The following is a 53,968-nucleotide window of genomic DNA, read 5'->3' on the forward strand; positions in this document are numbered from 1 at the left end:
GCCCCCGCTGGCGCGCGGCACCACGTGATCGAAGGTCAGATCCCCCTTGGCGCCGCAGTACTGGCAGCAGAATTCGTCCCGCAAGAAAAGATTAAAGCGCGTGAAGGCCACGCGCTTTTGGGGTTTGACATAATCTTTCAGGACGACAACCGAGGGGATGCGTATCTCGGTACTGGGGCTTCGGACCCATTGGTCGTATTCGGCGACGATCTCGACCCTGTTGAGCCAGGCGGCCTTGATGGCTTCCTGCCAGGGCCAGAGCGACAGGGGATAATAGGACAGCGGCCTGTAGTCGGCGTTCAGCACCAATGCCGGGTGCTGCTTGAGAGCGGCCGGCTCTCTCACGAATTCACGTCTGAAGTCTCCGTCCATCTGCGTTGCGCTCCTGCCTGCCTGCCGTCGACGGCACCGAGGCGGGGACCCCCACCCCAATGACCAGATTGCTTTCTTCGACTATATATCGCGTCAGGGACCTGACAAGCCCCATCATATGCAAGTCTACCGCCAAAGCCCTACCCGCACAGCGTAACGCTGAAATGACAAACATCGGCCCCGCGCCCGAGACCTGCGGCGCGGGGCGCGGCTTGCCGCCGATCTGCGCCGCGCACCGCGCTTGGCGAACGCCCGGCCCGTGCTATCCTCACTTACATGCAACAGATGCCCCAGCAGACCCCGGCCCCGCCCCGCGCGCCACTGGAATGCGCACTCTATGCCTCGAACCTCGCCGAATGCGCCGCCTTCTACGCCGGGGTATTGGGGCTGGAAGAGATAGCCAGGGTCGAGGAGCGGCATCACTTCTTCCGCCTGGGCGAGGTCGTGCTGCTGCTCTTCTCGCCCGAGGCCACGCTGCTCGGCTCGTCCAACCCGTCGTTGCCGGTGCCGCCCCATGGCGCAACGGGTGCAGGCCATCTCTGCTTCTCGGCCACCGCCGCAGAGATCCATGCCTGGAAGGACCACCTCGAGGCCCAGGGTGTTCCGGTCGAGGCCGATTTCCACTGGCCCAACGGTGCCCGCTCGATCTATTTCCGCGATCCGGCGGGCAACTCCCTTGAGTTCGCAGAGCCGCGCCTCTGGTTCCCCGAGACGTAGGCCACACCCCCGCGCAGCCTGCCACGGCGCAGACAGCAGCCATGGCGCCGGAATGAAAAAGGGGCCCGCACTCCCGCGCCCCTTTACCTATCCGACGGCTGAAAATACTGCGGGGGAATCTCCGGCACGGAGATGGGGGCAGAGCCCCCTGCCCGTCAGAAGCCGCATTTGTCCCGCATGAAGGCCAGCGCCACGGAGAGCCCGTCCGGCGCGATGCCATGGGCGGTGCCCTTCATGATATGTGCGAAGACCTCCTTGAAGCCGGCCTCCTGCAGCGCCTCGGCGGCCAGCGGCAGGCTCTGCGGCGGCACCACGTCGTCTTCATCCCCATGCACCAGCAGCACCGGCATCTTCGAGACCACCTCGTCGGGCAGCAGCTCGGGGCGCAGCAGGCGGCCCGAAAAGCCCACGATACCCGCCACGGGATCCTCGCGGCGGGGTGCGACGTGCAGCGACATCATGGTGCCCTGCGAGAAGCCGAAAAGGCAGACCTGTTCCGGCAGCAGGTCCTCGTCGACCATGAAGGCATCAAGGAAGGCGTCCAGGTCCTGGGCGGCGGCGAGCAGCCCGCGCTCGGCCTCTTCCTCGGAGGAGCCGTCGATCCAGGGGATCGGGAACCACTGGTAGCCCATGGGCGCGCCGGGCACGCTTTCAGGCGCATCGGGGGCCACGAACATCGTGTCGGGCAGATGTTCGGCCAGCGGATCGGCAAGACCCAGCAGGTCGGCGCCATTGGCGCCATAGCCATGCAGGAAGACCACCGCAGAGCGGGTCTCCCCCGACAGCGGTGCCCGCTTCTCGGCATTCAGTACTCTTGTCATGTCACCCCTTCCCGCTTCTTCTCTTGCGCGTAATAGGCCCAGAGCAGCCGCGCCGCGACGCCCCGCCAGGGCGACCAGGCCTCCGCCATCTGCCTGAGCCCGGCCTCCTTCGGCCGTTCGGACAAGCCGTAAAGGAGCCGCGTGGCCTCCTGCAAGGCCAGATCGCCCGCCGGGAAGATATCGGCGCGGCCCAGGGCGACGGTGCCATAGATCTCGGCCGTCCAGCGGCCGATCCCCGGCAGGGCCACGAGACGGGTAATGACCTCTTCATCGGGCAGCGTCTCGAGCGCGGCGAAATCCACCCCGGTGCCAGCCAGCGCCAGGGCATAGCGGATCTTGGGCCGCGACAGGCCGCAGGCGCGCAGCCCCTCCTCTCCGGCAGCCAGGATCGAGGCCTCCTGCGTCAGCCCCGCCGCCTCGAGCCGGGCCCAGATCGCCGCCGCCGAGGCGGTCGAGACCTGCTGGCCGACGATCGCCTGCAGAAGCGTGGCAAAGCCCGGCGGACGACGCCTGAGCGGCGGCAGCGGTGCAGCGATCCGCGCCATCGCCGGGTCCTGCCCCGCCAGCCACGAGGCCCCTCTGGCGAGGGTCCGGATATCAGAGAGGATCTCGGCCATGGGGGCTCCGGCTTGGGTCGCGCGCCATCCTAGCGGGCGCGCGGGTGGTGGCAATGGGCCCCGCCCGGCAGAGCGGCTGTTTCGCCCGGCGCGCATCTTGCAGAGAGATCGCCCTGAGCACCGCGCGCGAAGAGAACGGCGTTTCAGGCAAATGCCCCTCGGGCGGCGATAATCCTTAATCTGCGCGGGCTCTACACTCTGGCCGCGGCAGGGGGCATATTGCGCGGATGAACGACAAGACCCCACAACCTCCGGGCCTCCCGCCCTCCGATTGGCCCGAGCTGCAACCCGGCTGGGTCTGGCTTTGCGGCGCCGGCCCCGGTGATCCGGGGCTGATGACCCTGCATGGGCTGAACGCGCTGCGGCAGGCGGATGTGGTGGTGCATGATGCGCTGGTCTCGGACGCGATCCTCGACTGGGCGCCCCAGGCCGAGAAGATCTTCGCCGGCAAGCGCGGCGGCAAGCCTTCGGCGAAGCAGAGCGACATCTCGCTGCGGCTGGTCGAGCTCGCCTGCGAGGGCAAGCGGGTGCTGCGGCTGAAGGGCGGAGACCCATTCGTCTTCGGGCGCGGCGGCGAAGAGGCGCAGACGCTGGTGCAGCACGGGGTGCCCTTCCGCATCGTGCCCGGCATCAGCGCGGGCATCGGCGGGCTGGCCTATGCCGGCATCCCCGTCACCCACCGCGAGTTCAACCAGTCCGTCACCTTCGTCACAGGCCATGACCAGAGCGGAGAGACCCCCTCTTCGCTGGACTGGGAAGCCCTGGCGCGCGGCTCGCAGGTGCTGGTGATCTACATGGGAATCAAGCATGCCCGCGTGATCGCCGATGCACTGCTGGCGGCAGGCCGGGCGGCGGAAGAGCCGGTGGCGGTGGTCAGCAATGCCACCCTGCCCGGCCAGCAGGTTATGGAGACCACCCTGGCGCAGCTGGCCGATGACCTCGACCGCTCGGGCATCGAGCCGCCGGCGATCCTTTGCGTCGGGCGCAACGTTGCGATGCGGCAGATCCTCGACTGGCAGGGGCTGCAGGCGGGCTAGGCCGCCCCGCGCGGACTGCACAACCGGCACGGCGGTCGCGCGCCCCCGCGACGCTTCTGCCTCTTGTCGGCCCCCCTGCCGCGCGCTAACGCGGGGGAATGAGTGAAATGACCGCCCCTCCCGCTTCCGACAGCCGCGCGCGCGGCAATGTCATCGTGCTCTTCCTGGCCAACGCCCTGCTGGGCGCCCAGATGCCGATGATCTTCACCATCGGCGGGCTGGCGGGGCAAAGCCTGTCGCCCAATCCCTGCCTGGCCACCATGCCGATCTCGATGATCGTGCTGGGCTCGATGCTCTCGGCCACGCCGGTCTCGGGCATCATGCAGCGCTACGGGCGGCGTGTGGGCTTCAGCATCGGCTCGGCCTTCGGCGCCCTCGGCGCGCTGGTCGCGGCCTACGGGCTGTTCCAGCAGAGCTTCGGGATCTTCCTGCTGGGCTCTCTTTTCACCGGCACCTACATGTCGACCCAGGGTTTCTTCCGCTTCGCCGCCACCGACACCGCCAGCCCCAAGTTCCAGCCCAAGGCGATCTCCTACGTCATGGCCGGCGGGCTGATCGCGGCGCTCCTGGGGCCGCAGCTCGGCAAGTTGACCAATGACGCGCTGGTGGTGCCCTTCATGGGCACCTACCTGCTGGTCATGGCGCTGAACCTCGCCGGGCCCATCCTGTTCTCTTTCCTCGACATTCCGCGCCCCGAGCGCCCCGAGACCGGCGAGGACGCCCCGAAGGGCCGCAACCGCTGGCAACTGCTGACCACGCCCCGCATCCTGGTGGCGGTGATCTGCGGCATGGTCTCCTATGCGCTGATGAACCTGGTGATGACCTCGACCCCGCTGGCGGTGGTGGGCTGCGGCTTCGACAAGTCCAACGCCGCCGATGTGGTCAGCGCCCACGTGCTGGCCATGTATGTGCCCAGCTTCTTCACCGGCCACCTGATCGCCCGTTTCGGGGTCGAGAAGGTCATGGGCGCGGGCCTGCTGATCCTTGCCGGGGCCGGCGCCGTGGCGCTGCAGGGCGTCGAGCTGGAGAATTTCTTTGGCGCGCTTGTCCTTCTGGGGCTCGGCTGGAACTTCGGCTTCATCGGTGCCACCTCGATGCTGGCCCAGAGCCACACCAAGGCCGAGCGCGGCCGCATGCAGGGTCTGAACGACCTGATCGTCTTCGGCGGCGTCACCTGCGCCTCCTTCGCCTCGGGCGGGCTGATGAATTGCTCGGGTGCCTCCGCCGCGGCCGGTTGGAGCGCCGTGAACCTCGCAATGGCGCCGCTGCTGGTGCTGGCGGGTGGCGCGCTGATCTGGCTGGTGCTACGACCGAAGGATCAGACGGCGGGCGCCTGAGACCTGCCGCGGCACATCAGGGAGAGGCCGCATGATCCTGGAAGTGGAAACGCTCTGCCCGGCGCGGGGCGTGGCGGACCGTATCGCCGCCCATCTGCTGGAGGCCCGGCTGATCGCCTGCGCCAATCGCTCGCGCACCGTGGTCAGCCTCTACCGCTGGGAGGGAGAGGTCCGGGCCGAAGAGGAATACGCGCTGCGGGTGAAGACCCGCATCGAGCTGGGCGACCAGGTCGAAGCGGCGATCCTGCGCTGGCATCCCTATGACCTGCCCGCCGTCCTGCGCCACGAGGTGCAGGCCAATCCCGGCTACGAGGCCTGGGTCAGATCCGAGACACTCGAACCCTGAGACCAGGCGTGATGGTGGATACCTCCCACCATCGCCCGGCATCTACCAGCGCCCGAGGCTGGCCTTCAGAAGTCCAAGTCGCTGCGCCAGCGGGGCGATCTCGAGCGCCCCGGCCTGCACCCGTGCCGGTGTCTTGCGCGCCAGTTTCAGCACCGCCACCGCCTCGGGCAGCCCGTAGAAGAGCGGCGCAAGCTGCGACGGCAGCGCCTTGCGGCGGGCACGCAGGGCGCTGGCGCGGCTTAGCGCTTCGGCGGCCAGCGCTGCCACTGCCGTCTCGCGACCATCGGGCAGCGGCATGCGGCCCGCGGCCTCCAGCGCAGGGATCGCGCGGAACCAGCCTGCGAGCCCCAGGACGAAGCCCGCATCCGCCGCCAGCTCTGCCGGCAGGGCGCCGCCCAGCATGCCCGCACCCGCGCGCAGAAGGTGGCCCGAGGTGGCGTCGAGATAGCTGCGGAAATGTGCCTCGTCCTCGAAGGGCTCTTTCCAGATATCCCAGCGACGCGCCTCGACCAGCGCGTCGAGCAGGGCCGCGCCTCCAGGCGTCAGCCTTTCGGACAGCGGTGTCACCACCTCGTGCCGCCGGATGCCCTGGCCCTTGCGGATCTCCTCCAGCGCATCGCGCCACCATTGCAGGCGCATCTCGGCGATCATCGGCTCCTGGGTGACCCAGGGCGCGCGGGAAACCTCGATGTTGAAGGCCCAGAGCGGGAAGAGCGCCAGCCGCGCCGCGGGGGGCGCCGCCATGGTGGTGCGGAACCGGGCGGGATCGCCGCGCTCGACCAGTTCGGCACAGGCGGTCAGGTCATCGTTCCACTGGATCTCTGGCAAGGGGCTCTCCGGCGTCTCTGCTGGGCTTGGGCTGGTGAGGCAGGTAGCCCCGACGCGGCCCGGCTGCAAGCCATCTGCCCAACATTGACCGTGCAGAAGCTGCAGCTACCGGCCCCGTGGGTCACGGTGCTGTGCCCGAAGCCCCCGCCCAAGGGCGGAGGCTTGGGCGCTTCGATTGCCGGGTCGTCTACTCTGCCGCGGCCCGCGCGGCCTGGCCGTGCAGCAGCTTCCAGCGCACCGCATCCACCAGCGCCTCGAAGGAGGCATCGACGATATTCGCCGAAACTCCCACGGTGGACCAGCGGTGGCCCTCGCCATCTTCACTGTCGATGATGACCCGCGTCACCGCCTCGGTGCCGCCTTGGGTGATACGCACCTTGAAGTCGACAAGCCGCATGTCCCCGATCAGCCCCTGGTAGGCCCCCAGGTCCTTGGCCAGCGCCTTCCAGAGCGCGTTGACCGGGCCGCGGTCATTGCCGGCCTCATCAAGGCTTTCCGAGACCGAGAGGATCTTCTCTCCGTCGATGATCGTCGACACGACGGCCTCGGAGACGGTGACGATATCGCCCATGGCATTGCGCCGGCGCTCTATGCTGACACGGTAGCGGTCGATATCGAAGAAGGCGGGCAGCCGGTCCAGCACCCGGCGCGCCAGCAGCTCGAAGCTGGCCTGGGCGCTGTCGTAGGTATAGCCGCTGTCCTCGCGCTCCTTCACCACCCGCAGGATCTCGGCCAGGGCCGGATCGCCCTTCTCGACCTCCAGCCCGGTCTCGGCCAGGCGGCGGCGCAGGTTGGACTGCCCGGCCTGGTTCGACATCGGAATGATGCGCTCGTTGCCGACCAGGGCGGGGTCGATATGCTCGTAGGTGGAAGGGTCCTTGAGGATGGCGCTGGCATGCAGCCCCGCCTTGTGCGCGAAGGCCGAGGCCCCGACATAGGGCGCCTGCTTCACCGGCACGCGGTTCAGGATATCATCCAGCATCCGCGACACCGGCACCAGGTTGACCAGCGCCTCCTTCGCCACGCCGGTCTCGTAGAGGCTGGCGTAGGGCTCCTTCAGCAGCAGCGTCGGGATCAGGGTGATAAGGTTGGCATTGCCGCAGCGCTCGCCCAGCCCGTTCAGCGTGCCCTGGATCTGGCGCACGCCCGCATCGACTGCCGCGAGGCTGCCCGCCACCGCATTGGCGGTGTCGTTGTGGGTATGGATGCCCAGCCGGTCCCCCGGCGCGCCCGAGGCGATGACATCCTCGACGATGCGCCCGATCTCGACCGGCAGCGTGCCGCCATTGGTGTCGCAAAGGACAACCCAGCGGGCCCCGGCCTCAAGCGCCGCATGAACGCATTTCAGCGCATAGTCGCGGTCGGCCTTCCAGCCGTCGAAGAAATGCTCGGCGTCAAACAGCGCCTCGCGCCCCTCGGCGACCAGATGCGCGACCGAGCGCGAGATGTTCTCGAGGTTCTCTTCCAGCGAGATCCCGAGCGCGGTGGAGACGTGGAAGTCGTGCGTCTTGCCGACAAGACAGACCGCAGGCGTGCGCGCGTTCAGCACGGCGGCCAGCACGTCGTCGTTCTCGGCCGAGACGCCCGCCCGCTTGGTCATGCCGAAGGCGGTCAGCGTGGCGCGGGTGGCGGGCGCATCCTCGAAGAAGGCGCTGTCGGTCGGGTTGGCACCGGGCCAGCCGCCCTCGATGTAGTCGACGCCCAGCTCATCCAACATCTTGGCGATGCGCTGCTTCTCGGGCGTCGAGAATTGGACGCCTTGCGTCTGTTGTCCATCACGCAGGGTGGTGTCGTAGAGATAAAGACGTTCCATCAGAGCCCTCCCCCGGCCTCATGGCGGGCGGGGCCCGTGTGTCGTTGGGAATTCGCACAGCCGCTAGCTGCAAGGCACTCGACCGGGTCGCGCAGCGGCCCGGTCAGCCCCCGGCCGCCCCCCCGGGCGGGGGCTTTCGCCCCCCCCCGCGGCCGGAAACTGACCTGTGTTGCTCTCAGAAAGGCCCTCATTCCAGCCCCTCCAGCTTGGCCGCATCAAAGCCCGGCCCCGGCAGAAGCTCGATCTCGGCCTTGGACATGCGCACTTCGACACCCGCCGCGATCAGCGCATTCTTGAGCTCATCGACCTTCGAGAAATCCTTGCTCTCCATGGCAGCAGCACGGGCAGCCGCGAGGCTCTCGGCCAGCTCTCCAAGCTTCTCTCGATCAGCAGCCTGCAGGAGATCCAGCATATCGGAGCTGACGGTCTTAAGCCCCAACAACTCCAAACCAGCCAAGAGCCCCGGGATGTCGCCGATATCAGCTAGACGACGCAACTCGGTGATCGCTCTCGGCGTATTCAAGTCATCGGCAAGCGCCGCCAGAATCTCTTGAGGCACCTCACCCGGCTGGTTGTCACCCTTCATTCGGTGCCACTTACCGAGTTCCTTCTGCGCATCATTGCGCTTCTTTTCAGTCCAATCCATCGGACTGCGATAGTGCGTCAACATGAAGACATAGCGCATGACTTCACCGGAAACCGCCTGGTCCAGCAGATCGCGCACGGTGAAGAAATTGCCCAGGCTCTTGGACATCTTCTTGCCCTCGACCTGCAGCATCTCATTGTGCATCCAGACCCGCGCGAAATCCGCCTTCGGGTGGGCGCAGCAGCTCTGGGCGATCTCGTTCTCGTGGTGGGGGAACTGCAGGTCGATGCCGCCGCCGTGGATGTCGAAGCTCTCGCCCAGCAACTCGTAGCTCATGGCCGAGCACTCGATATGCCAGCCCGGACGGCCCCGGCCCCAGGGGCTGTCCCAGCCGGGCAGCTCGTCGGTCGAGGGCTTCCACAGCACGAAGTCCATCGGGTTGCGCTTGTAGGGAGCCACCTCGACCCGCGCCCCGGCGATCATGTCCTCGACCAGCCGGCCCGAAAGCGCGCCGTAGTCCTCGTAGCTCTCGACCGAGAAAAGCACGTGCCCCTCTGCGGCATAGGCGTGACCCGAGGCGATCAGCCCCTCGATCATCTCGATCATCTGGCCGATGTATTGCGTGGCGCGCGGCTCGGCACGGCTCTGGTCGCCCTTGATCGCGGGGCGCAGCGCGCCAAGCGCATCCATGTCCTCGTGATACCAGCGGATGGTCTCTTCGCTGCGCTCGGCGATCAGCTCTTCCAGCGACCCCTCGGCCCCCGCCTCGCGCCGGGCAAGCGCGGTGGCGTTGATGCGGTCGTCGACATCGGTGAAGTTGCGCACGTAGGTCACGTGCTCTTCCCCGTAGACATGGCGCATCAGGCGATAGAGCAGATCGAAGACCACCACGGGCCGGGCATTGCCCAGGTGCGCCCGGTCATAGACCGTCGGACCACAGACATAGATCCGCACATCCGATGCGTCGATCGGCGCGAAGGGTTCCTTCTTCCGCGTCCGGGAATTGTGCAGATTGATCTCGACCATGTCTCGCTCCTCGCAGGGGCCGGTGAAGGCTTTGCCCGCGGGCGGCTTAGCAGGTCATTTCTGAGAGGGAAACGAGGAAGCAGCCCGCGAGAATATCTCAGCAGGTAATGCAGCAGCCGGTAATGATGGCAATGCTTCCGTACATGCGCCCTGCCTAGCCCGGCGTGGCGCAGCTGGCAAGCCTTCTTGCGCAGGTGCCCCCCATATATGGCCCTGCCGGGCCAAGCCTCCGGCGGGAGTGTTTTCCGCCATCGACCAGCTGCATGCGGCCCTTCTCTCCATCCGATGGCTGAAAATACTGCGGGGGGAGGCTCCGCTTGCGGAGACGGGGGGCAGCGCCCCCCTCCTCCCTTCGTCCCGCAGCGAAACGGGCGGAAAATCCTTGCTAAGGGCCGCGCTCTGCCCGACCCTCCGGCCAGCCAAAGTCCCACGGCCCCAAGGAGACGACCATGCACGACCCCGCCCCTGCCTTCCGCGCCCTGCACCAGAAGGGACAGCCCTTCGTCCTGGCCAATGCCTGGGATGCCGGCTCGGCCCGGATGCTGGCCGCCCTCGGGGCCCAGGCCATCGGCACCTCCTCGGCCGCCTTCGGCTTCACCCTGGGCCGGCCCGACGGAAACGTCACCCGCGACGAGGCCCTGGCCCATGCGGCAGAGCTGGTGGCCGCCACCCCCCTGCCCGTCTCCGGCGATTTCGAGAATGGCTTCGGAGACGACCCCGAGACCGTGGCCGAGACCGTGCGCCTCGCCGCCGAGGCAGGCCTTGCCGGCATCTCGATCGAGGACAACCCCGCGGGCGGAGAGACCTCCTACGACCGCGACCTGGCCATCGAGCGCATTCGCGCCGGGGCCGCCGCCGCCCGCGCCCTGCCCCGCGACTTCGTGCTGGTGGCGCGCGCCGACGGGGTGATGAACGGCACCTACGACATGGAAGAGGCCCTGGCCCGCACCGCCGGTTTCGAGGCCGCGGGCGCCGATTGCCTCTATGTCCCCGGCCCGCCCAGTTTCGAGGACCTGCAGCGGCTGGTCGACAGCACCGAGCTGCCGGTCAACGCCCTGGCCGCCGGGCACCTGGCCAGCTACGCCATGGAGGACTTCGCCCGCATCGGCGTGGCACGGATCTCGCTCGGCTCGGCGCTGGCGCGGGCGACGCACCGGGTGATCCTGGATGCCATGTCCGAGGTCTTCGAGGATGGCAGCTTCTCGAAGCTGAAGAAGTCGGTGCCCGGCGCAGAGGTCGATGCCATGCTGCTGAAGGGCGCCCGGCCGGAATGAGTCTGCCAGCGATGACGCGCCTGCTGCGCCTCGGTGTCGCCCTGCTGATGCTCTGCGCCACACCCCTGCTGGCGCAGGACTTCCCGCAGCCTGCGGACCCCTATGTCAACGACCGTGCCGGGGTCCTGACGCCCGTCGACGAAGACGCGATCCGCGCCGCCCTGCGCGCGGCCCGCAGCGAGACCGGCGTTCATATCACCGTGCTGACCCTGCCATCCCGCGAGGCCATAGCCCCCGGACTGACGCTCGAGACCTTCGCCACGGCGCTCTTCAACGACTGGGGCATCGGCGATGCCACCCGTGATGACGGTATCCTGCTTCTGCTTTCCATGCAGGAGCGCGAAGTGCGCATCGAGCTGGGCCGGGGCTTTGCCAGCCAGTGGGAGGGCGTCACCGACGCGATCATGGAAAAGACCCTGCTGCCCGCCTTCCGCGAAGGCCAATACGCGCGCGGTATGAAGGACGGTGCGATCCGGCTGGTCGAAGAGGTCGCCCGGCCCTTCGCCGCCGGCGAGGCGCCTGCCAGGGATCTGACCGGCCCGCTGGTGGCGGGCGGCGCCTTCGGGCTCTTCGCGCTGCTCGGGGCGCGCCGCCGGATCGGCAACCTGACCACCCGCCTGCGCCGCTGCCCGAACTGCGGAGAGCGCGCGCTGCGCCGCAGCCGGATCACCGACATGCCGGCGACGCGCCACGCCTCGGGCAAGGCGCGCCGGATCACCCGTTGCGGGTCCTGTGGGTGGGAGACGGTCGCCTACATCAACCTGCCGCGGCTGAAGACCGAAAACAGGCGTTCCGGCGGCGGCTTCGGCGGCGGCTCTTCCGGGGGTGGCGGCTCTTCCGGGCGGTTCTGATCCCCTTCCCGCAAACACAAAGCGCCCCCGGCGGGACCGGGGGCGCTTGTCGTTCCAGCAGCAGCTCAGCTCACTCGGTGACGGTGACCGACACCATGCGATCAGGCGCGCCCATCACCGCACCGTTGCGGCCTTCGCCGCGCTTGATCTGGTCGATCACATCCATCCCCGAGGTCACTTCACCCACCACCGTGTAGGCGCCGTTCAGCGAGGGGTACTCGGTGAACATGATGAAGAACTGCGAGTTGGCACTGTCGGGGTTCTGGCTGCGGGCCATGCCCACCACGCCGCGCGTGTAGGGAATGTCCGAGAACTCGGCCGGCAGATCGTCGTACTGCGAGCCGCCACGGCCGGCCATGCGCATGTCGCCGCCTTCCTTGGCAAACTCCACGTCGCCGGTCTGGGCCATGAAGCCGTCGATCACGCGGTGGAACCAGACGCCGTCATAGGCACCTTCCTCGGCCAGCGTGGTCAGGCGCTCGACGTGCAGCGGCGCGACATCCTCGAAGAGATCCACGTGGACGGTGCCGTTGGCCTCGCCGGCGATCTCGATATCGAGACCCGTGGCAAGGGCCGGCCCGGCCAGGAGGCCGAGCACGGCGGAAAGGGCCAGCTTACGCATCCGCGGCCACCTTGACCGAGATCATCACATCGGGCTCCGCAGGCGGCTCGCCACGGGTGATGGCGTCGACGTGCTCCATGCCCTCGATGACGCGGCCATAGACGGTGTACTGGCCGTTGAGGAAATGGTTGTCCTTGAAGTTGATGAAGAACTGCGAGTTGGCGGAGTTCGGGTTCTGGCTGCGCGCAGCACCCAGGGTGCCACGGTCGTGCGGCAGCTTGGAGAACTCGGCGGGCAGGTTCGGCAGGTCCGAGCCGCCGGTGCCGGCCATGCGGATATCGAAGCCGGTCTTGGTGTTGCCGTTCTTCACGTCGCCGGTCTGGGCCATGAAGCCGTCGATCACGCGGTGGAAGACCACACCGTCGTATTGACCGGACCGCGCGAGCTCTTTCATGCGCGCGGCATGCTGCGGCGCGACGTCGGCCAGCAGCTCGATGGTGACGGTGCCACCCTTCAGTTCCATGAGGATGGTGTTCTCGGGGTCCTTGATCTCGGCCATGGGGCCCTCCTTTAGGCTGTTTGCGTCAGCATTATGCAGATGCGGGCCGAATGCCAAGCCGGGCCGGTTGACCATGCGGCGGTAAGCGGCCATCACTTGAGCCCAACAGACGCCAAATTTGCATTCGGGAGACCGCTATGGGCTGGAAAACGCTTGATGACATGGATCTGGACGGCAAGCGGGTTCTGACCCGCGTCGACATCAACGTGCCCGTGGAAGACGGCCGCGTGACCGACGCGACGCGGATCGAGCGAATCGTTCCCACCGTGCAGGACATACTGGCCAAGGGCGGTCAGCCGCTGCTGCTGGCCCATTTCGGCCGGCCCAAGGGCAAGGTCGTGCCCGAGATGTCGCTGCGCATCTGCATTCCCGCCCTCGAAGAGGCGCTTGGCCGCAAGGTGGTCTTCATCGAGACGCTGGAGGCCGCCAAGGCCCATACCGCCGAGCAGGACGAGGCGCCGGTGCTGCTGCTGGAAAACATCCGCTTCCATCCCGGCGAAGAGGCCAACGACCCGGCCTTCGCCAAGGAACTGGCGACGCTGGGTGATGTCTACTGCAACGATGCCTTCTCTGCGGCGCACCGGGCCCATGCCTCGACCGAGGCGCTGGCCCGCGAGCTGCCCGCTTGCGCCGGCCGCCTGATGCAGGCGGAGCTGGAGGCGCTGGAAGGCGCACTTGGCCAGCCGGTCCGCCCGGTTGTGGCCGTGGTGGGTGGCGCCAAGGTCTCGACCAAGCTGGAACTGCTGGGCAACCTGGTCGAGAAGGTCGACCGGCTGGTGATCGGCGGCGGCATGGCCAATACCTTCCTCGCCGCCCAGGGCATCAGCGTCGGCAAGTCGCTCTGCGAACACGAGCTGACCGAGACCGCCAAGCAGATCCAGCTGAAGGCGCTGGACGTGGGCTGCGAGATCATCCTGCCCTCGGACGTGGTCGTCGCGCGCGAGTTCAAGGCCGGTGCCGAGAGCGAGACCGTGCCCGTGACCCAGGTGCCCGAGGATGCGATGATCCTCGACGCCGGCCCCGAGGCCGTGGAGCGTGTCGGTGCCGCCTTCGAGCGCGCCAAGACGCTGATCTGGAACGGCCCCCTCGGCGCCTTCGAGATCGAGCCCTTCAATACCGCCACCGATGCCGCAGCCCTCAAGGCGGCGGCCCTGACCAAGGCCGGCAAGCTGAAATCCGTGGCCGGCGGCGGGGATACCGTGGCCGCGCTGAACGCCTCGGGCGCGGCGGCGGACTTCTCCTACATCTCGACCGCCGGCGGTGCCTTCCTGGAATGGATGGAGGGCAAGACCCTGCCCGGCGTCGCCGCGCTGGAAGGCTGAGCCGCCTCACCGGCACCGCCCCCGCCCAGGGGCCTCGACATGATGCAGCCCCCGAGTTCCGGCTCGGGGGCTATTGCGTTCCGTCGACCAGGATGGCGTCGAGAGAGGAGCCAGAGCGCCGCAGCTTTGCCAGCCGCTGGAAGTCATCGCAGCCCCAGAAGGCCTCGGCATGGGCGCGGTCCGGGAAGCGGATCACGAAGGCCGCATCGGGCAGCGTGGCCTCCCCCTCCATCCGTGTCGGATTGCCGCCGCGCACGCTGAAGCTGCCCTGGTGGCGGGCGACCACATCGGGGATCTCGGCGAAATAGGCCTCCATCCAGTCACGGTTCTCGATGGTCATCTGTCCGATGATGAAGGCAGTCATCACGGTCGCTCCCCTTGGCTGCATTTCACCGTGAGCCTCGCATGGCGCGGTGGCATGGGCAACGCCATGGCCCGACGCTTCCCGCCCCGTCCCGGCCCGTGCAGGCCGAAAGCCTGGGCAAGCTGCCGCGAAAACACCCCCCGCGCCCTCCCGGGACGCGAACTGCGGACAGTTAGCGCAACCTGAATTGCCTCTGTCACATGGCTCGCCTATTCAGGGAGCAGCCGCGGCGGCACCTCCCGCCCCGCGATTGGTGAAACCCAAATATTTCAGGCGATTGACATGTCCGACACCCTGCATTCCGAGATGGTCAAATCCGATCCCGCCATGGCGGAGCAGATGCGCTCCGGCGACGGCTTCATCGCAGCCCTCGACCAGAGCGGCGGCTCCACCCCCAAGGCACTGAAGCTCTACGGGATCGAGGAAGACGCCTACGAGGGCGAGGCCGAGATGTTCTCGCTCATGCACCAGATGCGCGCGCGGATCATCAAGTCCCCGGCCTTCAACGGCGAGAAGGTGATCGCCGCGATCCTCTTCGAGCGCACCATGGACGGCGAGATCGACGGCGTACCGACCGCCGAGTACCTCTGGAAGACCTGCAAGGTCGTGCCCCTGCTGAAGGTCGACAAGGGCCTGGACGAGGCCGAGGATGGCGTGAAGCTGATGAAGCCCATGCCCGAGCTGGACGCGCTCTGCGAGAAGGGCGTGGCCAAGGGGATCTTCGGCACCAAGATGCGCTCCGTGGTGGATGCGGCGAACCCGGCGGGCATCGCCAAGGTGGTCGAACAGCAGTTCGCCATCGGCAAGCAGATCCTGTCGCACGGGCTGATCCCGATCATCGAACCCGAGGTGACCATCTCGATCCCCGACAAGGCCGAGGCCGAGACCCTGCTGCGCGACGCCATCCTGGCCCAGCTCGACGCCCTGCCCGAGGGCACCGAGGTGATGCTGAAGCTGACCCTTCCCGAGGTCGACAACCAGTACAAGGCGCTGGTCGACCACCCGGCCGTCATGCGTGTCGTGGCCCTCTCGGGCGGCTACGAGCGCGCCGAGGCCAATGACCAGCTGTCGCGCCAGACCGGGATGATCGCCTCCTTCTCGCGCGCCCTGACCGAGGGGCTTTCGGCCCAGCAGTCCGATGAAGAGTTCGATGCCACGCTGGCCAATTCGATCTCCGGGATCTACGCGGCCTCCGTCGCGGGCTGACCCCCGAGACCGACAGACCAACGAAGGGCGTCCTGCGGGGCGCCCTTTTCACATGCGCCTAGCCCTCGGCCTTCAGGGCCAGCGCCCGTTCGGTGGTCCAGACCCCCTCGGCCCCGCCCCAGTCGCCGCTGCGCACCTCGTGCACCCGGACCGAGGTATTGGCCTGCATCGCCTGGCCTGCCACCCGGCCGAAGCCCTTCGCGGTCTCGGCGATGATCCGGGCCTTCTCCTCTTGCGAAAAGACGCCTTCCATCACATGGATGTCTATCAACGGCATGGTCATTCTCCCTGATGTCTCTGGCTCGCAGCCTAGCACCTCTTGGGCTGGCCCCCGCGCGGGCCACCGGAGACTCCCGCCAAATCAGGAAAAATCCGCGTTATTTCGCCTAGTGGTCACTTAGGGGATTCACATCCCGAATCACCTGTGGCATGATTCGCATACACCGCACGAAGAGGCGGGTTGATTGAGGCAGTCATGAGCATCGAGTCGCGTCCGGGTATCGGGCTATTCCTCTATTTCGGAGCCATCCTCCTGCTGGGGATGTACTTCACCTTTGCCGCCGTGCAGGGGGAGTACGGTCTTTTCCGCAGGGCCGAGGTTGTCGCCGCAAACGAGGTACTGGCCCGCGATCTGGCGCGGCTCGATAGTCGCATCATCGACATGCAGAACAAGACGCGCCGCCTTTCCGACGATTACCTGGATCTCGACCTGCTCGACCAGCAGGCCCGCGATGTTCTGGGCCTCGTCCGCGTCGACGAATTCGTCCTGCGCTGACGCGCGCCCCGCACAGCCCGCAGACAGTTCCGGCAGAGATTTCCGCCTCGCACGCGCGTATTTCGCGCCGCCGCATGGAATGAAGCGGCTCTTGCAGGCATCACCAGGCTAAAAATACTCCGGGGGAGTCTCCGGCACGGAGATGGGGGCGGAGCCCCCTCTGCCTTTGCTTTCGTCGCCATCCGGCGACCGGGGCAGAGCCCCTTCTCTCTCCTTTCGTCGCCGTCCGGCGACAGGGGCGCAACCCCTTCTCCCTCCTTTCATCGTCATCCGGCGACCGGGGCGCAGCCCCCTGCCCCTCTCGACGACCGGACCGCCGCGAGAGTGGTCGCGCCACGCGCATTCCGGGACGCCCAATCCCCGCTCAAATCAAACTTGCGTCAATTGCCCCATGGACAAAGGCGCAATGCCTCTTAGTCTTGCACCAGGATCAAGCCAGCCACCCGCGGCGATTTTGGCCCTCGCATCAGGGTCTGAATTGCTGTAGGAGATAGTTTAGCGTTAAACTATCCAAGATTTGCACATCGACTCACGGGGAGGACACCGCATGGCGACCCGCAAATCCGCAGCCAAGCCGAATGTTTCGGCAGATGAGCTGAAGAAGTACTACCACGACATGCTGCTTATCCGGCGCTTCGAAGAGAAGGCCGGCCAGCTTTACGGCATGGGGCTGATCGGTGGCTTCTGCCACCTCTACATCGGCCAGGAAGCGGTTGTCGTGGGCCTCGAGGCCGCGGCAGAGGAAGGCGACAAGCGCGTCACCTCCTACCGTGACCACGGCCACATGCTGGCCTGCGGCATGGACCCCGACGGCGTCATGGCCGAGCTCACGGGCCGCGAAGGCGGCTACTCGAAGGGCAAGGGCGGCTCCATGCACATGTTCTCGAAAGAGAAGCATTTCTACGGCGGCCACGGCATCGTCGGTGCCCAGGTGCCGATCGGCACCGGCCTGGCCTTCGCCGACAAGTACCTCGGCAATGACCGGGTCTCCTTCGCCTACTTCGGCGATGGCGCGGCCAACCAGGGCCAGGTCTACGAGAGCTTCAACATGGCCGCGGTCTGGAAGCTGCCGGTGATCTTCGTGATCGAGAACAACCAGTACGCCATGGGCACCGCCCAGAAGCGTTCGACCTCCTCGCCCGAGATCTACAAGCGCGGCGAGCCCTTCGGCATCCCCGGCCAGCTGGTCGACGGCATGGACGTGCTGGCGGTCAAGGAAGCCGGCGAGAAGGCCGTGGCGCACTGCCGCTCCGGCGAAGGCCCCTACATCCTCGAGGTCAAGACCTACCGCTACCGCGGTCACTCCATGTCGGATCCGGCCAAGTACCGGACCCGCGAGGAAGTGCAGAACATGCGCGAGAAGAACGATCCCATCGAACGTATCCGCGGCATGCTGCTCGACGGCAAGCACGCCTCGGAAGAGGATCTGAAAGAGATCGACAAGGCGATCAAGGATATCGTCAACAAGTCGGCCGATTTCGCCAAGGAAAGCCCCGAGCCCGCGCTCGAAGAGCTCTGGACCGACATCTACGCGGATGAAATTCCGCAGCACAACGCCTGAGGGAGGACCCGAGGAATGCCTACCGAAATTCTGATGCCCGCCCTCTCTCCGACCATGGAGGAAGGCACGCTTGCCAAGTGGATGGTCAAGGAAGGCGACACCGTCTCTTCCGGTGACATCCTGGCCGAGATCGAGACCGACAAGGCGACGATGGAGTTTGAAGCCGTCGACGAAGGCACGATCGGCAAGATCCTGATCGAAGAGGGCACCGAGGCCGTCAAGGTCAACACCCCCATTGCCGTGCTGCTGGAAGAAGGCGAGTCGGCCGACGACATCGGCGAGATCTCCGCAGCGCCCGAGGCCGCACCGGCCGAGGCGGACGCCGAGGAGGCCCCTGCGGCCACCGAGGCGCCCGCAGCCTCCGCCCCTGCCGAGGTCAAGTCGAACGCCAGCCCCGACTGGCCCGAAGGCACCGAGATGCGCGAGCAGACCGTGCGCGAAGCCCTGCGCGACGCCATGGCCGAAGAGATGCGCTCCGACACCAATGTCTACGTCATGGGTGAAGAGGTGGCCGAGTACCAGGGTGCCTACAAGGTCACGCAGGGCCTGCTGGACGAGTTCGGCCCCAAGCGCGTCGTCGACACGCCCATCACCGAGCACGGCTTCGCCGGCCTCGCCGTCGGTGCCGCCTTCGGTGGCCTGAAGCCCATCGTCGAGTTCATGACCTTCAACTTCGCCATGCAGGCGATTGACCAGATCATCAACTCCGCCGCCAAGACGCTCTACATGTCCGGCGGCCAGATGGGCGCGCCCATGGTCTTCCGCGGCCCCAACGGTGCCGCCGCCCGCGTCGGCGCCCAGCACTCCCAGGACTACGCCGCCTGGTATTCGCATATCCCCGGCCTGAAGGTCGTGATGCCCTACTCCGCCGCAGACGCGAAAGGTCTGCTGAAGCAGGCCATCCGCGATCCGAACCCGGTGATCTTCCTGGAAAACGAGATCCTCTACGGCCGCTCCTTCGAGGTTCCGGTGCTGGAAGATTTCACCATTCCCTTCGGCAAGGCCCGCATCTGGCGCGAGGGCAGCGATGTGACCATCGTGTCCTTCGGCATCGGCATGCAGTATGCGCTCGAAGCCGCCGACAAGCTGGCCGACGAGGGCATCAGCGCCGAGGTCATCGACCTGCGGACCCTGCGCCCCATCGACTACGACACCGTGCTGGCCTCCGTGATGAAGACCAACCGCTGCGTCACCGTCGAGGAAGGCTTCCCGGTCGGCTCCATCGGCAACCACCTGTCGGCCACGATCATGGAACGCGCCTTCGACTACCTCGATGCGCCGGTGATCAACTGCACCGGCAAGGACGTTCCGATGCCCTATGCCGCCAACCTCGAAAAGCACGCCCTGGTGACCACCGACGAGGTGATCGCCGCGGTGAAGAAAGTCACCTACCGCTAAGGAGAGAGAGATGCCCACAGAAATTCTGATGCCCGCCCTCTCTCCGACGATGGAGGAAGGCACCCTGGCCAAGTGGCTCGTGAAGGAAGGCGACACCGTCTCCTCCGGCGACCTGCTGGCCGAGATCGAGACCGACAAGGCGACGATGGAATTCGAGGCCGTCGACGAAGGCGTCATCGGCAAGATCCTGATCGCCGACGGCACCGAAGGCGTGAAGGTCAACACCCCGATCGCCGTGCTGCTGGAAGAGGGCGAGTCGGCTGACGACATCGACAGCGGGGCCTCTGCCCCGGCGGCGAAGTCCGAGGAAAAGGCCGCCCCTGCCGAAACCGCATCCACCGCGACCCAGGGTGGCGCCACCGCCGAGACCGGCAAACCCGTCGACACGCCCGCCCCCGCCGCGCCCAAGGGCGCGGACGGCAAGCGTATCTTCGCCTCGCCCCTGGCCCGCCGCATCGCGGCTCAGAAGGGCCTGGACCTGGCGTCCCTGAAGGGCTCGGGCCCCAAGGGTCGTATCGTCAAGGCCGATGTCGAAGCCGCCGAGGCCAAGCCTGCCGCTGCCAAGTCCGAGGCCGCCGCGCCCAAGGCCGCAGCCGCTGCTGCCGCCCCTGCCGGCCCCTCGACCGACGCCGTCCTCAAGATGTACGAGGGCCGCGAGTTTGAAGAGGTCAAGCTGGACGGCATGCGCAAGACCATTGCCGCCCGTCTCACCGAGGCCAAGCAGACCATCCCGCACTTCTACCTGCGCCGCGACATCAAGCTCGATGCGCTGATGAAGTTCCGCAGCCAGCTGAACAAGCAGCTGGAAGCGCGGGGCGTGAAGCTCTCGGTCAATGACTTCATCATCAAGGCCTGCGCCCTGGCGCTGCAGTCCGTGCCCGACGCAAATGCCGTCTGGGCCGGGGATCGCGTGCTGAAGCTGAAGCCCTCGGACGTGGCCGTTGCGGTCGCCATCGAAGGCGGTCTCTTCACCCCGGTGCTGAAGGATGCCGACAGCAAGTCGCTGTCCGCCCTCTCCGCCGAGATGAAGGACCTGGCCGGTCGCGCCCGCGATCGCAAGCTCGCCCCCCATGAATACCAGGGCGGTGCCTTTGCGGTCTCCAACCTCGGCATGTTCGGCATCGACAACTTCGACGCGGTGATCAACCCGCCCCATGGCGCCATCCTGGCCGTCGGCGCGGGCGTGAAGAAGCCGGTGGTGAACGCGGAAGGCGAGGTCGAGGTCGCCACGGTGATGTCCGTGACCCTCTCGGTCGATCACCGGGTCATCGACGGGGCCCTTGGCGCCGAGCTGCTGAAGGCCATCGTCGAGAACCTGGAAAACCCGATGCTGATGCTGGCCTGACGGTTTCGGCCCCTCGGGGCCGAGCCTTGGGCGACAGTAACTTTGGCAGTCTAATCGAAGGGCCCGCCGGTGCGATCCGGCGGGCCCTTTCTCTTTTGCCCCAAAGGGTTCGTCCCCTCTCGACTCTGCCGCGCCGGGGCGCGAAGCTGCGCCGAGGTCCGGGAGTTTCTGCCATGCCCATTCTCGATTACGGTGTCTGGAGAGGCCGCCCGGTCCGCGTCTCTGCCGAGCGCTTGGACCAGGATGCGACGAGCCCGCATATCCACCTGTTCTTCGACGATGGCACGGGCGGTCATTTCGCCGGCACCAAGCGCGCCTCGATCAACGTCAAGTCGCTCTCGACCCTGTCCGAGCTGGTCTATTGGCATATCCCCGACCTGCGCCATCCCATCACCGATGCCCTGCGTCATCTCTCGCGCGGTTTCACGCCGGTCGAGAGCCTCCCCGGCGGGCTGGCACTGGACTACATCCGCTCGAACATCCTCGACTTCGAGGCGGGCCGCATCCTGCCCCATGACGAGCCGGGCCATATCGCCAACGACATCATCGACTTCGTGCTGCCCGAGCTCGAAGCCGCCATCGCGCGCCGTGCCACCGTCTACCTGCTGGGAGAGCCCTACTCCGACCGTCAGGGCCTGCATGACATCCACATGAACCAGGGCAGCACCGAGCGTTTCGCCAAGTACAACGGCCCCTGGCAGGACGGCGCGGTGATCCTGCACTACGAGGCCGAGGATCGCTTTGCCGGGCTCTTTATGGCCTTTGCCTCTCAGGCGGTGCATACCGACGAGGTCACGGGCCATGCCCTGCCGGGCGCGCCCAATTTCGCCAGCTACCTCGGTGCCCGCCCGCTCTCGCCAGAGGCGGCAGTACCACCGGCGATGCCGCTGCGGCCCGACCGGCGGGTGGTGATCAGCGGCGCGCTGGTCAATCCGGCGGGGGTCGAGAACCGCCCCAGCTCGAAGGGCCAGCCCGAGACGGTCTACCTGATGAACCGCTCGGACGAGGGGCTGTCGCTGGCAGGCTGGAAAATACTGAACAAGCTCGACGAGGTACGCGAACTGGCGGGCGATGCCTGGCTGGCGCCGGGGGCCGTGCTGGCGGTGCCGATGACCGGGGTGGTGCTGTCGAACCGGGGTGGCACGATCACCCTGCTCGATCCGCAGGGCCTGAAGGTCGACGGTGTCTGCTATACCGCCGCCGAGGCCAAGCCCGAGGGCAAGGTCGTCACCTTCCGCCGCTAGACCGCAAAAGGGCGCCCGAAGGCGCCCCGAATGCAGGTCCGTGTAACGGGCTCACTTGCCCAGAAGCTGGTCCATGCGCAGCGCCGGCTGGTCACAGCCCGCCTCGCCCACGATCTTGGCCGGGACGCCGGCGACGGTCTTGCAGGGCGGCACCTCGTGCAGCACGACGGAGCCCGCGGCCACGCGCGAGCAATTGCCGACCTTGATATTGCCCAGCACCTTGGCACCAGCGCCGATCAGAACGCCGTTGCCGATCTTCGGGTGGCGGTCCTCTTCTTCCTTGCCGGTCCCGCCAAGCGTCACCGAATGCAGCATCGAGACATTGTCGCCGACCACGGCGGTCTCGCCCACCACGATGGAATGGGCGTGGTCGATCATGATGCCCTTGCCGATGACCGCGGCCGGATGGATATCCACGCCGAAGACCTCGGAGCAACGCATCTGGAAGAAATAGGCCAGGTCGCGGCGGCCCTCCGTCCACAGCCAATGGGCGATCCGGTAGCTCTGCACCGCCTGGTAGCCCTTGAAGTAGAGCAGCGGCTGGATGAACCGATGGCAGGCCGCATCGCGCTCGTAGGTGGCGACGATATCGGCACGGGCCGAGGCGGCGATCTCGGGATCGCTACGGATCGCCTCGTCACAGATCTCGCGCAGAAGCTGGCCGGGCATCTCGTCCGAGGCCAGCTTCATCGAGACCCGGTACGCAAGCGCCCGCTCGAAGGAGGGGTGGTGCAACAGCGTCGAGTGGACGAGCCCGCCAAGCAGCGGTTCATCGGCGACGGCCTCTTCGGCTTCGCGCAGGATGCGGTCCCAGACGGGGTCCAGCTCTGCCAGCTTCGGGTTGGAATGTGCCATGGTCATTTTCCCGTTTCGGGCCATTTGAGCGACCCTAAGATCCGTAGATCATAGCAGATAGGTACGCCGGGGAAAATGCAAAGGCGTGAGGCGGGCGATCACGATGAGGAATGCAAGATTTCCCGTGATCGCCCCACCCCGCCGCTCAGACCGAGAAGGTCAGCCTGGCAAAGGCCCCCGGACCGAAGCTGGCCGAGATCTGGGCCACCTCCATCTCGGCAAGCCCCGAAAGACCGTCGGCCGCCTGATCGGCCGCGCTGTAGGTCCAGGAGGTCGCCTCGACCGTGACCTCGCGCAGCACCGCGCCCGCCTTGCGGATACGCAGCCGGAAGGCCAGCGCCTCTTCCCCCAGTGGCACTTCGGCCAGGTCCCAGCTGTCGCCCTCGATCCGCGTGCGGCGCACCCAGCTGAAGGTGATGTCACCCGAAGGCTGCGTCTCTGCCCGCAGGTGACAGGGCGCATAGGGTTTCAGGCCTATCCCGTCGAAGGCCCAGACCTCGTGCCGGTAGGCCGGATCATCCGGGCCACGCGCCGCCGGTCCGACCCGGTAATGCCGTGCCAGCCGCCTCTGGCTGGGCGCCAGGGTGATCTGCCGCGGCACCTGGTCAAGCAGAACCACCCAGGAGCCCTCGGGCCAGACCTCGGACATCAGCGCCTCGGAGCCCAGCTGCCCGCGCAGCCGGTGCGACAGCAGGTAGCTGCCCTGTCCCGTCACGACGGCATCGCGGAACTGGAAGAGCTCCCAGTTGGACGGGTCTCCATCGCCGATGGCCATCAGGTTGGCGCCAGAAAGAAGCCCCGCCTCGTCGGTCGAGGACAGCGTCCCGGAGGTCAGAGAGACGCCAAGCGGCGCCCCCCGGTCGAAGCGCCCCACGGGTCCCTCGGCAAGCGGGGTCGTTGTGACGCCGATGGTGGCGCGGGCACTCAGTACCTGGTCCAGCTGGTAGCCCGCATCCGAACCCGCGCCATAGACCGCGACGCTGCCCGGCCAGGGATCGCCCGTCACCGCAATATGCGGCGCATGGGGGGCCTCGTCGCCGCGAATGAGCGGCAGGTCCAGCCAGAGCGGCATCACCGGCAGCGGCGCCGAGAAACCGGCGACCGAAGGCAAGGGCTCGCTCAGCGCGCCGGGCCGGTAGACCTGCGGGTCGATCCGCACGGCCTCGACCAGGGTGGCCGGGCCATGTTCGGCCCGGTCGATCCGGTAGAGCGCCTGGCCCTCGTCCTCCTCCAGCGCGATGACATTGCCCGCCCCCAGCTCCCGGCGCGAGGGCGGCAAGGCCAGCCGCAGGCTGTCACGCGCCACCCGCGCCTCCGCCAGCCAGCGCTCCACCACCTGCCGCCCCTCGCCCCGCGTCATCGCCAGGGCGATCTCGCTGCCGGCCACGGCGCGGCTTGCCTCGTCGGGCAGGATCGCCTCTTCCGAGACGCGGGCGAAATCGGCATTGGCCTCGACGAAACGCAGGCGCATCCGGCCGGCCATCTCGGCCTCGGGGCCACGCTGGCGCTCCACCGTGCCCTCCAGCTCTGCGCTCAGCGCCAGGGTGTCCTGGTCCAGCTCTGCGATCAGCGGGCCACCCCGCATGGTGAAGCGCAGCACCCCGTCGCGTTCCACTGCGTCGAAGCCGTAGCGCAGCATCAGGGGTTGCAGCGCCGCACGGGCCTCGCGCACCTCGTCGTCGCAATAGCCGCTGACCACTCCGTAAAGCGCGCGCACATCGTAGTGCTCCAGCCCCGCCTGGGCGCAGATCTCGGCCACCGTCAGCGCCAGTGACCGCGAAGAGGCCCGCCCGGTGATCCAATGGCCGGCGCGGTAGTTCTCTCCGTCGCTCCAGGTCCCGAGGTCATTGGGGAAATGCGGGAAAGGCCGCGCATCCCAGGCCCAGACGAAGGCGCGCGACATGTCCAGCATCGGCGCTCCGTAAAGCTCGGAGACAGGGTTATGCGCCGGATCGTTCCAGTAGCCATGCATCACCCGCAGGTATTGCTGCTGGATCACTTCATCCCGCGCCCCGGTTGAATACCGCGGCAAGGCGGATTCCGAGCTCTTCGGGTCCAGGAACTTGTTCGGCTGGTTGGTGCCACGGTCGACGGCGGCACAGCCCAGCTCGGTGAACCAGATCGGCTTCGAGCGCGGCACCCAGGCCGTTGGCGTCTCCTGCCGCACACCGCCGATACGCTCGTGGTGGTCGTTGTCCCACCAGTTGCGCAGATCCTTGATGCGCCAGATCCAGGGCTCATCGTGGGCCCCGTCGGTGATCGGCGTGCGGATCTGCGCGGCGCGGGCCTCGGGCGAATGGTAGTACCAGTCGTAAAGCTCTCCGCCCTCGATGTTTTCCGCCAGGTAGGCGGCATCGTAGATGCTGTCGTATTGCTGCGCGTCGAGATGCGTATCGCCCTCGCGCCAGTCCGACAGCGGCATGTAATTGTCGATCCCGATGAAGTCGATCTGCGGATCGGCCCAGAGCGGATCGAGATGGAAGTAGCGATCGCCCGAACCATCCTGGGGCTGATAGCCGAAATATTCCGTCCAGTCGGCGGCATAGCCCAGCTTCACATTCGGCCCGAGGATCGCGCGCACCTCCGAGGCCAGGTCCCTCAGCGCCGCGACCGCCGGGAAGCTGCCGCCCGCGCCTCGGATCCGGGTCAGCGCCACCATCTCGGAGCCGATGCAGAAGCTGTCCACCCCACCTGCTGCCGCGCAAAGCGCTGCGCAATGCAGGATGAAGCGCCGATAGCGCCATTCAGCCGGGCCCGCGTAGCTCACCGCCCCCGGGACGATGCCGAAATCAGAAGCCTGGGCGATCCCCATGAAGGCCGCCACCTCCGCCTCGGCCACTGCCGTGCCATCGGGCGAGCCCGGACGGTCGGGCGCCTGCGAGGTGGTGATGCGTCCCCGCCAGGGCAGATGCGGCTGGGTGTCCTCGTCGCTGTAGGGATCGGGCAGGCTGTTGCCCGGCTCCTGGTCCATCAGCAGGAAGGGGTAGAACATCACCGCCTTGCCGCGCGCATTCAATGCCGCGATCGCCTCGATCACCGAGGCATCCGCCGGAGTTCCGCCATAAAGCGCCCGCCCCTCGTCATCCTGAGCCACCAAAGCTGCCGCTGCGCGCGAAAGCCCGGCCACGTTCCAGGGCATCTCCTTGCCATCATATTGGGTTTGCTCGACTTTAGGGCGGATCTCGCAAGAGCCGCAGCGCAGGTCGTCTCCGAACCACGACACGATCAGCGAGACAGCCTCGCAATCGGTGAAAGAGGCGTCTAGCTGATCCAGAGAGGTCTCGAGATCGCTCTTGCCCGAGGGTGAATTGACATTTGCGAGCCCCACGTGACCTGCCCCGTAGTCGTAGCTGACGCGGGTGGTGGCGAGGGCGTATTCGCCGCTGCCGGGCATCAGCGCCACGCCACGGATGGCATGGGCGGGCTCGTTGGCCGCCTCGGGCAGCGCGGCGGGCGCCGGGCGCAGCACCTCGAACGAGAACTGCGGGATCCGGTTCCCGAATTGCTCCAGCGAGAGGTCCTCGATGACCAGGTAGGCGGTGCCGCGATAGGCGGGGACCTGGCCCGCACCCTCGACCGCCTCCATCTTCGGGTCGGGCAGCTGGTCCGCACTGCCCCTGTAGACCCGCATGTCGAGATCAGACGGGGCGATCTCGGCCCCGTCGGCCCAGATACGCCCGACACCGGAAATCTCGCCCTCGCAGAGCGCGATGGCAAGGCTGACGGAATAGGAATGCTCGGTGACCTTGGGCTGAGAGGGCGCGCCCTTGCCACCGCCCGAGGTGCGGGTGGTCTCGAGGAATTCAGAGGCCCAGATCACCTGTCCCGCCACCCGCATGCGGCCATAGACGCGGGCCACCGGGTCCCCCTCTCCGGCGCCGGTCAGGCGGAACCTGTCGACGCGACCGGTCTCGATGGCTTCAGAGCCCTGACCCAGCAGGCGCTGGTCGATGACACGCCCCAGGGTGGCCCCGACAAAGCGCCCGGCAGCAACGGCCGAAAGGCCCAGGACCGAGCCGCCGACAGAGCCGCCGATGGCCGCGCCGGCGGCGGAGAGAAGAACGGTTGCCATGGGTTACACCTCGTCGGGGAATGCGAAACTGGCCACGATCCGGCGCCGCCAGGGCTGGCTCAGCGGGCTTTCAAGCACCGCGTGGCCGGAATAGGCATGAATGAAGGTCGGATAGGCCCCACCCTGGGCGAGGATGCCCAGGTGCTTGGCCACCGCACCGGCGCGCATGCGGAAGAGCAGCACATCGCCCGGCTGCGGCGCACCCTCGCGTGGCAGCAGGTGGCGGCGCGCGGCGCTCCAGAGGCGTTCCTGCCGCTGCGGTTCGGACCAGTCGGGCGTATAAGCGGGCACCGCTGCGGGCTCCTGTCCCAGCACCTCGCGCCAGACACCACGCAAGAGCCCGAGGCAATCTGTGCCTGCCCCCTTGAGCGAGGCCTGGTGCAGGTAGGGGGTGCCGATCCAGCCACGCGCGGCCTGAACCACCTGGTCCGCCCGGCTCATCGCCGCGATCCCCCGCCGGCAGCCCCGCTCTGAGAGGGATGGACCATGACCCAATCCTCGCCGGGGATATCCGGAAACCCCTGGAAATTCAGCGCATTGTCGAACTTCGCGCGGCAGGTGGCAAAGCGCTTGTCACATCCCGCCTCGAGGCGGAAAAGCGCCCCTGCTCCGGGATCGACCGGCAGCGGCGTCCAGAGCTCGATCTGCCGGATCTCGCCCAGGTCCCGATCCTGCTTGATCGGCACCGAGAGCCCCTCGGCGGGCCCATCCAGAACCTCGATACGACCGTGCGAGAACCAGCCCGCGGCAAAGCCTGCCAGCGCGGGAAAGTGGATCTGCGAGAGGCTCTCGATCCCTGTGGCCTGCACCTCTGCGCGGTAGCCGGGCTGCGCCAGGTCGACGCCACAGCCCTGTCCGCCCAGAACGGCGGCACAGGGTTTCTGGTAGATCCGCCCCATGGGCTGGTTCAACACCTCGGAAAGCCCGCGCAATTCGGCCCGGAAGGCACCACCGGCGCGGGTCAGCTCTCCGATACTGCCCCGGAAGACCACCTGCCGCGCCTCGGGCGAAGCCCAGTTGACCAGCCAGGCCACCACCCCGGCCCCGTCGAAACGGCCTGCCTCGATATCCTCTTCGCGGATCGCGGCATAGCTCAGTGCGCCGATGGCCTCGGAATTGTCGACCGAAAGCCCGGTGCCCTGTTGCAGCGCCGCCGCCGAAAGCCCGGTGTCGGCGCGAAAGGTGATGCCCTCGAAGCTGAGGTCACGGTCGTGATCGGTAAAGCCCAGCACCACGCCGTCCGTACGGGTGATCGCCCAGGCATGGCAGGTGGTGGTGGCGCCGCTTTGCAGATGCGCGGCCAGCTCGCTGTTGAACGCCATCAGACCCGCAGCTCCACCACCGGGACACTGGGTACATCGCCGGCCCGGAAGGAGGCCACCGAGGTCTGGATACGTTCGGTATCGAACCGCACCGGCACGTCGAACTCGAAACCGGCGGTGATCTCCATGCCCGTATTGGGGGCGGTGGCAAAGGTCACCACGCCCGTGGTGACATCGACCGAGTAATGCAGCCCGTCCTGCAACTCGTCATCCTCGACCCCGACGCGCACCGTGCCCAGAACGGGCTTGGTGATGGGCCGCGCATAGCTCTGGGCGCCCGAGGCATAGGTCTTGATCAGCGGAAAGCTGAGCGTCTCTCCATCCCCGATGGCGATCACCTGGTCCCGATAGTCGACCTCCAGGCTGGGCAGGCAGGACTTGTAGTCGGACCAATCCTTCCAGCGGAACCCGTGCAGCTGCCCCTGACGCGCCTCGAAGAAGGCAATCAGCGTCTCTACATCATCGAGAGAGCGCATGGACACCCCCGCATCGAAGCGCCGCCGCGAGTGCTCCCAGGGCGTGTTGCGCTCCTCGAAGCCATTGGCCAGCGTCACCACCTCGGTGCGCCGCTCTGGGCCTCCGGTGGAGCCGAAAGAGAGATTGGCGGGAAAGCGGACCTCGTGGAAGGACATGGCGATCTCCTCAGCGGTTGCGGGCACCGCGCGACAGGGCGCGGCTCATCTGGGCGGCAATCTGGCTTTGCGAACGGCGGAAGCCCTCGACATCCGGAGTCGTGATGTTGATCACCACGTTGGCAGGCCCCTGCCCCTCCATCCGCACGCCAAGACGACCGTCGGCGCCACGCGAGAGCGGCATGATCGCCTCGGGACCCGCCTCTCCCATCAGGCCCGTGCCGCCGCGCATGGGGAAATAGGTGGGAGAGGACACCACGCCGCCCTTGGCGAAGGGCATGACGTTCTGCACCAGCCCGCCGACGCCCTGGGCGATAAGCCCGCCGAAATGGTCCGTCACCGGCTTCACGGCAGCGGAATAGGCGGCGTTGACCATCGAGTTGGCGACGGTCTTCATTGCGTCCGACAGGCGCATCCCGTCGAAGAGCACCCCGTCCAGCGCCCGGCGCAGACCTCGGCTGAGGCCGCGTTCCAGCGTCTGCACATCCTTGCCCGTCTCGGCCAGGGCGCTACGCATGCGGCGCAGCTCACTGTCGAAGCCGGCGGCCATGTCGGCGGCACCGCCAAGGGTCGCATCAAAGCTGTCCACCTGCGCCTGCAGCGCTTCCAGACCGTTCAGATCATCCATTCTCGCCTCCTGTCTGCTCAGCCGCCCCATCGGGGTAGGCCGCCAGCAATTCATCCAGCCGCGCCCGGTTCAGCACCGAGGCAGCCTGCGCGCCCTCCCCCAGCATCAGCCGCAGCTCGGCCGGGGTGAGGGCCCAGAACTCCGCCGGGCGCAGGCCCAGGACCCGCAGCCCGACCTGCATCAGCGCGGGCCAATCGAGGCCGCTCATGCCCGGCCCGCTCATTCCGTGCCCTGCGGCACCGTGAAGGCCCGCGCCAGAAGCTCGGCGGCCTTGCGGGCGGCCAGCATCGGCCCGCCCTCGATCTCGACGCTCAGCAGATCCTCGGCCCGACCCTGCCAGCCACCCCCGCGCAGCCCGGCCACGATCAGCGCCAGCACATCACGGGTGCTGTAGCCGCCACTCTCGAAGCGCTCGACCAGCTCCAGCAAAGAGCCGCTCTCCAGCATCGCTTCCAGCTCGGCCAGGGCGCCGAGGGTCAGCTTCATCACGTGACGCTGACCATCCAGCACCAGCGCCACCTCACCTGCATGGGGGTTGGCCATGATCAGAGCGCCGTGAAGCTGAGCGCGCCGGCCGAAGCCATGGAGAGCTCGTAGGTGGCCTCGCCGTTGTGCGCGCCCGAGTATTCAATCGCCGTGACCTGGAAGGGCCCCTCGACCACGCCGAAGTCGGGGATGATCACCTGGAAGGCCGGGGTTTCGCCATCGAAGAAGATCTGCCGGGCGCGCTCGTCGCTGCCCGCATCCTTGAAGACCCCCGAGCCGCTGATCGCCGCCGAGCGGACGCCAGCGCCCGACAGCAGCTCACGCCAGCCGCCCTGGCTTTCCAGGCTCGTCACATCCACCGCCTCGGCGTTGAAGCTCAACCGCGACGCGCGCAGGCCCGCCAGCGTCTCGAAGAGGCCGGCATCGTTCATGTCCACCTTGATCAAAAGGTCCTTGCCGTTCTGGGCCACCATTGTCGTCACTCCGTCGAAAGGGTTCAGGTGTCTTGCACGCGGGCGCGATAGCTCAGGTCGATGCGGCGCAACTGCCCCGCCTCGTCCCGGCGCGCCCGAGCCTTGAGGAAATTCAGGCTGACCAGGTGACCGCGGCTCAGCGCAGGCATCGGCAGCTCCAGCGCGTCGGAGATGGCGGCGGCCACCTCCTTGGCGGTCTGGAAACCGGCCTCGGTGGTCACCACCGAGATCGTCAGGTCATGCTCCGCCCCGCTGCCGCAGACCGTCGACCAGTCGCGAACCAGCTCGGGACCGAGGCTGACATAGGTCGCGGGCGGGGTGCCCTGGGGCGGCGCATCGAAGATATCGCTGCCGACCAGGGCCATCAGCACCGCATTGGTCGAGAGCTGGCCATAGAGCGCTGCCTGCAGCGCGGCGGAAACCGCATAGCTCATGCCAGCACCTCCTCGCGGGCGCGGCAGCGCAGGAACCGGCCCGAGGCATCGGCCTCCTGCACGGCGTCGATCATGTAGATCCGTTCTCCGTCGCGGAAGCGCTGCCCCGGTTGCGGCCGATTCGAGGCCCCTGGAGGCGCACCGCGCACGATGATCTTCAGCAGGTTCCGGTGCGAGGCCAGGTCAGCGCGCTGGTGCAGCCCGTCGCGGCCCGGCGTGACTTCGGCCCAGAGGATGCCGAGCGCATCCCAGCTGCTCTCGAAACCACCCGCGCCATCAGCGACGCGGACCGGCCGTTCAAGGATCAGCTCTCGGTTCAGACGCGGGATCATTGGCGACCTCCCAACCCGATCCGCATGGGCCGGTAGCGCTCGAGCAGGGCGGTGACCCCGAAGGGGGTGCAGCCTTTGCCGAGTGCCACATCGTTGCGGTACTCGTAGTAATGAGAGGCCATCAGCAGTACCGCCTGCGCCAGGTCCGGCGGCACCTCTTGCCAGCTGAGCGCCGCGCCGGCGGTCAGCACGACCTCGATCCGGCCATCCTTGGGTGGTTCGGGCAAATCGCCCTCGATGGCGCGGAACTTCGGCTCGAAGACGTCCTCGTCGAACGTGTAGTCCGCGGTATCCTGGCTGCTGCGGGCGCCATCCTTGTCGACCAGCGTGACCTGCTGGATCAGCCGCACCGGCGCCAGCGGGAAGGCCTGCGCCTTGGGGTTGGCCCAGCTCTGCACGGTCCAGATGAAGTCGCGCTGGAAGATCGCCTGGCCGGTGCGCCCCTCGACCGCGGCAAGCGCGGCGCGGATGTAGCCCTCCAGCACGTCGTCCTGCGCGCTGTCCTCGGCAAAGCCCGTGCCCAGGCGCAAGTGTTGCCTGAACTGGCCGACCGGCAGGACCTCTGCGGCTACCTGGTTCACTTCGATCAATATCATCACCGTACTCCGATATTCGGGACCGGCCTGTCCGGCCCGCGGCGCATCAGGGCAAGAGCCTCCGACGCGTGCCTCCCAACGTTGCTCGGACGGAGGGAGCTGCTGGACAACGCCTGAGAGAGACACGCGCCCGACGAGGCCGAAGACCCGGCCCCGCCGGTCCGACGCGTCTTACGACGTGCCGAACTTCAGCAGCTTGATGGCGGCGAAATCGCTGACATCCCCGCCGACGCGCTTGGTGGCGTAGAACAGCACATGCGGCTTGGCGCTGAAGGGATCGCGCAGCACGCGCAGGTCCGGGCGCTCGGCCACGGTGTAGCCGGCATGGAAGTCACCGAAAGCGATCGGATAGGCGTCCGAAGCGATGTCGGGCATGTCCTCGGCGATTAGCACCGGGTAGCCCATGAGGCGCGCGGGCTCGCCATTGGCCAGGCCATCGGACCACAGGAAACGGCCATCCAGATCCTTGATCTTGCGCACGGCACCGGCGGTCTTCGAGTTCATCACGAAGGTGCCGTTGGCGCGGTAGCGCGCGCCCAGCGTATAGACCAGGTCGACCAGCGCATCGGCGGGATCATTGGGATCGAAGTCGCCATCGGTGCCCGTGGCCACGTAGCCCAGGCTCTCCCAGGCCCAGGAGGCCTCGGCCACCTTGGTATGGGTCATGAAGCCCTTGGGCTTGTCGGTGCCATCGCCATTGATGAAGGCATCGGCCTCGGCGCGGGCGAACTTGTCGGCGATACGCTCGGCCAGCCAGCCCTCGACGTCGAAAGCGCTGTCATCCAGCAGACGCTGGCTCGCCTTGGGCAGGGCCGAGAGCTCGAAGAGCTCGATGGAGATCCGGTCAACCGCGGGCGTCGAGGTCTCGGAGACGCTGCTCTCGTCGTTCCAGCCGGCGCCCATGTCGCTGGTATCCACCAGCACGTCATAGGAGCTGGCGTTGACGTTCACCACGTTCGCCACCTGGCGGATCGAGGCCGAGCTCTTCAGCACCGAGCTGATCGTGGCCGAGGTCTCGGGGTCCAGCAGGTAGCCGCCATCGCCGGTGATCGAGAGCGCCTTGCCCTCCAGCTCCAGCCCGCGCAGGCCGTCGTCATCACCACAGCGCAGGTAGGCGGACACCGCCTTGCGATGCGGGGCGCCGCTGTCGGCGGCAGAGGCCAGCGCCGGGCGCGCGGCGGTCAGGGATTTGCGATCAAGCATGGTCAGTCGGCTTTCCTGTTGCTGAAGTCTTTCATCAAGTTCGGCGCGGAAGCCTTTGAACTCCCGCATGAAATCCGAAACGGCGGATTTCACCTCGGCCACGGGAGAGAGGCTCTCCCCAGCCCGAGTTTCGGTCTCGGTCATACCCATCGTCGTCTCCTGGGATGGAAGTGAGAGAGCGCCCTAGCGGCCGCCCAATTCGGCCCGCGCGGCCCGGAAGGCCGCCGCCATTTCGCGCAGGGCATCCTCGGCCGGGCTTTCACCCTTGGCCGCGACCCGCGCACTGGGCAGCATCGGGAAGGTCACCAGAGAGACCTCCCAGAGCTCCAGTTCCGTCAGGAGCCTGCGGCCCCCGTCATCCTTTGCCGCCCGCTTGGTGCGGTAGCCGATGGAGAGCCCGTCGATAGCGCCGGCGCGGATAAGCGCGGCGGCTTCGCGGCCCTTCTCGACGCTCTCCAGCAGGTGGCCCTTGACCCAGAGCCCGGTGGCATCCTCGCGGATCTCCTCCCAGACACCGATGGGCTGGGAGGGGTCGTGCTGCCAGAGCATCTTCACCCGCATCCCCTGCGCCGCGATCCGGGCCAGGGAACCCGCGTAGGCCCCCTTCTGCACCACGTCGCCACCCTGGTCGCAGGCCCCGAAGCGCGAGGCATAACCCTCGATCGCCATGCCATCGGCCTCGACTACAAGCTCGGAATCGAAACGGTGGAACTTGTGCTCAAGCCCGGCAAGATTCTGAAAATCCATCACTCTCTCCCATCAGGGCAGTTTGTCGATCACCGACTGGAAGGCCTCGGCCAGGACCACGCCCACGACGCCGAAGACAATCAGCCAAAGCCGCTTTTCCAGCCGCTCCAGCAGCTGCTCTATCCGGTCGATCCGCGCATTCAGCGCCTCGATCTGCAGGCCCGAGAGCCGCTCATGGGCGTCCAGCCGCAGCGCCGGGCCGCATTGGAACTCCTCGTAGCCCGCGCTGCGCCGGATCTCGCGAAGCTCAGACATCCGCGCCATCCAGCGAGGCCCCGCGGGCCTCCAGCGGTGGCAGGCCCAGCAGGGCGCGCTTCTCGGACTGGCTGAGGAAATCCGCCCCCGCCACGCGGCTCCATTGCGCATCGCGCTCGGCGGCAAGCGCCGGCACCTTGTCCAGGTCCGGGCTTAGCTGCAGATCCTCGCCGGTGAAGCGCTCCAGCCACTCCCCGAGCGCCGCCGTCACGCGGGCTGCCAGCGGCAGCACCGTCAGGCGGAAGAAGGCGCGATGTGCCTCCTGGTAATTGGCGTAGGTCGCGTCGCCAGGGATGCCCAGAAGCATCGGCGGCACCCCGAAGGCCAGGGCGATCTCGCGCGCGGCGGCCTCCTTGGTCTTCTGGAACTCCATGTCCGAGGGGCTGAAGCCCATGGGTTTCCAGTCCAGCCCCCCTTCCAGCAGCATCGGCCGACCCGCATTGGCCGCGCCCTGGTGGTAGGTCTCCATCTCGGTCACCAACCGGTCGTACTGGTCCGAGGTCATCACTCCCTCGCCATCGAGCCCGCTGTAGACGATCGCGCCCGAGGGCCGCGCGGCATTGTCCAGAAGCGCCTTCGACCAGCGCGAGGCGGCGTTGTGCACGTCCAGCGCCTGGGCCGCCGCCTGCATGGGCGAGAGGCCATAGTGATCGTCCTGGGGATGGAAGCTCTTGAAATGACAGATCGGAGGCCGCTCTCCGGTGACGTCGAAACGGTGTTTCTGCCCGCCGACCGCATATTCAAAGGCCACCGGCCAGCCATTGGCCCCGGGCACCAGGCTCATCCGATCCGAACGCAGCACATGCAGCTCGACCGGCGCGCCCTCCTCCGCCGACACGGCCTCGAGATAGCCATTGCCGGTCAGCAGCAGCTGGCCGTAGAGGCTTTCCAGCAGCTCGGCGCGGCCCTGGGCCGGGTTGGGGCTGCGCAGCAGGCGCAGCACGGGATGTTCGGAGTAGCGGCGCGCATCGTCCTGCAGCACCAGCGGCAGGGCGGCAGCGGCCTCCGCGATCATCTTCACCGCGCGGAAGCCCACGGGGTTGCCGGCAAAGCCCATGCGGGTCAGAGAGGCTGCGTCACGCGGGCTCCAGGCCACACGACCGGCCGAGCCATAGGCCATGACCCGCCCGGTGGCAGAGGCCTTCCGCTCGGGCGCGGCCTGCGTGGCCCCGGCAGGCTTGGAGGCCCCCTGGCCTGCGTCGCGCCGGAAATAGTCGATGACCCCCATGCGTGTCTCCTTCGCTCGGTTCCGGCCCCCGATCCGGCGGCCCGTTGCGAAGAAAACTGTGATCATTTTGTTAAGAAGCGCCGAGCCCAACGTCCGGAGGTCCGATGCACCAAGTATAAGTGACTTTTTTCAATGCCTTACAAGAATCCACGCCCTATTCCCGCCCGCTAGTCTCTCTCCCCCGGCCCACGCATTGATCACCTCGGAACGCAAAAAGCGCCGGCCCTCGCGGACCGGCGCTTCGCTCTATCTGTCACTTTGCAAATTGCACTTCGCAGTTTGCACTTCGCTTTTTCACTTTGCGGCCTGACTTCGCAAAGTGCGAACTCTGCAAATGGTCAGAGGCTCCGCATCTGCGGACGCCTTGGGGGCTGGGCGCTCAGCATCAGGTCATGCAGCGCCCAGACCAGCGCGTCCAGCCGATCCGGGCTGCCAGTGCCCTCCCATCCCTGCTGCGTCATCTGCGCCAGCTGGTCTTCAAGCGCACCCAACCCTTTCACGTGTCGTACCCGCCCCTGTTCGTAGAGCGCCGCGACGGGTTCGGCCCGTGCGGCCTTGCCACGAGAGGCGCGGACCTTCTTCACTGGCACCAGGGGATCGACCTGTCGCAGAACGGCCTCGACCAGGTCTCCGCCCTGGTTCACCTCCGCCACGATCCGATCTGCGCCATGCCGCTCGAAGGCGGCCACCGCCGCCTCGGCCCATTGCGCCGGGCGCGCCGCCGCGACCGAGGCATCCTCCAGCACATAGGCGCGCCAATGCTGTGGTGCCCCCCTGGCCACCACCCCGGCGACCACGATTCCGCATTCGTCCGAGCCCTCGTGCCCGGTCACGGGCGGGTCCACCGCGACCACGATCCGGCTCAGCTCGGGGATCTCCTCGACCTGGGCGGCGTGAAGCATGTCCGAGGTCCACAGGGCACCCTCCGTCTCGCCCATCAGGAGTCCGTCCAGCTCCTGCCGACCAAGCCGGGTGCCCGCGTAGCGCGCGCGCACCTCTTCAAGAAAACTCTCTGCCAGGTTGGCCCGATTGGCTTCGGTCGGAGCATGTGTGCTCACCGTCGAGGGCGCCTCGAGCAGGCGTTTCAGCACGCCGACGTTGCGCGGGGTGGTGGTAACGCAGATCCGCGGATCATCCCCCAGGCGCAGGGCAAACTGCAGCATGTCCCAGGTCGCCTCGGCCTTCTTCCACTTGGCCAGTTCATCCAGCCAGGCGCCATCGAACTGCGGTCCGCGCAGCGCCTCGGGCTCGCTTGCCGAAAAGGCCTGCGCCTCGGCCCCGTTGGGCCAGACCAGCCGCCGCCGCGTGGCCTGCCACTCGGGCTTCCGGTCTGGCGGAGAGCAGGCCATGATGCCGCTCTCGCCGAAGATCATCACGTCGCGGACCTGGTCGAAGGTCTCTCCGACCAGCGCCAGCCGCCGACATCGCCCCGGCGCCAGAGGCCGCGGGCCCTCGACCTCGGCCCGCACCCATTCCGATCCGGCGCGCGACTTGCCCGCGCCGCGTCCACCCAGGATCACCCAGGACTTCCACTCACCCTCGGGGGGCAATTGGTGCGGCATGGCCCAGAACTCGAACAAGAAAGGGAGAGCACGAAGCTCTCCCTCATCCAGTTCATCCAGAAACCGTTTCTGCACATCCGCATCGGCGGAGGCGATCCAGGCGGCACCCGATCGAAGCCCGCGCGGCGTCGAGGTCGATTTCCTCGGCGCCTCCCTGTCCATTGCGCTGTCGTCCTTCATCAAGCTTGGCCTCCATCTCCAACGCGAAGCGAATCCAGAACCGGATTTCTCCGCTCAACTTGACGGCGTCCTTTGCCGCCACGATCTCTCCGGCGCGCACCCTGTCCTGCACACCCTCGAGGTCTTCCGCGAGATCGCGGATCTGCCGTTCGACACGCTCGACTGCCTCGCGCAGCCGGGCTTCCTTTTCTGCGATCATTTCCATCGTCTGTTATTTGCCTCGCGCATTATCGTTGTCCCCCCGACACCGACCGCGACACGAACCGCGACCTGAGACGCACGAAAAAACGGCCGTGGGATTGCTCCCAGGCCGCTTGCCCATTTGTTCCAGCATGGCACAACCTATAGATGAGACCGTGCGCTTAGTCAACTTATAGGGGCGTTCGGGCGGGGTAACGAAATGTTAACTCCCGCCCGAACCCAGACATCAAACCTATGAAATCATGAGGCTTTCACAGGCGATCCATCACTGGTTCGCCCGTTCCGCCTCGATCTCGCGCCAACGGGCGACGTTGCGGTTATGCTCGTTCAGCGTCTCGGCAAAAGCATGCCCCCCGGTGCCATCGGCCACGAAGTAGATGTAGTCGGTGGGTTCGGGGTTCACCGCCGCCTCGATCGAGGCACGGCCCGGATTGGCAATGGGCGTCGGCGGCAGGCCGTCGATCACATAGGTGTTGTAGGGCGTCTCTCCACGCAGCTCGCTCTGGCGGATGCCGCGGTCCAGCACGCCCTCGCCGCGGGTGATGCCGTAGATCACCGTCGGGTCCGTCTGCAGGCGCATGCCGCGCTTCAGGCGGTTCTCGAAGACCGAGGCCACGGTGCGGCGCTCGTCCGGCACGGCGGTTTCCTTCTCGATGATCGACGCCATGATCAGCACCTCTTCGGGGCTCTTCAGCGGCAGGTCATCGACCCGGTTGGCCCAGGCCTCGGCCAGGATGGCGCTCTGACGGCTCTGCATCTCCTGCACCAGCTCGGCACGGCTCTCGCCCTTGGCGAACTCGTAGCTGTCGGGCGACAGGGTGCCCTCGGCGGGAATCTCGGAGATCTCGCCGGATAGCTCGCCGATCTGGTTCAGCAGCTGCACCACCTGCCACGAGGTCACACCCTCCGCCATCTGCACCCGGAAGCGGGTGTCGGCAGCGGCACGGATTTCCTCGTAGACCTCGGGCGCTTCGGCCTCTCCGGGCACGAAGCGGGCCCGTTCGACGAAGCGCGTGGTGGCCGGGTCGAGTTCGCGCACCAGAACATCGGACTGGCGCACGCCGACGCGGTAGACCACTTCGGTGCCGCAGGTCGAGGCACCGCCACGGGTGACGATATCGACGATCTGCTGCATCGAGGCCTCGGCCGGCACCAGGAAGGCGCCCGCTTTCAGCTCATTGGCCTTGTCGGTGTAATCCGCGCCGACCCGGAAGATCGAGCCGTTGGACACCGCGCCGCGCTCTTCCAGCTCGGCACTCACGCGCCGCATGTTGGAGCCCGGCGCGACGCGCAGGCAGATCGCCTCGGCCAGGGGGCCTGGCTCGGCGTATTGCCGTTTACCCCAGACCACCGCACCCGCCAGCAGGAAGGTGGCGACGATCAGCAGGGTAAAGGCGTTCGAGGCGATGGATCGCCACATGTCAGCGCACCTTGCCGAAGATCAGGGAGGCATTGGTGCCGCCGAAGCCGAAGGAATTCGACAGAGCCACGTCGATCTTGCGCTCGCGCTTGGCATTGGGCGCCAGGTCGATCTTAGTCTCGACGGCCGGGTTGTCCAGGTTGATGGTCGGCGGGGCGACCTGGTCGCGGATGGCGAGGATCGAGAAGATCGCCTCGATCGCGCCTGCAGCGCCCAGCAGGTGGCCGGTGGCGGACTTGGTCGAGGACATGGTGACATCCCCGGCATGGTCGCCCATCAGTTTCTCCACTGCGCCTAGTTCAATGGTGTCGGCCATGGTCGAGGTGCCATGGGCATTCACGTAATCGATGTCCGAGGGCGTCAGGCCGGCGCGGTTCAGCGCCATCTCCATGCAGCGACGTGCGCCGTCGCCATCTTCCGACGGGGCGGTGATGTGGTAGGCGTCACCCGACAGGCCATAGCCCAGGTATTCGCCGTAGATCTTGGCGCCACGGGCCACGGCGTGCTCGTATTCTTCCAGCACGACGATACCGGCACCTTCGCCCATGACGAAGCCGTCACGGTCGGCGTCATAGGGGCGCGAGGCCTTTTCAGGCTCGTCGCCGCGCTTGGTGGACAGCGCCTTGCAGGCGTTGAAGCCCGCGATGCCGATCTTGCAGATCGCCGCCTCGGCGCCGCCTGCGACCATCACGTCCGCATCGCCCCACTGGATCATCCGGGCCGCATCGCCGATGGCGTGGGCGCCGGTGGAACAGGCGGTGACGACCGAGTGGTTGGGCCCCTTGAAGCCGTACTTGATCGAAACCTGACCGGAGATCAGGTTGATAAGCGCGCCGGGCACGAAGAACGGGCTGACGCGGCGCGGGCCCTTCTGCTCCATCATCACGGCGGTGTTGGCAATGGAGTTCAGGCCCCCGATGCCAGAGCCGATCAGCACGCCGGTGCGGCAGCGCGCCTCTTCGTCCTCGGGCATCCAGCCCGCGTCCTCGACCGCCTGCTGGGCGGCGGCAACGCCGAAGAGGATGAAGGTATCAACCTTGCGCTGCTCTTTCGGCTCCATCCACTGGTCGGCATTGAAGGTACCGTCCGAGCCATCGCCGCGCGGCACTTCACAGGCATAGGTGGTGGTCAGGCCCTCTGTATCGAACTGGGAGATCGGACCGGCGCCCGACTTCCCGTCCAGGATCCGCGACCAGCTTTCTTCGACACCGCAGGCCAGCGGGGTCACAAGCCCCAGACCAGTGACAACAACACGACGCATATGCTTCCGCCCCTCAAATCTACTCTTTGCCCGCTCATACCCGAGGCCACGCCTCGGGGGCAAGGCTTCCGCGCCTGCGCACCACTTCATAGGCGGTGAAACGAAGCGCTTTGCCACGCGCTGCCTCCGAAGCGGCGCGCCATGAAAAAGGGGCTCCTGTCATCAGACAGAAGCCCCTTTCTTGTCTCTCGCGGCAGGTCCGGCATGCGGCCTGTCTGCGTCAGCCTCAGGCGGCTTCGGAGATGAACTTCACCGCGTCGCCGAAGGTCTGGATGTTCTCGGCTGCGTCATCGGGGATCTCGATGCCGAACTCTTCCTCGAAGGCCATGACCAGCTCGACGGTGTCGAGGCTGTCTGCGCCCAGATCGTCGATGAAGGAGGCGTTCTCAACCACCTTGTCTTCTTCCACGCCGAGATGCTCGACAACGATTTTCTTCACGCGCTCTGCGACATCGCTCATAGGTCTTCCCCTCACGTCACATGGGCCTCTGGGCCCGTTTCTTGCCTCGCCCCTAGCGGGCAGCTTCATTGCCCCAACCGGGGCTCTTCCACCCCGCATTGCGAGGCGCAGGATCCTGCAATTCCAGCACAGGTCCCGCAAAATCTGCGCCGCCTATAGCACATGGTTTCGGCAACGCAAACGCTTTCGGGCCCGCTTTCCTAAGCTGGTCCCCCGGCGGCTCCGATGCAAGGCCGGGCTCGCCGTGAATTTCGCCAGAAGGCCCCAAGCCGTCCGCAAAAGCAACCCCATGCGAAACCGCACGCAGGCGGCAGCCTCGGGGGCGGGACCCCTGCCCCTCCCCCGAGAGCCCAGGCCTTACAGCATTGCCATGCCGCCGTTCACATGCAGCGTGGCGCCGGTCACATAGCCTGCTTCGGGGCTGGCGAGGTAGAGAACCGCGGCGGCGATCTCTTCCGGGGTGCCCATGCGCGAGGCCGGGATCTGCGCGTCGATCTTGGCCTTCTGCTCGTCGTTCAGCTTGTCGGTCATCGCGGTGGCGATGAAGCCCGGCGCGACGCAGTTGGCGGTGATGCCACGGCTGGCCACTTCATAGGCGATGGATTTGGTCATGCCGACCATGCCCGCCTTGGCGGCGGCATAGTTCACCTGGCCGGGATTGCCGGTGGCACCGACGATGGACGAGATGTTCACGATGCGACCCCAGCGAGCCTTCATCATCGGGCGCATCACGCCACGGCAGAGGCGCATGGTGGCGGTCAGGTTGACGTCAAGCACCGACTGCCAGTCTTCGTCGCTCATCCGCATGAAGAGCTGGTCACGGGTGATGCCCGCATTGTTCACCAGGATATCGAGAGAGCCCATGGCCGCCGCAGCCGCCTTGGGCAGGGCCTCGACAGCCTCGGCATCGGAAAGATTGCAGGGCAGCACATGGGCGCGCTCACCCAGCTCTGCCGCCAGCTCCTGCAGCGGAGCCTCGCGGGTGCCGCTCAGGCCCACCGTCGCGCCCGCGCCGTGCAGCGCCTTGGCGATCGCGCCGCCGATGCCACCGCTGGCGCCGGTTACCAGCGCCGCCTTGCCCGTCAGATCAAACATGTCTTTCTCCCAGTCGGGGTCCCGCCCCAATCATCCTATTCAAATCTCCCGCAGGGCCTGGCCCCGCGGGTACTCTATCCCGAATTCCCGCGCGCCCGAGCTCTTACTCGGCCGCCGCGGTCACCTTGGCGACCTCTTCGGGCGTGCCGATCTGGGCGCAGGAGATCTCGCGCGCGATGCGGCGGATCATGCCCGAAAGCGCCTTGCCAGCGCCGATCTCCCAGACCTCGGTCACGCCCTGCTGGGCCATGTAACCCACGCTCTCGCGCCAGCGCACCGAGCCGGTGACCTGCTCGACCAGCAGCGCCTTGATCGCTTCCGCGTCCGAGACCGCCTCGGCGCGCACATTGGCGACCAGCGGCACGGCGGGTGCGGCGAAGGTGACCTCGGCCAGCGCGGCCTGCATCGCCTCCGCGGCGGGCTGCATCAGCGCGCAGTGGAAGGGGGCAGAGACCGGCAGCAGCATGGCGCGCTTGGCGCCGGCGGCCTTGGCGATCTCGACCGCGCGTTCCACGGCAGCCTTGTGGCCCGAGATCACCACCTGGCTGGGATCATTGTCATTGGCGGCCTGGCAGACCTCGCCCTGGGCGGCTTCCTCGGCCACGGCAGAGGCGGCAGCGAAGTCGAGCCCCAGCAGGGCGGCCATGGCGCCCTGGCCCACGGGGACGGCCTGCTGCATGGCACGGCCACGGATACGCAGCAGACGCGCCGCGTCGGCCGCGCTGACGGTGCCGGCGGCAGCCAGAGCCGAATATTCCCCCAGCGAGTGACCGGCCACGAAAGCGGCATCGGAAATCGAGACCCCCTCGGCCTCAAGCGCGCGGAAGGCCGCGAGCGAGGTTGCCATCAGGGCGGGCTGGGCGTTCTCGGTCAGGGTCAGCTCTTCGGCCTCGCCCTCCCAGATCAGCGCGCTCAGGTCCTGGCCCAGGGCCTCGTTCACCTCGTCGAAGACGGCCTTGGCCTGCGGATAGGCTTCGGCCAGCGCCCGGCCCATGCCGATGGTCTGTGCTCCCTGCCCCGGAAAGACGAATGCGCGGCTCATATCCCACTCCTTGATCCTTGCCCCACGGGGCATTTGCCTGTCGCCCGGTTCCGGGCGGATTGCGCGCGGGGATACAACCTGCTGCTCCACAAGGCAATCCTGCGCACCCTTCCGCACAACCGGGCAGCTCAGCGTGCCTCGCCCCGCACCAGCGCACACCCCCTGCGCGGCGGCCCGGAATTGAGCTACGCCGCAGCGCAGCTAAATTGGCCCCAAACCTGTTTCCAGCGAAAGACCCTTGCCATGTCTCTTTCCTCTTCCCTGCCCGACGCCGGAGACCGCTACGGCGTCGTCACCCGCACCATCCACTGGCTCACCGCCCTTCTGATCTTCGCCGCCTTCCCCCTTGGCCTCATCGCCCACGAGATGGCCGAGAAGCTCGACCAGGTGGCGGCCCAGGACCAGGCCGCGCTGGTGGCGCGCACCGCCACGCTCTTTTCGGTGCACAAGACCCTCGGCGTGGCCGTGGTCTTCGTCTCGATCTTCCGCATCGCCTGGGGCCTCTCGCAGCGCCGTCCCGGCCTGATCAAGGGCGACCACCGCCCCGAGGCCCTGGCCGCAGAGACCGTGCACTACATGCTCTACAGCCTGCTGATCCTGGTACCCGTCTCGGGCTGGGTGCATCACGCCGCCACCGCCGGCTTCGCGCCGATCCTCTGGCCCTTCGGCCAGGGCCTGCCCTTCGTTCCCCAGAGCGAAACCCTGGCCTCGGTCACCACCGCCCTGCACTGGATCTTCGCCTGGTCCCTCGCCGGCGTGCTGGCGCTGCATATCGGCGGCGCGCTGAAGCACCACGTGATCGACCGTGACGCCACCCTGCGGCGCATGTGGCGCGGCGACAGCGCCGTCCCCTCGCCGCGCCAGCCCGGCCACGCCGCGCCGATGGCCACCGCCACCCTGCTGCTGGCCCTGATCGCGGCGCTCGGCGTTTCGCTGACCCCGGCCAAGCCCGGCGCCACCGCGGGCCAGGCTCCCACCCTGGCCGCGGCAGGCGGCGAATGGCAGGTCACCAATGGCCGCCTGGGGATCGAGGTCACCCAGTTCGGCAACCAGGTCGAGGGTAGCTTCGCCGATTGGGTGGCAGAGATCACCTATGACCCGGATGCCCCCGCCGGACCCGCCGGCCAGGTGACCGTCCAGGTTTCCGTGCCCTCGCTGACCCTTGGCTCGGTGACCAACCAGGCGCTCGGCGCAGATTTCCTGGCAGCCGAGGATCACCCCACGGCGATCTTCGACGCCCAGCTGATCAAGCAGGCGGACGGCAGCCATATCGCCGAGGGCACCCTGAGCCTGCGCGACCAGCAGATGCCGCTCTCCTTCCCCTTCGAGCTCGAGATCGACGCAGAGGGCACCGCCCATGCCTCGGCCAGCTTCGAGCTTGACCGCCGCGACTACGGCGTCGGCGCCAACATGCCCGACGAGAAGACCGTGGCCTTCGCCGTGGCGACCAATTGGGAGCTCACCGCCGAACGGCCCTGAGCCCACCCTCACCCGCAAGGAACAGCCCCCGGCAGCGCGCTCTGCCGGGGGCTTTTTCATCTGCACGGCCCTGGGGTGTCGGCAAGCGTGGGCAATCGACCGCTTGGGGGCTGCCTGCTCATCGCCCCAAGAGCCGCATCGACAAAGCGCCGCGCAGCTTCCTGGCTGAGCCCTCAACCGCCACGCATTGGCCCCCAAGCTCCACACCTCCTGCCAAGGCCGCCCGTGCCGACAGGCATCGCTCCAGGGTCGCAATCCCCCCGCCCGCAGCCTCTGAGCGCCGTCCCCCCAAACGTCCGGTCTGCCGGTCCCTGACTTACGCAAACGAAAAGGGCCGCCTCGGGAAAGGCGGCCCAGCTGAACCCCGGATGATGGGGAGATCCGGGGATCAAGGGGGGAGGTCTTACTCGGCCTGCATGGCCTCGATCGAGATCTGCACTTCGACCTCATCGCTGACGTAGGGGGCGAACATGCCCATGTCGTAGTCCGAGCGCAGCACGGTGGCGGTGGCGTCGAAGCCGGCCCACTGCTTGCCTTCCATCGGGTGTTCGCCCAGCTGGTTCAGCTTGGCATCCAGCACGACCTCGTTGGTGATGCCGTTGATGGTCAGGTCGCCGGTGATCAGGCCGGTGTCTTCGCCGGTGACTTCGATGCCGGTCGAGACGAAGGAAACGGTGTCATTGGCTTCCGCACCGAAGAAGTCCTCGGTCAGGAAGTGCGCGGTGCGGCCGTCGATGCCGGTCAGCAGCGAAGCAGCGGGGAAGGCCACTTCGACCGAGGAGTTGGCGGGATCTTCGGCATCGAAGGAGATCGTGCCGTCGAAGCCCGAGAACATGCCGAAGCCGGTGGAGAAGCCCAGGTGGTTGTAGTGGAAGACGATCTGGGTGTGGGTGTTGTCCAGGGTGTAGCTGACAGGCTCTGCGAAGGCGGAAGCTGCCGTTGCGAGGGTCAGTGCGGAGCCGAGAAGAAGAGATTTCATAACAGGTTATCCTTGATCAGGAGATGCATTTGCGATGCCCAACATGTCGCGGCAATGCAGCATGTTCGCAATTCCGCATCCCCCCACAGCACCTGTGGATTTGCGAACATTGCCTTGCCAAACTTGCCGATGCGCCCGCGGCCAAGGAAGACCGCCTCCGGCGGGAGTATTTTCGGCCTGGTGATGAAGCAGGTCTTGCCCGAATGGCGGCCTTCGCCTGCCGTCTTGCGCTTGGACCCTCTCGATGGAAAAGTAGGCCGCCCCTCCGGGCCCTGTCCCGCCTCATCACCAGGCTGGAAATACTCCGGGGGAGGCTCCGGTACGGAGACGGGGGCGGAGCCCCCTGACGCGCGCCGAACATGCCGCGACGCCTATCGCCCGACATCGCTTGCCATCGTTCCGCATCCGCTGTAATGGGGGGCCTCCTTCCGCAAGGATTTATTGAACCGCGCAGCCTCTCGTGGACGGGTGGCGGAAGGATTGACCCTCCTATGAAATGCGCCTCGACAGAAACAGGAGTGCACATGCCGCTTTACGAGCATGTCTTCATCTCGCGTCAGGACCTTTCCAACGCGCAGGCCGAAGGTCTCATCGAACACTTTGGTGCCATTCTCTCGGACAACGGCGGCAAGCTGGTTGACCACGAGTACTGGGGCGTCAAGACGATGGCCTACAAGATCAACAAGAACCGCAAGGGCCACTATGCCTTCCTGCGCACCGACGCACCGTCGGAAGCCGTGCAGGAAATGGAGCGCCTGATGCGTCTGCATGACGACGTGATGCGCGTCCTGACCATCAAGGTCGACGAGCACGCAGAGGGCCCCTCGGTCCAGATGCAGAAGCGTGACGAGCGCGACGACCGTCGCCGCGAACGTCGCTGATCTAGCCCAGGAAAGGACATAAACCATGGCCGCCAAACCGTTTTTCCGCCGCCGCAAGGTCTGCCCCTTCTCGGGCGACAACGCGCCGAAGATCGACTACAAAGACACCCGTCTGCTGCAGCGCTACATCTCTGAGCGTGGCAAGATCGTTCCCTCGCGCATCACCGCCGTCTCGGCAAAGAAGCAGCGTGAACTGGCCCGTGCCATCAAGCGCGCCCGCTTCCTCGCCCTGCTGCCCTACGCCGTCAAGTAAGGAGCCCAGATCATGGAAGTCATCCTTCTCGAACGCGTCGCAAAGCTCGGCCAGATGGGCGACGTCGTCTCCGTCAAGCCCGGCTACGCGCGCAACTACCTGCTGCTGCAGGGCAAGGCGCTGACCGCCTCCAAGGAAAACATCGCCCAGTTTGAAGCCCAGAAGGCTCAGCTGGAAGCGAACAACCTGGAGACCAAGAAAGAAGCCGAAGCCCTGGGCGAAAAGCTCGACGGTCAGAAGTTCGTCGTGATTCGCGCTGCCTCCGACGGCGGCAACCTCTACGGCTCCGTCTCGCCGCGTGACGTCTCGAACGTCGCCACCGAGAACGGTTTCACCGTCGAGCGCAAGCAGGTCATCATCCCCCAGCCCATCAAGGAACTGGGTCTGCACACCGCCGTGGTCACGCTGCACCCGGAAGTGGAAGTGGAAGTGATCCTGAACGTCGCCCGTTCCCCGGAAGAGGCCGAGATCCAGGCCGCCGGCAAGTCCATCCAGGAACTGGCCGCCGAGGAAGAAGCTGCCGCGGAGTTCGAAATCTCCGAGCTCTTCGACGACATCGGCTCTGCCGCTGACGACGACGATGCACCCGCCGCTGGCGAAGAGACCTCCGAAGAAGACTAATCCTCTTCTACCGGATGCAAGATCAGGCCGCGCTCCCCTCGGGGGGCGCGGTTTTCTTTTGGGGCTCTGCCCCCGTCTCCGTGCCGGAACCTCCCCCGGAGTATTTTCAGCCTGGTGATGGGACAAGGGGGGCGTCGTGGCGGCCGTCGCCGACAGGAGCGGCGACGGCGTTCATTCCGTGATCGGCTCAGGCAGCTTCGGCCAGGGCGGCATCGAAGATCTCCAGCGCCTGGTCGAGTTCGGCCTCGGTCACCGTCAGCGGCGGGGCAATGCGGAAGACCGATGACAGTCCCGGCAAGGCCGCGATGTTCATCGACAGCCCGTCGCGGGCACAGATCTCCATCACACGGTTGCCATAGGGCTCGTCCGGGCGCTTGGAAGCACGGTCCGCGACCACCTCGACCCCCAGCAGAAGCCCCCTGCCCCGAACATCGCCCACCTTCTCGTGACGCTCCATCAGGCGTTCCAACCCCGAGCGGAAGTGGGCGCCAAGCCGAGCAGCGCGGGCCGGCAGATCGTCCCGGCGGGCGATTTCCAGCACCTTGCAGCCAATGGCCGCCGGCAGCGGGTCGGCCACATGGGTGGTGTAGAAGAGGAAGCCGCGGGCATGGGCCTCGGCCTCGATCGCGGCCGAGGTCATCACCGCCGACAACGGCAGCCCGGCCCCAAGTGTCTTCGACAGTGTCAGCACATCGGGGACCACGCCGTCGCGCTCGAAGGCGAACATCAGCCCGGTGCGCCCGATCCCGGTCTGGGCCTCGTCAAGGATCAGCAGCATGCCGCGCTCGGTGCATTTCCGCTTCAGCGCGGCTAGGTAGCCCTCGGGCAGATCGATGATGCCACCGGTCGAGAGGATGGGCTCGGCGATGAAGGCAGCGAGGTTGCCGGTCGACATCGCGTCAATCTGGGCGAAGGCATCATCCAGCTCGCTCTGCCAATCCAGCGCCAGGCCGGGGAAGCGCGGACGGAAGGCATTGGGCACCGGGATCGAGAAGTTCCCAGGCATCACGGGGCCATAGCCCTTGCGGCCCGCGGCATAGGTGGCGGCCACCGCGCTGCCGGTCATGCCATGCCAGCTCTGAGCGAAGCTCACCACCTCGTGGCGGCCGGTCACCAGCTTGGCCAGGCGGATGGCGGCGTCATTGGCCTCTCCGCCGGTGGTCAGCAGCAGCGTCCGGTCCAGCCCCTCGGGCGTCACTTCGGCCAGGCCCTCTGCCAGTTCGAGCACCGGTGCGCTCAGCATGCCGGAGTGCAGATGGCACAGCTTGTCGGCCCATTCATGGATCACCGCGCTGATCTCGGGGTGGGAATGGCCCAGCACGGCGCTCATCTGGCCGCTGGTGAAGTCCAGGATCTCTTGCCCGCTAGCCGAGATCACATGGGTGCCGCGCGCGGCGACGATCTCTTGGTCAAAGAAATGCGCGCCATAGCGCAGCAGGGTGGCGTCGGCGCGAGCCAGAAAGTTGGACATGGGGATCTCCGGTTCAGATTTGCCCTGACGATAGGAGATCGCGGATCGCAGATTTCCTGAAGAACGACCGTCCTGAGACTAATTCTGTCCCTGAGGCGCTCTTCGCGCTATGATCCCGCTCAAATCAGCCGATACGAGAGAGATATGCTCGACCACCGCGACAAGCGCCTGCTCAGTCTTCTGCAAAGGGATTCGCGCCGTACCAATGCAGAGCTGGCAGAGGACGTGGGCCTTTCCCTGTCGGCCTGTGCCAAGCGCGTGGCCCGGCTCTGGTCCGAGGGTTTCCTGCTGCGTGCGCCTGCCTTGATCGACCGCCGCCGCTTCCGGAGGCCCGTCACGGCGGCGGTGATGGTCACCCTGACCGCGCCCAAGGCCAGCGTCAGCCAGGACTTCGCACGGCGGATCACCGCCTGCGAACAGGTCAGCCAGTGCCATGCGGTGACCGGAGAGTTCGATTTCCTGCTGATCGTGCAGGAGCGCTCGATCGAGGCCTATCACGACTTCGCCCAGGAGGTCTTCGGCGAATGGCCCTCTGTCGCCTCCTACCGCACCAACTTCCTGCTGCGCAGCTTCAAGAACGACACCGCCCTACCCGGCTTCTGCCTGGCCGAAAGCGCCGAGTGATCAGCCCTGCCGGCGGGCCTTCTGCTCGGCCAGGAAGGATTGCAGGAGCGGAAAGCGGTCCCGCATCTGGCGCCGATGCAGCGGCTTCAGCGGCTTGGAACGGTTGTATCTCCCGGCGCTGTCGTTGCCGGCGTGGATCGTGCGCAGGTAATGGAGCTGCATGTCGTTGACCACGACGGAAGGGTGATTCCACGCCAATCTCTTGTGCGAAACCAGGTAGATATTCCGCTTCGACGCGACCGGCGCCAGCAGCGCGAGGCCCTGGTTGTTATAGGGGCTTTCGCGCAGATAGAAGTTCAGGCTGCCGTCCTGCTCGATCACCATCGAGATCCCGCGGGAGTGACTGAAGAACATGTAGTCGCGGTTTGGCGTGGGGCGGGCCCTGGCCAGCCGGGCGCTCTGGCCGAGGTCGGCCAGGAAGTCCTTCGCCAGCGCATCGCCGTCATCCAGGACCACCTCCAGCACGTGACTGTCGGCGCGATTTGCCATGACCTCCTGCCGGATTTCGCGGAAAATCCGCCCCGCCATGCCGGGGCCGCGCGCGTGCACCGAACCACGATCGCCCAGGGTATCGCCGACCGTTTCGCGCAGCAGTGTCAGGTGGTCTGGGGGAAGATCCTCGCTGGTCAGCAGGGCGAAGTGGAAATTTCCGTCGCTCTGATCGGCCAGAGAGGCCAGAGCAAGGCTGCGGAACAGGCGGAAACGCTCGGCCAGGCGGTCGCTATCGAAGAGCACCGCCTTGTCGCGGCTGGCTTCGGATCGCCAACCGGACTGGCCAAAATATGCATAGCGCATTTCCACGACAGGCAGCATGGACGCGATCCTCCGGCAACGCCCCTTGGAGCTTTCGGGAGGCAAAATCTCCCTGCCGGCAATCAGTTGTCAACTGACTGAGGAGTAAAGAAAAAGGGCCGCCCAATGGGCGACCCTTCAATGCAAGGGAAGTGGGCAGGATTACTCCTCGTCCAGCTCCTCGACGGCCTTCTGAAGGTCGTCCTTGGAGACTTCCTTTTCCGAGACCTCGGCCAGCTCGACGATGTAGTCGACGACCTTGTCTTCGAAGATCGGCGCACGCAGCTGCTGCTGCATCTGCTGGTTCTGCTGCACGAACTCGAAGAACTGACGTTCCTGGCCCGGGTACTGACGTGCCTGGTTCATGACCGCCTGGGTCATTTCCTGGTCGGTGACTTCGACCTCGGCCTTCTGGCCCAGCTCGGCCAGCAGCAGGCCCAGCTTCACGCGGCGCTCGGCCAGCTTGGTGTGCTCTTCGGTCGGCTCGATCTTGTCGTGGTCGTGGCCCTGGTGGTCAGGGTTTTCCTCGTGCCACAGCTGGTGCGCGATCTGGCCGGCTTCGGCTTCCACCAGGCTCGGCGGCAGCTCGAAGGAGACGGTTTCGTCCAGCACGTCCAGCAGCTTGCGCTTCATCACGGCGCGGGCGGCACCGGCGTATTCGGCTTCCAGGCGCTCGGCGATCTGACCCTTCAGGGCTGCCAGATCCTCGGCGCCGAACTTCTTGGCCAGTTCATCGTCCAGCTCAGCCGCCTTCGGGCCCTTCACTTCCTTGATCTTGCACTCGAAAACGGCGGCCTTGCCGGCCAGGTTCTCGGCGCCGTACTCTTCGGGGAAGGTCACTTCGACGTTCTTCTCTTCACCGGCCTTGGTGCCGACCAGCTGGTCTTCAAAGCCCGGGATGAAGGAGTTGGAGCCCAGCACCAGCGGGTAGTCTTCCGCTGCGCCACCGTCGAAGGCTTCGCCGTCGACCTTGCCCAGGAAGTCGATGACCACCTGGTCGCCGTCTTCTGCTGCGCCGTCCTTGGCTTCAAAGTCCTTGGCGGTCTCGGCCAGGTTGGCCAGAGCCTCGTCCACGGCTTCGTCACCGGCCTTGGCAACCAGCTTCTCCAGCTTGATCGCCTTCAGGTCGACTTCGGGCATCTCGGGGAGCTTCTCGTAGGACATCTCGACGACAACATCGTCGCCTTCCTTCCAGGTCTCGCCGTCGACCATGTTGACGGAAGGCTGCATGGCAGGCTTGTCACCGGTCTCTTCGAAATGAGCGTTCATGGCGCCGTCGACGGCTTCCTGCATCGCTTCGCCCAGCACCCGCGGGCCGAACTGCTTCTTGAGCAGGGCCATGGGCACTTTGCCCTTGCGGAAGCCTTTCATTTCGACTTCAGGCTGAGCTTCAGCCAGCTTCTCGTTCACCTTGCTGTCCAGCTCATCGGCGGTCAGGGTTATGGTGTAGCCGCGTTTCAGCCCCTCGTTCAGGGTCTCGGTGACCTGCATTGTCGCTTGTCCTTCCATACCGGGGCCGTATCCTTCGCACGGCCATCGAAATCAGACGCCCTTCTATGAGCAGCCCCGCGCCGTTGCAAGCTATAAGGGCGCCGAAAACCGCTGCCAGCGCGGGTTTCTGCGCCCATTTCCCATTCCTGTCGCCGGGGCAGCCCACTTCAGGGGGCACCAAGGCATTGGAACGACCCGGTCAGACCTTTTCGTAAAGACCCACGGCGACGTTCATCTCTCGCAACGCCACCTCGCCATGGTAGAGCAATTCCGACAGTCGCGCCGGATCGGCGGGTCCGCCCGCGGCGATCTCTTTCAGGTAGGGTTCCATCCAGTCCCAGACCGCCTGCACCAGCTCCAACTGCATGTCGATCTCGAAACTTGGCGGCGCGATGATACCATCCCAGGCATTGCCGACCCGCAGTTTGTAAAGGCTGGAGCTGAAGAGAGCGATCGTGCCCTGCAGGGCCCTGCGATCACCTTCGGGATCGAAGCCACGCCCCACCATGCAGGCCTCTTTCAGCGCCTTCATGATCAGCATTCTCTGGCGCCCGGCGACATTGATCGCCGCCGCGAGGTCCGGCGCGATCAGCCCCTCGCCATAGAGCCGCTCCATCAGCCCGACCGCGTCGTTCATCGTCTTAAGCACCGCCGGGTTGCGCGCATGGATCACCCGCAGGGAGGCGGCCTCTCCGCCCGTCACATAGCCCTCGACGGCGCGGCCGTAGCCCTGCCAGAGCAGGTCCACGGCGGCCAGGGCATCCAGCATCTCCATGTTCTTCTCGGTCGAGAGCCCATGCTCTGCATCGCCGAACCGCAGCCCGTTCAGTGTCTGATCGAAAAGCGCGAAGGCCCCGCCTGCACGCGCCACCGCGCTTTCGGCCTGCACGTCACTGTCGGCCATGCAACTGAGCATCGCCATGCGCTGCGACAGCATGCGCTGGCGCCCGGCCAGGTTGATCTTGTGCTTGGCCTCTGAGGCCGAAAGCGGGGTCGCCGCAAGGAGCGGCGCGATGCCCAGAGCCGGTATGAGATCCAAGGCCAGCAAGGTCAGGATCATTTTGCAGAACAGGCGCAGCTTGGTCATCCGGTCCCCGTCAGGCGGCAGAAATGGCCTCTGAAGATACGCGCCGGAAGATGGAGATTCGGTTAAGCGCGCCCAGGCTGCTGCACCGCAACATCAAAGCCTCAAGAATGCCTCACAAGACACTGAAATTAAAATACAAAAACGGAGAAAAAACAGCCCCCTCCGCCCTTCCCACTCATCCCGATGCCCGCCTTGGCCACAGCAGCTTCGACCACCAACTCCACGACATTTTTGCGAAAACTGCCCCCTTAGGGGTGACGGATGCGATCTGGCGGACTATGAATTTGCGCCATGGCGACAATGGAGATTCGCAAGATGCAAAAGACCCGTATTCCCGATCAGCACTAAGCGCCGGTCCGGTACGGGTGGGCGCACGCCCCGCCTCTTGCCTTTCTTCTCACATCCCCAATCCCCCCTGAATTTCCAAACGGATGCATCGTCATGTTCCGCGTTTTTGAACGTCTTATCGACCCCTTCCAACCTTTCCCGGCCGAGACCCCGCCCACCAAGCTGATGCCCTACATGTGGTCCCAGCTGCGCTCGCTCGGGGGCTGGCTGCCGCTCATGGCCTTCACCTCTCTGCTGGTGGCGCTGGGCGAGAGCCTGCTCTTCTTCTACGCCGGACGCATCGTCGACCTGATGACCGGCGCCGGGCCCGATGGTTTCTGGAGTCAGCACGGCGGAGAGACCCTTCTGGTGGCCCTGGCCCTGCTGCTGCTGCGTCCTGCTGTCATCGGCATCAACCACCTTCTGCTCGAGCAGACGCTGGTCGGCACGCTTAACGTGCAATCGCAGTGGCGAGCCCACAAGCACCTGCTGGGACAGTCCATGTCCTTCTTCCAGAACGATTTTGCCGGGCGACTGTCGAACCGGGTCATGCAGCTTGGCCCGGCGACCGAGGATTCGGCCTATATCTTCCTCGAAGCGATCTGGTTCTCGGCGGTCTACATCATCGGCGCCACGCTGGTGGTGACCCAGATCAATCCCTGGCTGGCACTGCTGCTGGTCAGCTGGCTGGTGCTCTACATCTTCTACATGCAGTTCCTGGTGCGCCGTATCACCAAGGCGGCCGAGAAATGGTCCGACGGCCGCTCCGCCGTCACCGGCCGGGTGGTCGATGCCTATGCCAATATCGAGGCGGTGAAGCTCTTTGCCGGCACAAAGGCGGAAGAGACCTATGCCCTCTCGGCCTTCAAGCGGCTGCAACTGCGCGTCCACCGCTTCCTGCGGCTGGCGACCGAGATGCAGGTCGTGCTGAACCTGCTGAACGGCTACCTGATGGTCTCCATCGGCGGCTTGGCGGTGCTCTTCTGGTCCAAGGGCCTGCTGAGCGTGGGCGAGGTCACGGCGGCGATTGCGCTGACCATGCGGCTGAACGGCATGTCGGGTTGGATCCTCTGGGTCACCATCCGGCTCTTCGAGCATTTCGGGGTGATCCGCGAGGGGCTGCGCTCCATCGCCGTGGCGCATTCCGTGGTCGATGCACCGGAGGCACCTGCGCTGGTCAAGGGCCCCGGAGAGATCCGTTTCGAGGATGTCAGCCATCATTACGGCAAGCGGCGCGGTGGTCTTGATCACGTGGATCTGACCATCCGTCCGGGCGAGAAGGTCGGCCTGGTCGGCCCTTCCGGTGCGGGCAAGTCGACGCTGATCTCGCTGCTGCTGCGCTTCCGCGACGTGGAGCAGGGCCGCATCCTGATCGACGGTCAGGACATCGGAGCCGTGACCCAGGAAAGCCTGCGCCATGACATCGGCGTGGTCAGCCAGGACAACTCCCTGCTGCACCGCTCGATCCGGGCCAACCTGCTCTATGCCCGCCCCGACGCCACCGAAGAGATGATGATC

58 protein-coding genes (2 of these 58 only partly in view) are annotated in these 53,968 nt (G+C 66.6%); 20 read left to right on the forward strand and 38 right to left on the reverse strand.

The annotated features are described in order from the left end of the window. Positions 1-372, reverse strand: partial view of an HNH endonuclease gene (locus CRO50_RS15490; RefSeq protein WP_097146833.1) — the 5' portion only. The gene continues 213 nt to the left of window position 1, outside the view; only the first 372 of its 585 coding nucleotides appear in the window; it begins with the start codon at positions 370-372; its stop codon lies off the left edge, out of view. A 285-nt stretch (positions 373-657) separates the two neighbouring features. Between CRO50_RS15490 and CRO50_RS15495 the strand changes: the two genes are divergently transcribed. Further along, positions 658-1,089 (forward strand): VOC family protein, encoded by a 432-nt coding sequence (locus tag CRO50_RS15495; protein ID WP_097146834.1) that lies wholly within the window; start codon positions 658-660, stop codon positions 1,087-1,089. Positions 1,090-1,244: 155 nt separating this feature from the next. Here the strand turns inward: CRO50_RS15495 and CRO50_RS15500 are convergent, their stop codons facing one another. Both CRO50_RS15500 and CRO50_RS15505 read right to left on the reverse strand, forming a co-directional pair. Then, positions 1,245-1,910 carry an alpha/beta hydrolase gene (locus CRO50_RS15500; RefSeq protein WP_097146835.1) on the reverse strand — a complete coding sequence of 222 codons (666 nt, stop codon included), beginning with the start codon at positions 1,908-1,910 and terminating at the stop codon, positions 1,245-1,247. After that, positions 1,907-2,527, reverse strand: coding sequence for a DNA-3-methyladenine glycosylase family protein (locus CRO50_RS15505; RefSeq protein WP_097146836.1), 621 nt, complete (start codon positions 2,525-2,527; stop codon positions 1,907-1,909). Before CRO50_RS15505 ends, CRO50_RS15500 begins: the two co-directional genes overlap by 4 nt. Positions 2,528-2,754: 227 nt before the next feature. Between CRO50_RS15505 and cobA the strand changes: the two genes are divergently transcribed. The 3 genes from cobA to cutA all read left to right on the forward strand — a co-directional run bounded on the left by cobA (position 2,755) and on the right by cutA (position 5,247). Next, positions 2,755-3,564 (forward strand): uroporphyrinogen-III C-methyltransferase, encoded by an 810-nt coding sequence (gene cobA / locus CRO50_RS15510; protein ID WP_097146837.1) that lies wholly within the window; start codon positions 2,755-2,757, stop codon positions 3,562-3,564. Between the two features lie 107 nt (positions 3,565-3,671). Next, positions 3,672-4,901: an MFS transporter gene (locus CRO50_RS15515; protein ID WP_232617802.1), complete on the forward strand. Its 1,230-nt coding sequence runs from the start codon at positions 3,672-3,674 to the stop codon at positions 4,899-4,901. 31 nt (positions 4,902-4,932) lie between these two features. Beyond that, positions 4,933-5,247: a divalent-cation tolerance protein CutA gene (gene cutA, locus CRO50_RS15520; protein WP_097146839.1), complete on the forward strand. Its 315-nt coding sequence runs from the start codon at positions 4,933-4,935 to the stop codon at positions 5,245-5,247. Positions 5,248-5,289: 42 nt separating this feature from the next. On the opposite strand, the gene CRO50_RS15525 is transcribed toward cutA, so the two are convergent. From CRO50_RS15525 to cysS, 3 genes are all read right to left on the reverse strand, one after another. After that, a complete protein-coding gene (locus CRO50_RS15525; RefSeq protein ID WP_097146840.1) occupies positions 5,290-6,075 on the reverse strand; it encodes a squalene/phytoene synthase family protein in 786 nt (261 codons plus the stop codon). Between the two features lie 187 nt (positions 6,076-6,262). Further along, positions 6,263-7,888 carry a citramalate synthase gene (gene cimA / locus CRO50_RS15530; protein ID WP_179747300.1) on the reverse strand — a complete coding sequence of 542 codons (1,626 nt, stop codon included), beginning with the start codon at positions 7,886-7,888 and terminating at the stop codon, positions 6,263-6,265. A gap of 187 nt (positions 7,889-8,075) precedes the next feature. After that, positions 8,076-9,500 (reverse strand): cysteine--tRNA ligase, encoded by a 1,425-nt coding sequence (gene cysS, locus CRO50_RS15535; RefSeq protein WP_097146842.1) that lies wholly within the window; start codon positions 9,498-9,500, stop codon positions 8,076-8,078. Positions 9,501-9,949: 449 nt separating this feature from the next. On the opposite strand from cysS, the gene CRO50_RS15540 reads away from it, so the two are divergent. After that, complete coding sequence (locus tag CRO50_RS15540; RefSeq protein WP_097146843.1) at positions 9,950-10,774, forward strand: isocitrate lyase/PEP mutase family protein; 825 nt, start codon at positions 9,950-9,952, stop codon at positions 10,772-10,774. Continuing rightward, a complete protein-coding gene (locus CRO50_RS15545) occupies positions 10,771-11,625 on the forward strand; it encodes a TPM domain-containing protein (RefSeq protein ID WP_097146844.1) in 855 nt (284 codons plus the stop codon). Before CRO50_RS15540 ends, CRO50_RS15545 begins: the two co-directional genes overlap by 4 nt. 70 nt (positions 11,626-11,695) lie before the next feature. Here CRO50_RS15545 and CRO50_RS15550 read toward each other — a convergent pair whose 3' ends face one another. Continuing rightward, the gene (locus CRO50_RS15550) at positions 11,696-12,247 is read right to left on the reverse strand and encodes a peptidylprolyl isomerase (protein WP_097146845.1); all 552 of its coding nucleotides are present in this window, start codon (positions 12,245-12,247) and stop codon (positions 11,696-11,698) included. Next, a complete protein-coding gene (locus CRO50_RS15555; RefSeq protein ID WP_097146846.1) occupies positions 12,240-12,746 on the reverse strand; it encodes a peptidylprolyl isomerase in 507 nt (168 codons plus the stop codon). The genes CRO50_RS15550 and CRO50_RS15555 overlap by 8 nt, the downstream gene beginning before the upstream one ends. Positions 12,747-12,883: 137 nt before the next feature. Here CRO50_RS15555 and CRO50_RS15560 point away from each other — a divergent pair, with 137 nt between their 5' ends. Then, on the forward strand, positions 12,884-14,068 hold the full coding sequence (locus CRO50_RS15560) for a phosphoglycerate kinase (protein ID WP_097146847.1): 1,185 nt from the start codon (positions 12,884-12,886) through the stop codon (positions 14,066-14,068). A 70-nt stretch (positions 14,069-14,138) separates the two neighbouring features. On the opposite strand, the gene CRO50_RS15565 is transcribed toward CRO50_RS15560, so the two are convergent. Further along, on the reverse strand, positions 14,139-14,432 hold the full coding sequence (locus tag CRO50_RS15565) for a DUF1330 domain-containing protein (RefSeq protein WP_157791764.1): 294 nt from the start codon (positions 14,430-14,432) through the stop codon (positions 14,139-14,141). 282 nt (positions 14,433-14,714) lie between these two features. Between CRO50_RS15565 and CRO50_RS15570 the strand changes: the two genes are divergently transcribed. After that, positions 14,715-15,638, forward strand: a complete 924-nt coding sequence (locus tag CRO50_RS15570) for a fructose bisphosphate aldolase (RefSeq protein WP_232617803.1) — start codon at positions 14,715-14,717, stop codon at positions 15,636-15,638. Positions 15,639-15,696: 58 nt separating this feature from the next. On the opposite strand, the gene CRO50_RS15575 is transcribed toward CRO50_RS15570, so the two are convergent. Then, positions 15,697-15,915, reverse strand: a complete 219-nt coding sequence (locus tag CRO50_RS15575) for a tautomerase family protein (protein WP_097146990.1) — start codon at positions 15,913-15,915, stop codon at positions 15,697-15,699. A gap of 198 nt (positions 15,916-16,113) precedes the next feature. Between CRO50_RS15575 and CRO50_RS15580 the strand changes: the two genes are divergently transcribed. The 5 genes from CRO50_RS15580 to CRO50_RS15600 all read left to right on the forward strand — a co-directional run bounded on the left by CRO50_RS15580 (position 16,114) and on the right by CRO50_RS15600 (position 21,961). Then, positions 16,114-16,413 carry a septum formation initiator family protein gene (locus CRO50_RS15580; protein WP_097146849.1) on the forward strand — a complete coding sequence of 100 codons (300 nt, stop codon included), beginning with the start codon at positions 16,114-16,116 and terminating at the stop codon, positions 16,411-16,413. Between the two features lie 547 nt (positions 16,414-16,960). Beyond that, on the forward strand, positions 16,961-17,974 hold the full coding sequence (pdhA, locus tag CRO50_RS15585) for a pyruvate dehydrogenase (acetyl-transferring) E1 component subunit alpha (protein ID WP_097146850.1): 1,014 nt from the start codon (positions 16,961-16,963) through the stop codon (positions 17,972-17,974). 15 nt (positions 17,975-17,989) lie between these two features. Beyond that, positions 17,990-19,372 carry a pyruvate dehydrogenase complex E1 component subunit beta gene (locus CRO50_RS15590; protein WP_097146851.1) on the forward strand — a complete coding sequence of 461 codons (1,383 nt, stop codon included), beginning with the start codon at positions 17,990-17,992 and terminating at the stop codon, positions 19,370-19,372. Positions 19,373-19,382: 10 nt separating this feature from the next. After that, positions 19,383-20,717: a pyruvate dehydrogenase complex dihydrolipoamide acetyltransferase gene (locus CRO50_RS15595; RefSeq protein ID WP_097146852.1), complete on the forward strand. Its 1,335-nt coding sequence runs from the start codon at positions 19,383-19,385 to the stop codon at positions 20,715-20,717. A 173-nt stretch (positions 20,718-20,890) separates the two neighbouring features. Continuing rightward, positions 20,891-21,961: a DUF2278 family protein gene (locus CRO50_RS15600; protein ID WP_097146853.1), complete on the forward strand. Its 1,071-nt coding sequence runs from the start codon at positions 20,891-20,893 to the stop codon at positions 21,959-21,961. 51 nt (positions 21,962-22,012) lie between these two features. Here the strand turns inward: CRO50_RS15600 and cysE are convergent, their stop codons facing one another. The 23 genes from cysE to fabD form a co-directional block, all read right to left on the reverse strand. Further along, positions 22,013-22,816, reverse strand: a complete 804-nt coding sequence (gene cysE / locus CRO50_RS15605; protein WP_097146991.1) for a serine O-acetyltransferase — start codon at positions 22,814-22,816, stop codon at positions 22,013-22,015. Between the two features lie 145 nt (positions 22,817-22,961). Continuing rightward, on the reverse strand, positions 22,962-26,888 hold the full coding sequence (locus CRO50_RS15610) for a baseplate multidomain protein megatron (protein ID WP_097146854.1): 3,927 nt from the start codon (positions 26,886-26,888) through the stop codon (positions 22,962-22,964). Between the two features lie 3 nt (positions 26,889-26,891). Beyond that, positions 26,892-27,329, reverse strand: a complete 438-nt coding sequence (locus CRO50_RS15615) for an NlpC/P60 family protein (RefSeq protein ID WP_097146855.1) — start codon at positions 27,327-27,329, stop codon at positions 26,892-26,894. Beyond that, complete coding sequence (locus CRO50_RS15620) at positions 27,326-28,210, reverse strand: DUF2163 domain-containing protein (protein ID WP_097146856.1); 885 nt, start codon at positions 28,208-28,210, stop codon at positions 27,326-27,328. Before CRO50_RS15620 ends, CRO50_RS15615 begins: the two co-directional genes overlap by 4 nt. Beyond that, a complete protein-coding gene (locus tag CRO50_RS15625; RefSeq protein ID WP_097146857.1) occupies positions 28,210-28,842 on the reverse strand; it encodes a DUF2460 domain-containing protein in 633 nt (210 codons plus the stop codon). The genes CRO50_RS15620 and CRO50_RS15625 overlap by 1 nt, the downstream gene beginning before the upstream one ends. 10 nt (positions 28,843-28,852) lie before the next feature. Beyond that, a complete protein-coding gene (locus CRO50_RS15630; RefSeq protein WP_097146858.1) occupies positions 28,853-29,470 on the reverse strand; it encodes a phage tail tape measure protein in 618 nt (205 codons plus the stop codon). Further along, complete coding sequence (locus CRO50_RS15635; protein ID WP_097146859.1) at positions 29,463-29,678, reverse strand: rcc01693 family protein; 216 nt, start codon at positions 29,676-29,678, stop codon at positions 29,463-29,465. The genes CRO50_RS15630 and CRO50_RS15635 overlap by 8 nt, the downstream gene beginning before the upstream one ends. An 11-nt stretch (positions 29,679-29,689) precedes the next feature. After that, complete coding sequence (locus CRO50_RS15640; RefSeq protein ID WP_097146860.1) at positions 29,690-30,013, reverse strand: gene transfer agent family protein; 324 nt, start codon at positions 30,011-30,013, stop codon at positions 29,690-29,692. A 2-nt stretch (positions 30,014-30,015) separates the two neighbouring features. Next, positions 30,016-30,429 (reverse strand): phage major tail protein, TP901-1 family, encoded by a 414-nt coding sequence (locus CRO50_RS15645; protein WP_097146861.1) that lies wholly within the window; start codon positions 30,427-30,429, stop codon positions 30,016-30,018. A 23-nt stretch (positions 30,430-30,452) separates the two neighbouring features. Then, a complete protein-coding gene (locus tag CRO50_RS15650) occupies positions 30,453-30,863 on the reverse strand; it encodes a DUF3168 domain-containing protein (protein WP_097146862.1) in 411 nt (136 codons plus the stop codon). Further along, on the reverse strand, positions 30,860-31,195 hold the full coding sequence (locus CRO50_RS15655) for a head-tail adaptor protein (protein ID WP_097146863.1): 336 nt from the start codon (positions 31,193-31,195) through the stop codon (positions 30,860-30,862). The genes CRO50_RS15650 and CRO50_RS15655 overlap by 4 nt, the downstream gene beginning before the upstream one ends. Further along, positions 31,192-31,791, reverse strand: coding sequence for a head-tail connector protein (locus tag CRO50_RS15660; RefSeq protein WP_097146864.1), 600 nt, complete (start codon positions 31,789-31,791; stop codon positions 31,192-31,194). Before CRO50_RS15660 ends, CRO50_RS15655 begins: the two co-directional genes overlap by 4 nt. Positions 31,792-31,962: 171 nt before the next feature. Beyond that, on the reverse strand, positions 31,963-33,144 hold the full coding sequence (locus tag CRO50_RS15665) for a phage major capsid protein (protein WP_097146865.1): 1,182 nt from the start codon (positions 33,142-33,144) through the stop codon (positions 31,963-31,965). Positions 33,145-33,177: 33 nt separating this feature from the next. Then, positions 33,178-33,741 (reverse strand): HK97 family phage prohead protease, encoded by a 564-nt coding sequence (locus tag CRO50_RS15670; protein WP_097146866.1) that lies wholly within the window; start codon positions 33,739-33,741, stop codon positions 33,178-33,180. 12 nt (positions 33,742-33,753) lie between these two features. Beyond that, positions 33,754-33,996, reverse strand: a complete 243-nt coding sequence (locus CRO50_RS15675) for a GTA head formation protein, RCAP_rcc01685 family (RefSeq protein ID WP_097146992.1) — start codon at positions 33,994-33,996, stop codon at positions 33,754-33,756. Continuing rightward, entirely contained in the window at positions 33,989-35,224 is a 1,236-nt protein-coding gene (locus CRO50_RS15680) for a phage portal protein (protein WP_097146867.1), read from the reverse strand. The genes CRO50_RS15675 and CRO50_RS15680 overlap by 8 nt, the downstream gene beginning before the upstream one ends. A gap of 338 nt (positions 35,225-35,562) precedes the next feature. Continuing rightward, positions 35,563-36,948 carry a DNA-packaging protein gene (locus CRO50_RS15685; RefSeq protein WP_097146868.1) on the reverse strand — a complete coding sequence of 462 codons (1,386 nt, stop codon included), beginning with the start codon at positions 36,946-36,948 and terminating at the stop codon, positions 35,563-35,565. Further along, entirely contained in the window at positions 36,839-37,171 is a 333-nt protein-coding gene (locus tag CRO50_RS20225; RefSeq protein ID WP_179747301.1) for a hypothetical protein, read from the reverse strand. Before CRO50_RS20225 ends, CRO50_RS15685 begins: the two co-directional genes overlap by 110 nt. Positions 37,172-37,432: 261 nt before the next feature. Next, on the reverse strand, positions 37,433-38,587 hold the full coding sequence (gene mltG / locus CRO50_RS15690; protein ID WP_097146869.1) for an endolytic transglycosylase MltG: 1,155 nt from the start codon (positions 38,585-38,587) through the stop codon (positions 37,433-37,435). A gap of 1 nt (position 38,588) precedes the next feature. After that, positions 38,589-39,848, reverse strand: a complete 1,260-nt coding sequence (gene fabF, locus CRO50_RS15695) for a beta-ketoacyl-ACP synthase II (RefSeq protein WP_097146870.1) — start codon at positions 39,846-39,848, stop codon at positions 38,589-38,591. A gap of 226 nt (positions 39,849-40,074) precedes the next feature. Further along, positions 40,075-40,308 carry an acyl carrier protein gene (locus CRO50_RS15700; protein ID WP_097146871.1) on the reverse strand — a complete coding sequence of 78 codons (234 nt, stop codon included), beginning with the start codon at positions 40,306-40,308 and terminating at the stop codon, positions 40,075-40,077. Positions 40,309-40,665: 357 nt separating this feature from the next. Continuing rightward, entirely contained in the window at positions 40,666-41,403 is a 738-nt protein-coding gene (gene fabG / locus CRO50_RS15705) for a 3-oxoacyl-ACP reductase FabG (protein ID WP_097146872.1), read from the reverse strand. Between the two features lie 103 nt (positions 41,404-41,506). After that, positions 41,507-42,445 carry an ACP S-malonyltransferase gene (gene fabD, locus CRO50_RS15710; protein ID WP_097146873.1) on the reverse strand — a complete coding sequence of 313 codons (939 nt, stop codon included), beginning with the start codon at positions 42,443-42,445 and terminating at the stop codon, positions 41,507-41,509. Positions 42,446-42,688: 243 nt separating this feature from the next. Between fabD and CRO50_RS15715 the strand changes: the two genes are divergently transcribed. After that, positions 42,689-43,924 (forward strand): cytochrome b/b6 domain-containing protein, encoded by a 1,236-nt coding sequence (locus tag CRO50_RS15715; protein ID WP_097146874.1) that lies wholly within the window; start codon positions 42,689-42,691, stop codon positions 43,922-43,924. A 403-nt stretch (positions 43,925-44,327) separates the two neighbouring features. Here CRO50_RS15715 and CRO50_RS15720 read toward each other — a convergent pair whose 3' ends face one another. Next, positions 44,328-44,903 (reverse strand): YceI family protein, encoded by a 576-nt coding sequence (locus CRO50_RS15720; protein ID WP_097146875.1) that lies wholly within the window; start codon positions 44,901-44,903, stop codon positions 44,328-44,330. Positions 44,904-45,427: 524 nt separating this feature from the next. Between CRO50_RS15720 and rpsF the strand changes: the two genes are divergently transcribed. The 3 genes from rpsF to rplI are packed head-to-tail and all read left to right on the forward strand — an operon-like array spanning position 45,428 to position 46,658. Beyond that, complete coding sequence (gene rpsF, locus CRO50_RS15725; RefSeq protein WP_010139259.1) at positions 45,428-45,784, forward strand: 30S ribosomal protein S6; 357 nt, start codon at positions 45,428-45,430, stop codon at positions 45,782-45,784. A gap of 25 nt (positions 45,785-45,809) precedes the next feature. Then, positions 45,810-46,037 (forward strand): 30S ribosomal protein S18, encoded by a 228-nt coding sequence (gene rpsR, locus CRO50_RS15730; protein ID WP_005982441.1) that lies wholly within the window; start codon positions 45,810-45,812, stop codon positions 46,035-46,037. Between the two features lie 12 nt (positions 46,038-46,049). Further along, on the forward strand, positions 46,050-46,658 hold the full coding sequence (gene rplI / locus CRO50_RS15735) for a 50S ribosomal protein L9 (RefSeq protein WP_097146876.1): 609 nt from the start codon (positions 46,050-46,052) through the stop codon (positions 46,656-46,658). 187 nt (positions 46,659-46,845) lie between these two features. On the opposite strand, the gene CRO50_RS15740 is transcribed toward rplI, so the two are convergent. Next, on the reverse strand, positions 46,846-48,129 hold the full coding sequence (locus tag CRO50_RS15740; RefSeq protein WP_097146877.1) for an aspartate aminotransferase family protein: 1,284 nt from the start codon (positions 48,127-48,129) through the stop codon (positions 46,846-46,848). Positions 48,130-48,273: 144 nt separating this feature from the next. Between CRO50_RS15740 and CRO50_RS15745 the strand changes: the two genes are divergently transcribed. After that, on the forward strand, positions 48,274-48,753 hold the full coding sequence (locus CRO50_RS15745) for an Lrp/AsnC family transcriptional regulator (RefSeq protein WP_097146878.1): 480 nt from the start codon (positions 48,274-48,276) through the stop codon (positions 48,751-48,753). On the opposite strand, the gene CRO50_RS15750 is transcribed toward CRO50_RS15745, so the two are convergent. From CRO50_RS15750 to CRO50_RS15760, 3 genes are all read right to left on the reverse strand, one after another. Continuing rightward, positions 48,754-49,566 (reverse strand): glycosyltransferase, encoded by an 813-nt coding sequence (locus CRO50_RS15750; protein WP_097146879.1) that lies wholly within the window; start codon positions 49,564-49,566, stop codon positions 48,754-48,756. It lies immediately after the preceding gene. Positions 49,567-49,707: 141 nt separating this feature from the next. Further along, positions 49,708-51,036: a trigger factor gene (tig, locus tag CRO50_RS15755; RefSeq protein WP_097146880.1), complete on the reverse strand. Its 1,329-nt coding sequence runs from the start codon at positions 51,034-51,036 to the stop codon at positions 49,708-49,710. A 199-nt stretch (positions 51,037-51,235) separates the two neighbouring features. Continuing rightward, the gene (locus CRO50_RS15760; RefSeq protein ID WP_097146881.1) at positions 51,236-52,123 is read right to left on the reverse strand and encodes a type IV pili methyl-accepting chemotaxis transducer N-terminal domain-containing protein; all 888 of its coding nucleotides are present in this window, start codon (positions 52,121-52,123) and stop codon (positions 51,236-51,238) included. Between the two features lie 23 nt (positions 52,124-52,146). On the opposite strand from CRO50_RS15760, the gene CRO50_RS19965 reads away from it, so the two are divergent. Continuing rightward, a complete protein-coding gene (locus CRO50_RS19965) occupies positions 52,147-52,542 on the forward strand; it encodes a hypothetical protein (protein ID WP_143516944.1) in 396 nt (131 codons plus the stop codon). A gap of 22 nt (positions 52,543-52,564) precedes the next feature. After that, positions 52,565-53,968, forward strand: partial view of an ABC transporter ATP-binding protein gene (locus CRO50_RS15765; protein ID WP_097146882.1) — the 5' portion only. The gene runs 432 nt beyond the window's last position; 1,404 of the gene's 1,836 nt are visible here — the first part of the coding sequence; the start codon lies at positions 52,565-52,567; the stop codon falls past the right edge of the window.

Origin of the sequence: Pseudooceanicola antarcticus, assembly GCF_900215355.1 — a bacterium.
GTDB classification, from domain to species: Bacteria; Pseudomonadota; Alphaproteobacteria; order Rhodobacterales; family Rhodobacteraceae; genus Pseudooceanicola; species Pseudooceanicola antarcticus.

Bases quoted from the DNA above. Each gene is read 5' to 3' on its own strand.
- CRO50_RS15505 (WP_097146836.1), bottom strand. From the start codon at position 2,527: ATGGCCGAGATCCTCTCTGATATCCGGACCCTCGCCAGAGGGGCCTCG.
- rplI (WP_097146876.1), top strand. From the start codon at position 46,050: ATGGAAGTCATCCTTCTCGAACGCGTCGCAAAGCTCGGCCAGATGGGC.
- CRO50_RS15640 (WP_097146860.1), bottom strand. From the start codon at position 30,013: ATGGCCAACCCCCATGCAGGTGAGGTGGCGCTGGTGCTGGATGGTCAG.
- CRO50_RS15515 (WP_232617802.1), top strand. From the start codon at position 3,672: ATGACCGCCCCTCCCGCTTCCGACAGCCGCGCGCGCGGCAATGTCATC.
- CRO50_RS15750 (WP_097146879.1), bottom strand. From the start codon at position 49,566: ATGCTGCCTGTCGTGGAAATGCGCTATGCATATTTTGGCCAGTCCGGT.
- CRO50_RS15555 (WP_097146846.1), bottom strand. From the start codon at position 12,746: ATGGCCGAGATCAAGGACCCCGAGAACACCATCCTCATGGAACTGAAG.
- CRO50_RS15645 (WP_097146861.1), bottom strand. From the start codon at position 30,429: ATGGTGGCCCAGAACGGCAAGGACCTTTTGATCAAGGTGGACATGAAC.
- CRO50_RS15600 (WP_097146853.1), top strand. From the start codon at position 20,891: ATGCCCATTCTCGATTACGGTGTCTGGAGAGGCCGCCCGGTCCGCGTC.
- CRO50_RS15715 (WP_097146874.1), top strand. From the start codon at position 42,689: ATGTCTCTTTCCTCTTCCCTGCCCGACGCCGGAGACCGCTACGGCGTC.
- CRO50_RS15625 (WP_097146857.1), bottom strand. From the start codon at position 28,842: ATGTCCTTCCACGAGGTCCGCTTTCCCGCCAATCTCTCTTTCGGCTCC.
- CRO50_RS15680 (WP_097146867.1), bottom strand. From the start codon at position 35,224: ATGGGGGTCATCGACTATTTCCGGCGCGACGCAGGCCAGGGGGCCTCC.
- CRO50_RS20225 (WP_179747301.1), bottom strand. From the start codon at position 37,171: ATGGAAATGATCGCAGAAAAGGAAGCCCGGCTGCGCGAGGCAGTCGAG.
- CRO50_RS15565 (WP_157791764.1), bottom strand. From the start codon at position 14,432: ATGACTGCCTTCATCATCGGACAGATGACCATCGAGAACCGTGACTGG.
- CRO50_RS15655 (WP_097146863.1), bottom strand. From the start codon at position 31,195: ATGATCCCGCGTCTGAACCGAGAGCTGATCCTTGAACGGCCGGTCCGC.
- pdhA (WP_097146850.1), top strand. From the start codon at position 16,961: ATGGCGACCCGCAAATCCGCAGCCAAGCCGAATGTTTCGGCAGATGAG.
- CRO50_RS15660 (WP_097146864.1), bottom strand. From the start codon at position 31,791: ATGATATTGATCGAAGTGAACCAGGTAGCCGCAGAGGTCCTGCCGGTC.
- CRO50_RS15590 (WP_097146851.1), top strand. From the start codon at position 17,990: ATGCCTACCGAAATTCTGATGCCCGCCCTCTCTCCGACCATGGAGGAA.
- CRO50_RS15570 (WP_232617803.1), top strand. From the start codon at position 14,715: ATGTCCGACACCCTGCATTCCGAGATGGTCAAATCCGATCCCGCCATG.
- CRO50_RS15575 (WP_097146990.1), bottom strand. From the start codon at position 15,915: ATGCCGTTGATAGACATCCATGTGATGGAAGGCGTCTTTTCGCAAGAG.
- CRO50_RS15545 (WP_097146844.1), top strand. From the start codon at position 10,771: ATGAGTCTGCCAGCGATGACGCGCCTGCTGCGCCTCGGTGTCGCCCTG.
- CRO50_RS15620 (WP_097146856.1), bottom strand. From the start codon at position 28,210: ATGGCGTTCAACAGCGAGCTGGCCGCGCATCTGCAAAGCGGCGCCACC.
- CRO50_RS15615 (WP_097146855.1), bottom strand. From the start codon at position 27,329: ATGAGCCGGGCGGACCAGGTGGTTCAGGCCGCGCGTGGCTGGATCGGC.
- CRO50_RS15675 (WP_097146992.1), bottom strand. From the start codon at position 33,996: ATGTCTGAGCTTCGCGAGATCCGGCGCAGCGCGGGCTACGAGGAGTTC.
- CRO50_RS15650 (WP_097146862.1), bottom strand. From the start codon at position 30,863: ATGAGCTATGCGGTTTCCGCCGCGCTGCAGGCAGCGCTCTATGGCCAG.
- CRO50_RS15630 (WP_097146858.1), bottom strand. From the start codon at position 29,470: ATGGATGATCTGAACGGTCTGGAAGCGCTGCAGGCGCAGGTGGACAGC.
- fabG (WP_097146872.1), bottom strand. From the start codon at position 41,403: ATGTTTGATCTGACGGGCAAGGCGGCGCTGGTAACCGGCGCCAGCGGT.
- CRO50_RS15550 (WP_097146845.1), bottom strand. From the start codon at position 12,247: ATGCGTAAGCTGGCCCTTTCCGCCGTGCTCGGCCTCCTGGCCGGGCCG.
- CRO50_RS15500 (WP_097146835.1), bottom strand. From the start codon at position 1,910: ATGACAAGAGTACTGAATGCCGAGAAGCGGGCACCGCTGTCGGGGGAG.
- fabD (WP_097146873.1), bottom strand. From the start codon at position 42,445: ATGAGCCGCGCATTCGTCTTTCCGGGGCAGGGAGCACAGACCATCGGC.
- tig (WP_097146880.1), bottom strand. From the start codon at position 51,036: ATGCAGGTCACCGAGACCCTGAACGAGGGGCTGAAACGCGGCTACACC.
- cysE (WP_097146991.1), bottom strand. From the start codon at position 22,816: ATGGCACATTCCAACCCGAAGCTGGCAGAGCTGGACCCCGTCTGGGAC.
- CRO50_RS15635 (WP_097146859.1), bottom strand. From the start codon at position 29,678: ATGAGCGGCCTCGATTGGCCCGCGCTGATGCAGGTCGGGCTGCGGGTC.
- CRO50_RS15665 (WP_097146865.1), bottom strand. From the start codon at position 33,144: ATGGGTATGACCGAGACCGAAACTCGGGCTGGGGAGAGCCTCTCTCCC.
- CRO50_RS15700 (WP_097146871.1), bottom strand. From the start codon at position 40,308: ATGAGCGATGTCGCAGAGCGCGTGAAGAAAATCGTTGTCGAGCATCTC.
- CRO50_RS15595 (WP_097146852.1), top strand. From the start codon at position 19,383: ATGCCCACAGAAATTCTGATGCCCGCCCTCTCTCCGACGATGGAGGAA.
- CRO50_RS15745 (WP_097146878.1), top strand. From the start codon at position 48,274: ATGCTCGACCACCGCGACAAGCGCCTGCTCAGTCTTCTGCAAAGGGAT.
- CRO50_RS15495 (WP_097146834.1), top strand. From the start codon at position 658: ATGCCCCAGCAGACCCCGGCCCCGCCCCGCGCGCCACTGGAATGCGCA.
- CRO50_RS15760 (WP_097146881.1), bottom strand. From the start codon at position 52,123: ATGACCAAGCTGCGCCTGTTCTGCAAAATGATCCTGACCTTGCTGGCC.
- fabF (WP_097146870.1), bottom strand. From the start codon at position 39,848: ATGCGTCGTGTTGTTGTCACTGGTCTGGGGCTTGTGACCCCGCTGGCC.
- cobA (WP_097146837.1), top strand. From the start codon at position 2,755: ATGAACGACAAGACCCCACAACCTCCGGGCCTCCCGCCCTCCGATTGG.
- CRO50_RS15560 (WP_097146847.1), top strand. From the start codon at position 12,884: ATGGGCTGGAAAACGCTTGATGACATGGATCTGGACGGCAAGCGGGTT.
- CRO50_RS15720 (WP_097146875.1), bottom strand. From the start codon at position 44,903: ATGAAATCTCTTCTTCTCGGCTCCGCACTGACCCTCGCAACGGCAGCT.
- CRO50_RS15540 (WP_097146843.1), top strand. From the start codon at position 9,950: ATGCACGACCCCGCCCCTGCCTTCCGCGCCCTGCACCAGAAGGGACAG.
- mltG (WP_097146869.1), bottom strand. From the start codon at position 38,587: ATGTGGCGATCCATCGCCTCGAACGCCTTTACCCTGCTGATCGTCGCC.
- CRO50_RS19965 (WP_143516944.1), top strand. From the start codon at position 52,147: ATGGCCTCTGAAGATACGCGCCGGAAGATGGAGATTCGGTTAAGCGCG.
- cimA (WP_179747300.1), bottom strand. From the start codon at position 7,888: ATGGAACGTCTTTATCTCTACGACACCACCCTGCGTGATGGACAACAG.
- CRO50_RS15610 (WP_097146854.1), bottom strand. From the start codon at position 26,888: ATGGCAACCGTTCTTCTCTCCGCCGCCGGCGCGGCCATCGGCGGCTCT.
- CRO50_RS15670 (WP_097146866.1), bottom strand. From the start codon at position 33,741: ATGGATTTTCAGAATCTTGCCGGGCTTGAGCACAAGTTCCACCGTTTC.
- CRO50_RS15740 (WP_097146877.1), bottom strand. From the start codon at position 48,129: ATGTCCAACTTTCTGGCTCGCGCCGACGCCACCCTGCTGCGCTATGGC.
- cutA (WP_097146839.1), top strand. From the start codon at position 4,933: ATGATCCTGGAAGTGGAAACGCTCTGCCCGGCGCGGGGCGTGGCGGAC.
- CRO50_RS15580 (WP_097146849.1), top strand. From the start codon at position 16,114: ATGAGCATCGAGTCGCGTCCGGGTATCGGGCTATTCCTCTATTTCGGA.
- cysS (WP_097146842.1), bottom strand. From the start codon at position 9,500: ATGGTCGAGATCAATCTGCACAATTCCCGGACGCGGAAGAAGGAACCC.
- CRO50_RS15685 (WP_097146868.1), bottom strand. From the start codon at position 36,948: ATGGACAGGGAGGCGCCGAGGAAATCGACCTCGACGCCGCGCGGGCTT.
- rpsR (WP_005982441.1), top strand. From the start codon at position 45,810: ATGGCCGCCAAACCGTTTTTCCGCCGCCGCAAGGTCTGCCCCTTCTCG.
- rpsF (WP_010139259.1), top strand. From the start codon at position 45,428: ATGCCGCTTTACGAGCATGTCTTCATCTCGCGTCAGGACCTTTCCAAC.